General features: G+C 59.9%; 55 protein-coding genes, 1 tRNA gene, 1 pseudogene and 1 riboswitch (1 of these 58 only partly in view). Of the genes and pseudogenes, 27 read left to right on the forward strand and 30 right to left on the reverse strand.

Translation table 11 applies throughout. From position 1 onward, the window contains the following. Positions 1 to 203 precede the first annotated feature (203 nt). Positions 204 to 1,340: an acyl-CoA dehydrogenase family protein gene (locus ACIO0C_RS24310; protein WP_401315801.1), complete on the reverse strand. Its 1,137-nt coding sequence runs from the start codon at positions 1,338 to 1,340 to the stop codon at positions 204 to 206. Between the two features lie 222 nt (positions 1,341 to 1,562). Between ACIO0C_RS24310 and ACIO0C_RS24315 the strand changes: the two genes are divergently transcribed. Then, positions 1,563 to 2,483, forward strand: a complete 921-nt coding sequence (locus ACIO0C_RS24315; protein ID WP_177325075.1) for a GlxA family transcriptional regulator — start codon at positions 1,563 to 1,565, stop codon at positions 2,481 to 2,483. A gap of 114 nt (positions 2,484 to 2,597) precedes the next feature. On the opposite strand, the gene zapE is transcribed toward ACIO0C_RS24315, so the two are convergent. The 3 genes from zapE to ACIO0C_RS24330 form a co-directional block, all read right to left on the reverse strand. Further along, positions 2,598 to 3,692: a cell division protein ZapE gene (gene zapE, locus ACIO0C_RS24320; RefSeq protein ID WP_020799783.1), complete on the reverse strand. Its 1,095-nt coding sequence runs from the start codon at positions 3,690 to 3,692 to the stop codon at positions 2,598 to 2,600. A gap of 90 nt (positions 3,693 to 3,782) precedes the next feature. Further along, positions 3,783 to 5,138: a tryptophan--tRNA ligase gene (locus ACIO0C_RS24325; RefSeq protein WP_401315803.1), complete on the reverse strand. Its 1,356-nt coding sequence runs from the start codon at positions 5,136 to 5,138 to the stop codon at positions 3,783 to 3,785. A 24-nt stretch (positions 5,139 to 5,162) separates the two neighbouring features. Then, a complete protein-coding gene (locus ACIO0C_RS24330) occupies positions 5,163 to 5,792 on the reverse strand; it encodes an alpha/beta hydrolase (protein ID WP_401315889.1) in 630 nt (209 codons plus the stop codon). 144 nt (positions 5,793 to 5,936) lie between these two features. Between ACIO0C_RS24330 and ACIO0C_RS24335 the strand changes: the two genes are divergently transcribed. Then, entirely contained in the window at positions 5,937 to 6,371 is a 435-nt protein-coding gene (locus ACIO0C_RS24335; protein WP_033045648.1) for a YhcB family protein, read from the forward strand. A 78-nt stretch (positions 6,372 to 6,449) separates the two neighbouring features. Here the strand turns inward: ACIO0C_RS24335 and ACIO0C_RS24340 are convergent, their stop codons facing one another. Both ACIO0C_RS24340 and ACIO0C_RS24345 read right to left on the reverse strand, forming a co-directional pair. Further along, a complete protein-coding gene (locus ACIO0C_RS24340) occupies positions 6,450 to 7,178 on the reverse strand; it encodes an OmpA family protein (RefSeq protein ID WP_401315805.1) in 729 nt (242 codons plus the stop codon). 104 nt (positions 7,179 to 7,282) lie between these two features. Continuing rightward, the gene (locus ACIO0C_RS24345) at positions 7,283 to 7,927 is read right to left on the reverse strand and encodes an MBL fold metallo-hydrolase (protein WP_008060243.1); all 645 of its coding nucleotides are present in this window, start codon (positions 7,925 to 7,927) and stop codon (positions 7,283 to 7,285) included. Positions 7,928 to 8,123: 196 nt separating this feature from the next. Between ACIO0C_RS24345 and ACIO0C_RS24350 the strand changes: the two genes are divergently transcribed. From ACIO0C_RS24350 to ACIO0C_RS24360, 3 genes and pseudogenes are all read left to right on the forward strand, one after another. Further along, the gene (locus ACIO0C_RS24350; RefSeq protein ID WP_401315808.1) at positions 8,124 to 8,489 is read left to right on the forward strand and encodes a PAAR domain-containing protein; all 366 of its coding nucleotides are present in this window, start codon (positions 8,124 to 8,126) and stop codon (positions 8,487 to 8,489) included. Next, a pseudogene (locus ACIO0C_RS24355) lies at positions 8,443 to 8,898 on the forward strand (DUF2515 family protein); the annotation flags it as partial. The gene ACIO0C_RS24350 and the pseudogene ACIO0C_RS24355, both read left to right, overlap by 47 nt. Continuing rightward, positions 8,895 to 9,509 carry a hypothetical protein gene (locus ACIO0C_RS24360; protein WP_077185197.1) on the forward strand — a complete coding sequence of 205 codons (615 nt, stop codon included), beginning with the start codon at positions 8,895 to 8,897 and terminating at the stop codon, positions 9,507 to 9,509. The pseudogene ACIO0C_RS24355 and the gene ACIO0C_RS24360, both read left to right, overlap by 4 nt. Before the next feature lie 74 nt (positions 9,510 to 9,583). Here the strand turns inward: ACIO0C_RS24360 and ACIO0C_RS24365 are convergent, their stop codons facing one another. The 5 genes from ACIO0C_RS24365 to ACIO0C_RS24385 all read right to left on the reverse strand — a co-directional run bounded on the left by ACIO0C_RS24365 (position 9,584) and on the right by ACIO0C_RS24385 (position 18,628). Next, positions 9,584 to 12,322, reverse strand: coding sequence for a LuxR C-terminal-related transcriptional regulator (locus tag ACIO0C_RS24365; protein ID WP_401315810.1), 2,739 nt, complete (start codon positions 12,320 to 12,322; stop codon positions 9,584 to 9,586). Positions 12,323 to 12,496: 174 nt separating this feature from the next. After that, positions 12,497 to 13,861, reverse strand: a complete 1,365-nt coding sequence (locus tag ACIO0C_RS24370; protein ID WP_401315812.1) for a DUF1329 domain-containing protein — start codon at positions 13,859 to 13,861, stop codon at positions 12,497 to 12,499. Positions 13,862 to 13,887: 26 nt separating this feature from the next. After that, entirely contained in the window at positions 13,888 to 15,825 is a 1,938-nt protein-coding gene (locus tag ACIO0C_RS24375; RefSeq protein WP_401315814.1) for a DUF1302 domain-containing protein, read from the reverse strand. 338 nt (positions 15,826 to 16,163) lie between these two features. Then, positions 16,164 to 17,846 carry a fatty acid--CoA ligase gene (locus tag ACIO0C_RS24380; RefSeq protein WP_008060239.1) on the reverse strand — a complete coding sequence of 561 codons (1,683 nt, stop codon included), beginning with the start codon at positions 17,844 to 17,846 and terminating at the stop codon, positions 16,164 to 16,166. Between the two features lie 152 nt (positions 17,847 to 17,998). After that, entirely contained in the window at positions 17,999 to 18,628 is a 630-nt protein-coding gene (locus tag ACIO0C_RS24385; protein ID WP_008060238.1) for a LysE family translocator, read from the reverse strand. A gap of 91 nt (positions 18,629 to 18,719) precedes the next feature. Here ACIO0C_RS24385 and ACIO0C_RS24390 point away from each other — a divergent pair, with 91 nt between their 5' ends. From ACIO0C_RS24390 to ACIO0C_RS24400, 3 genes are all read left to right on the forward strand, one after another. Continuing rightward, the gene (locus tag ACIO0C_RS24390) at positions 18,720 to 19,685 is read left to right on the forward strand and encodes a 2-hydroxyacid dehydrogenase (RefSeq protein WP_401315816.1); all 966 of its coding nucleotides are present in this window, start codon (positions 18,720 to 18,722) and stop codon (positions 19,683 to 19,685) included. 33 nt (positions 19,686 to 19,718) lie between these two features. Beyond that, positions 19,719 to 20,717, forward strand: coding sequence for a methyltransferase (locus ACIO0C_RS24395; protein WP_401315817.1), 999 nt, complete (start codon positions 19,719 to 19,721; stop codon positions 20,715 to 20,717). Between the two features lie 40 nt (positions 20,718 to 20,757). Next, a riboswitch (yybP-ykoY riboswitch) is annotated at positions 20,758 to 20,880 on the forward strand. A 90-nt stretch (positions 20,881 to 20,970) separates the two neighbouring features. Next, positions 20,971 to 21,555, forward strand: coding sequence for a TMEM165/GDT1 family protein (locus ACIO0C_RS24400; RefSeq protein ID WP_075945662.1), 585 nt, complete (start codon positions 20,971 to 20,973; stop codon positions 21,553 to 21,555). A 122-nt stretch (positions 21,556 to 21,677) separates the two neighbouring features. Here ACIO0C_RS24400 and ACIO0C_RS24405 read toward each other — a convergent pair whose 3' ends face one another. The 4 genes from ACIO0C_RS24405 to ACIO0C_RS24420 form a co-directional block, all read right to left on the reverse strand. Next, the gene (locus ACIO0C_RS24405) at positions 21,678 to 22,496 is read right to left on the reverse strand and encodes a M48 family metallopeptidase (protein ID WP_401315818.1); all 819 of its coding nucleotides are present in this window, start codon (positions 22,494 to 22,496) and stop codon (positions 21,678 to 21,680) included. Positions 22,497 to 22,666: 170 nt separating this feature from the next. Beyond that, the gene (locus tag ACIO0C_RS24410) at positions 22,667 to 23,290 is read right to left on the reverse strand and encodes an SOS response-associated peptidase (RefSeq protein ID WP_401315819.1); all 624 of its coding nucleotides are present in this window, start codon (positions 23,288 to 23,290) and stop codon (positions 22,667 to 22,669) included. 35 nt (positions 23,291 to 23,325) lie between these two features. Further along, positions 23,326 to 23,586, reverse strand: coding sequence for a putative signal transducing protein (locus tag ACIO0C_RS24415; protein ID WP_401315821.1), 261 nt, complete (start codon positions 23,584 to 23,586; stop codon positions 23,326 to 23,328). Positions 23,587 to 23,596: 10 nt separating this feature from the next. Then, a complete protein-coding gene (locus ACIO0C_RS24420) occupies positions 23,597 to 23,779 on the reverse strand; it encodes a CPXCG motif-containing cysteine-rich protein (protein ID WP_007951671.1) in 183 nt (60 codons plus the stop codon). Positions 23,780 to 23,918: 139 nt separating this feature from the next. Between ACIO0C_RS24420 and ACIO0C_RS24425 the strand changes: the two genes are divergently transcribed. Next, positions 23,919 to 25,085, forward strand: a complete 1,167-nt coding sequence (locus tag ACIO0C_RS24425) for a 1-acyl-sn-glycerol-3-phosphate acyltransferase (protein ID WP_401315823.1) — start codon at positions 23,919 to 23,921, stop codon at positions 25,083 to 25,085. Positions 25,086 to 25,142: 57 nt separating this feature from the next. Here ACIO0C_RS24425 and ACIO0C_RS24430 read toward each other — a convergent pair whose 3' ends face one another. Both ACIO0C_RS24430 and ACIO0C_RS24435 read right to left on the reverse strand, forming a co-directional pair. Continuing rightward, complete coding sequence (locus ACIO0C_RS24430) at positions 25,143 to 25,421, reverse strand: hypothetical protein (RefSeq protein WP_020799764.1); 279 nt, start codon at positions 25,419 to 25,421, stop codon at positions 25,143 to 25,145. Positions 25,422 to 25,601: 180 nt separating this feature from the next. After that, positions 25,602 to 26,186: a YajG family lipoprotein gene (locus ACIO0C_RS24435; protein ID WP_401315825.1), complete on the reverse strand. Its 585-nt coding sequence runs from the start codon at positions 26,184 to 26,186 to the stop codon at positions 25,602 to 25,604. 199 nt (positions 26,187 to 26,385) lie between these two features. On the opposite strand from ACIO0C_RS24435, the gene ACIO0C_RS24440 reads away from it, so the two are divergent. After that, a complete protein-coding gene (locus ACIO0C_RS24440) occupies positions 26,386 to 26,619 on the forward strand; it encodes a hypothetical protein (protein ID WP_401315827.1) in 234 nt (77 codons plus the stop codon). Positions 26,620 to 27,359: 740 nt separating this feature from the next. Continuing rightward, entirely contained in the window at positions 27,360 to 28,868 is a 1,509-nt protein-coding gene (gene mqo, locus ACIO0C_RS24445; RefSeq protein WP_401315829.1) for a malate dehydrogenase (quinone), read from the forward strand. A 145-nt stretch (positions 28,869 to 29,013) separates the two neighbouring features. On the opposite strand, the gene ACIO0C_RS24450 is transcribed toward mqo, so the two are convergent. From ACIO0C_RS24450 to ACIO0C_RS24465, 4 genes are all read right to left on the reverse strand, one after another. Further along, positions 29,014 to 29,301, reverse strand: a complete 288-nt coding sequence (locus ACIO0C_RS24450; protein ID WP_008060216.1) for a PA4642 family protein — start codon at positions 29,299 to 29,301, stop codon at positions 29,014 to 29,016. Between the two features lie 63 nt (positions 29,302 to 29,364). Continuing rightward, positions 29,365 to 29,850 (reverse strand): hypothetical protein, encoded by a 486-nt coding sequence (locus tag ACIO0C_RS24455; protein ID WP_401315830.1) that lies wholly within the window; start codon positions 29,848 to 29,850, stop codon positions 29,365 to 29,367. A 23-nt stretch (positions 29,851 to 29,873) separates the two neighbouring features. Beyond that, positions 29,874 to 30,347: a WbuC family cupin fold metalloprotein gene (locus ACIO0C_RS24460; protein WP_401315832.1), complete on the reverse strand. Its 474-nt coding sequence runs from the start codon at positions 30,345 to 30,347 to the stop codon at positions 29,874 to 29,876. A 2-nt stretch (positions 30,348 to 30,349) separates the two neighbouring features. Then, complete coding sequence (locus tag ACIO0C_RS24465; protein WP_401315833.1) at positions 30,350 to 30,907, reverse strand: hypoxanthine-guanine phosphoribosyltransferase; 558 nt, start codon at positions 30,905 to 30,907, stop codon at positions 30,350 to 30,352. A gap of 162 nt (positions 30,908 to 31,069) precedes the next feature. Here ACIO0C_RS24465 and upp point away from each other — a divergent pair, with 162 nt between their 5' ends. After that, positions 31,070 to 31,708, forward strand: coding sequence for a uracil phosphoribosyltransferase (gene upp / locus ACIO0C_RS24470; RefSeq protein ID WP_008060213.1), 639 nt, complete (start codon positions 31,070 to 31,072; stop codon positions 31,706 to 31,708). Positions 31,709 to 31,710: 2 nt separating this feature from the next. After that, positions 31,711 to 32,985 carry a uracil-xanthine permease family protein gene (locus ACIO0C_RS24475; protein ID WP_401315835.1) on the forward strand — a complete coding sequence of 425 codons (1,275 nt, stop codon included), beginning with the start codon at positions 31,711 to 31,713 and terminating at the stop codon, positions 32,983 to 32,985. 102 nt (positions 32,986 to 33,087) lie between these two features. On the opposite strand, the gene hemH is transcribed toward ACIO0C_RS24475, so the two are convergent. After that, entirely contained in the window at positions 33,088 to 34,113 is a 1,026-nt protein-coding gene (hemH, locus tag ACIO0C_RS24480) for a ferrochelatase (protein WP_401315836.1), read from the reverse strand. Between the two features lie 13 nt (positions 34,114 to 34,126). Continuing rightward, complete coding sequence (locus ACIO0C_RS24485; protein ID WP_401315838.1) at positions 34,127 to 35,029, reverse strand: TIGR01777 family oxidoreductase; 903 nt, start codon at positions 35,027 to 35,029, stop codon at positions 34,127 to 34,129. A gap of 198 nt (positions 35,030 to 35,227) precedes the next feature. On the opposite strand from ACIO0C_RS24485, the gene ACIO0C_RS24490 reads away from it, so the two are divergent. The 6 genes from ACIO0C_RS24490 to ACIO0C_RS24515 all read left to right on the forward strand — a co-directional run bounded on the left by ACIO0C_RS24490 (position 35,228) and on the right by ACIO0C_RS24515 (position 41,054). Continuing rightward, complete coding sequence (locus ACIO0C_RS24490) at positions 35,228 to 36,214, forward strand: NAD(P)/FAD-dependent oxidoreductase (RefSeq protein WP_401315840.1); 987 nt, start codon at positions 35,228 to 35,230, stop codon at positions 36,212 to 36,214. A gap of 213 nt (positions 36,215 to 36,427) precedes the next feature. Further along, positions 36,428 to 37,387 (forward strand): YbgA family protein, encoded by a 960-nt coding sequence (locus ACIO0C_RS24495; protein ID WP_401315841.1) that lies wholly within the window; start codon positions 36,428 to 36,430, stop codon positions 37,385 to 37,387. Beyond that, on the forward strand, positions 37,387 to 38,328 hold the full coding sequence (locus ACIO0C_RS24500; protein ID WP_401315843.1) for a MerR family transcriptional regulator: 942 nt from the start codon (positions 37,387 to 37,389) through the stop codon (positions 38,326 to 38,328). The genes ACIO0C_RS24495 and ACIO0C_RS24500 overlap by 1 nt, the downstream gene beginning before the upstream one ends. 34 nt (positions 38,329 to 38,362) lie before the next feature. After that, positions 38,363 to 39,808 carry a deoxyribodipyrimidine photo-lyase gene (phrB, locus tag ACIO0C_RS24505; protein WP_401315891.1) on the forward strand — a complete coding sequence of 482 codons (1,446 nt, stop codon included), beginning with the start codon at positions 38,363 to 38,365 and terminating at the stop codon, positions 39,806 to 39,808. 72 nt (positions 39,809 to 39,880) lie between these two features. Next, positions 39,881 to 40,663 (forward strand): SDR family NAD(P)-dependent oxidoreductase, encoded by a 783-nt coding sequence (locus ACIO0C_RS24510; RefSeq protein ID WP_401315844.1) that lies wholly within the window; start codon positions 39,881 to 39,883, stop codon positions 40,661 to 40,663. 85 nt (positions 40,664 to 40,748) lie between these two features. Continuing rightward, the gene (locus ACIO0C_RS24515; RefSeq protein WP_401315846.1) at positions 40,749 to 41,054 is read left to right on the forward strand and encodes a YkgJ family cysteine cluster protein; all 306 of its coding nucleotides are present in this window, start codon (positions 40,749 to 40,751) and stop codon (positions 41,052 to 41,054) included. Positions 41,055 to 41,102: 48 nt separating this feature from the next. On the opposite strand, the gene ACIO0C_RS24520 is transcribed toward ACIO0C_RS24515, so the two are convergent. The 6 genes from ACIO0C_RS24520 to hemA all read right to left on the reverse strand — a co-directional run bounded on the left by ACIO0C_RS24520 (position 41,103) and on the right by hemA (position 46,472). After that, the gene (locus ACIO0C_RS24520; RefSeq protein WP_401315848.1) at positions 41,103 to 41,621 is read right to left on the reverse strand and encodes an acyloxyacyl hydrolase; all 519 of its coding nucleotides are present in this window, start codon (positions 41,619 to 41,621) and stop codon (positions 41,103 to 41,105) included. A gap of 118 nt (positions 41,622 to 41,739) precedes the next feature. Beyond that, positions 41,740 to 42,531 carry a glutamate racemase gene (murI, locus tag ACIO0C_RS24525; protein ID WP_401315850.1) on the reverse strand — a complete coding sequence of 264 codons (792 nt, stop codon included), beginning with the start codon at positions 42,529 to 42,531 and terminating at the stop codon, positions 41,740 to 41,742. Next, a complete protein-coding gene (locus ACIO0C_RS24530) occupies positions 42,524 to 43,279 on the reverse strand; it encodes a molybdopterin-synthase adenylyltransferase MoeB (RefSeq protein WP_401315851.1) in 756 nt (251 codons plus the stop codon). The genes murI and ACIO0C_RS24530 overlap by 8 nt, the downstream gene beginning before the upstream one ends. Further along, entirely contained in the window at positions 43,273 to 44,103 is an 831-nt protein-coding gene (gene prmC / locus ACIO0C_RS24535) for a peptide chain release factor N(5)-glutamine methyltransferase (RefSeq protein WP_401315853.1), read from the reverse strand. The genes ACIO0C_RS24530 and prmC overlap by 7 nt, the downstream gene beginning before the upstream one ends. After that, positions 44,104 to 45,186, reverse strand: coding sequence for a peptide chain release factor 1 (gene prfA / locus ACIO0C_RS24540; protein WP_008060185.1), 1,083 nt, complete (start codon positions 45,184 to 45,186; stop codon positions 44,104 to 44,106). Beyond that, entirely contained in the window at positions 45,183 to 46,472 is a 1,290-nt protein-coding gene (gene hemA, locus ACIO0C_RS24545; RefSeq protein ID WP_272603536.1) for a glutamyl-tRNA reductase, read from the reverse strand. Before hemA ends, prfA begins: the two co-directional genes overlap by 4 nt. A gap of 301 nt (positions 46,473 to 46,773) precedes the next feature. Here hemA and ACIO0C_RS24550 point away from each other — a divergent pair, with 301 nt between their 5' ends. The 8 genes from ACIO0C_RS24550 (at position 46,774) to ychF (ending at position 53,690) form a co-directional block, all read left to right on the forward strand. Continuing rightward, positions 46,774 to 48,498 (forward strand): tetratricopeptide repeat protein, encoded by a 1,725-nt coding sequence (locus tag ACIO0C_RS24550; RefSeq protein WP_401315855.1) that lies wholly within the window; start codon positions 46,774 to 46,776, stop codon positions 48,496 to 48,498. A gap of 4 nt (positions 48,499 to 48,502) precedes the next feature. Further along, positions 48,503 to 49,120 carry a lipoprotein insertase outer membrane protein LolB gene (gene lolB, locus ACIO0C_RS24555; RefSeq protein ID WP_008060178.1) on the forward strand — a complete coding sequence of 206 codons (618 nt, stop codon included), beginning with the start codon at positions 48,503 to 48,505 and terminating at the stop codon, positions 49,118 to 49,120. 1 nt (position 49,121) lies between these two features. Further along, positions 49,122 to 49,973: a 4-(cytidine 5'-diphospho)-2-C-methyl-D-erythritol kinase gene (gene ispE / locus ACIO0C_RS24560; RefSeq protein WP_401315856.1), complete on the forward strand. Its 852-nt coding sequence runs from the start codon at positions 49,122 to 49,124 to the stop codon at positions 49,971 to 49,973. Positions 49,974 to 50,009: 36 nt separating this feature from the next. Further along, positions 50,010 to 50,084 (forward strand) — tRNA-Gln (locus ACIO0C_RS24565). Positions 50,085 to 50,129: 45 nt separating this feature from the next. Continuing rightward, a complete protein-coding gene (locus ACIO0C_RS24570) occupies positions 50,130 to 51,071 on the forward strand; it encodes a ribose-phosphate pyrophosphokinase (RefSeq protein WP_003171603.1) in 942 nt (313 codons plus the stop codon). 142 nt (positions 51,072 to 51,213) lie between these two features. After that, entirely contained in the window at positions 51,214 to 51,813 is a 600-nt protein-coding gene (locus ACIO0C_RS24575) for a 50S ribosomal protein L25/general stress protein Ctc (RefSeq protein ID WP_008060174.1), read from the forward strand. A 169-nt stretch (positions 51,814 to 51,982) separates the two neighbouring features. Continuing rightward, a complete protein-coding gene (pth, locus tag ACIO0C_RS24580; RefSeq protein ID WP_401315858.1) occupies positions 51,983 to 52,567 on the forward strand; it encodes an aminoacyl-tRNA hydrolase in 585 nt (194 codons plus the stop codon). Between the two features lie 22 nt (positions 52,568 to 52,589). Beyond that, a complete protein-coding gene (gene ychF / locus ACIO0C_RS24585) occupies positions 52,590 to 53,690 on the forward strand; it encodes a redox-regulated ATPase YchF (RefSeq protein ID WP_401315860.1) in 1,101 nt (366 codons plus the stop codon). Positions 53,691 to 53,754: 64 nt separating this feature from the next. Here the strand turns inward: ychF and ACIO0C_RS24590 are convergent, their stop codons facing one another. Further along, positions 53,755 to 55,122: the 3' portion of an OsmC domain/YcaO domain-containing protein gene (locus ACIO0C_RS24590; RefSeq protein ID WP_401315862.1), read on the reverse strand. It continues 834 nt past the right edge of the window; only the last 1,368 of its 2,202 coding nucleotides appear in the window; the start codon falls outside the window, past its right edge — the gene reads right to left on this strand; the stop codon is at positions 53,755 to 53,757.

Genomic DNA, 55,122 nt, shown 5'->3' on the forward strand with positions numbered 1-55,122 from the left:
AAAATCGAGTCTGAAAAATCCGATTATGACTGACGGCCGCCAACAGCAAGGGGGAGCAAGCTCCCCCTTCGGTTTTTACCGGACACTAGTGACGCTCTGCGTGGGAATGCAGCCCGGGACGCTCCGCGTCCCTTTCTGAAGCTGGAACGCGGAGCGTCCCTTGAGGCATTCCCACGCAGAGCGTGGGAACGATCAACACTGCGTTACAGTGACCGCGCAATGATCTCCTTCATGATTTCATTGGTACCGGCATAGATCCGCTGCACCCGCGCATCCGCCCACGCCCGGGCAATCGGGTATTCCCACATGAACCCGTAACCGCCATGCAACTGCACGCACTCGTCGAGCACCTTGCACTGCAGGTCCGTGCCCCAGTACTTCGCCATCGCCGCCGTCGGCACGTCGAGCTTGCCTTGCAGGTGCAACTCCAGGCAACGGTCGACAAAGACCCGGCCGATCTGGATCTCGGTCGCCATTTCGGCGAGCTTGAAACGGGTGTTCTGGAAGTCGGCAATCGCCTTGCCGAAGGCCTTGCGCTCGCGGGTGTAGTCCAGGGTCCATTGCAACGCCGCTTCAGCTGAAGCCAGGCCGCCGATGGCCACGGTGAGACGCTCCTGCGGCAACTCCTGCATCAAATACGCGAACCCCATCCCAGCCTGGCCCAGCAGGTTTTCCTTGGGCACCCGGACATCCTGGAAGAACAGCTCCGAGGTGTCCTGCGCCTTCATGCCGACCTTTTCCAGGCGCTTGCCCTTGTCGAAGCCCGGCGTATCGGCCTCCACGAGGAACAGGCTGGTGCCCTTCGCGCCGGCCTTCGGATCGGTCTTGGCGACGACGATCACCAGGTCTGCGAGGAAGCCGTTGGTGATGAACGTCTTCGAGCCGTTGATCACATATTCGTCACCATCGAGTACTGCGGTGGTCTTTACCCCTTGCAGGTCGGAACCGGCACCGGGCTCGGTCATGGCAATGGCACTGACCATCTCGCCAGACACCAGCTTGGGCAGGTATTTGTGTTTCAGCGTTTCACTGCCGTAATGCAGGATGTAGGGTGCAACGATGTCAGAATGCAGGGAAAAACCGATACCGGTGAGCCCCAGACGCCCTATCTCTTCGATGACCACCGCGCTGTACAGAAAGTCCGCCCCCAACCCGCCGTACTGTTCCGGCAAATGCGAGCACAACATCCCCGCCTCCCCTGCCTTGTTCCAGAGTTGACGGTCGATATAGCCCTGTTTTTCCCATTGCCCATGGAACGGCACCGCTTCTTTCTCGAGAAACGTTCGCACGCTGTCGCGAAAGAGTTCGTGCTCGGAACTGAACAAGGTTCTCGGAATCATGCGGCACCCTTATCTTTGTTTTTTAAAGGAATGGACCTTCAGAGACTAAGCCCGGCGTCCGATACAGGACACTGGACACATCCGACAAAAAATAAGACGATCCAGCCGTCTGGTGACCACTTTCCCCTATAAGAATAAAGTTGAATTATGTCTAACCAAGCCTCCACGCCCTTGCGGCGCGTCAGCATCCTGGCCATTGACCGGGTTTTCGCTTCCACTCTCATGCAGGCCAAGGATTTCTTCCACCTCGCCAGCCTGCGCTACGGAAAACAACTGGGCCACGGCCTGACTCCAGCGTTCGAAACCCGACTGGTCAGTCCCGATGGCAAACCGGTCAACACCTTCAGCGACGTGGTAATCCCGGTGGACGGCGGCCTGGAAAATGCCGACATCATTGTCATTCCCGCATTCTGGGACGATTTCGAGACCCTGAGCAAACGTCATCCACAGGTCCTGTCCTGGTTGCGCCAGCAACATGCCCGCGGCGCTGTACTCTGTGGCGAGGCCACCGGGGTGTTCTGGCTCGCCGAAGCCGGCCTGCTCGATGGCAAGGAGGCGACCACCTACTGGCGCTTCTTCAATGCCTTTGCAGAACGCTTTCCGAAGGTCCAACTCAATCAGGACAAGCACCTGACCGATGCCGACAACCTGTATTGCGCCGGCGGCACCACCTCGGCATGCGACCTGTACGTCTACCTGATCGAGCGCTTCTGCGGCGCCAACGTCTCCCAGGCCGTGGCGCGAGACATCCTCTATGAAGTGCAACGCAGCTACTCGCCGGGAAGAATCGGCTTCGGCGGGCAAAAGCTGCACCAGGACGTGATCATCCTGCAGATCCAGCACTGGCTCGAAGAACACTTCGCCGACAAATTCCGCTTCGAAGACGTCGCCCGCGAACACGGCATGAGCATCCGCAACTTCATGCGCCGCTTCCAGACTGCTACCGGTGACAAGCCATTGCACTACCTGCAGCGCCTGCGCATCGAAACCGCCAAAGGCCTGCTGTCCGGTAGCCGCAAGAGCATCAAGACCATCAGTTACGAAGTTGGTTACGACGATGCGAGCTTCTTCGCACGCCTGTTCCGCCAACACACGGAGTTGTCGCCGAACCAGTATCGGCAGCAGTTCCAGCAAGCTGCGTAGCACTACAAGCAAACACAACCCCCCTGTGGGAGCGGGCAAGCCCGCTCCCACAGGGGATCTTCAGCGCATAAAAAAAGGCCTGCATCTGCAGGCCTTTTTATTTTTCGAATCGTCCTACGGCTTGTGCGCCCGGGCCAGGAATTCGTGGGACTGCATTTCCAGCAGGCGGCTCAGGGTTCGCTGGAATTCGAAATTCAGGCGACCGCCGGTGTAGAGGTCCTTGAGTTCGACTTCGGCAGAAATGATCAGCTTGACGTTGCGATCGTAGAATTCGTCGACCATGTTGATGAAGCGTCGGGCGATGTCGTCTGTGGTGACGCTCATCTGCTCGACACCGCTGAGCAACACGGCGTGGAAGATCTTGCCCAGCTCGATGTAGTCGTTCTGGCTGCGCGGGCCGTCGCACAGTTCACGGAAGTCGAACCAGGCCACGTCGTCACAAGTCCGCAGGGCACGGATTTCGCGATTCTCGATCATCAGCACATCGTTTTCGATCGCTGCGGTGCATTCCGGCGTCAGCGCGCGGAAGCTTTTGCGCAGGCTTTCGTGGGAGGCTTCGTCGAGCGGGAAGTGGAACAGCTCCGCTTGTTCGAGGTGACGCAGGCGATAGTCGACGCCGCTGTCGACGTTGACGATCTCGGTGTTTTGCTTGATCAGCGCGATGGCCGGCAGGAAGCGCGCGCGTTGCAGGCCGTCCTTGTACAGGCCGTCCGGCACGATGTTCGAGGTGGCGACCAGGGTTACGCCGTTCTTGAACAGCTCTTCCATCAAGGTGCCGAGGATCATGGCGTCGGTGATGTCGGAGACGAAGAATTCATCGAAGCAGATCACCCGGGCTTCGGTGGCGAAGCGCTTGGCGATGATGGTCAGCGGGTTTTTCTCGCCGCCCAGGGTCTTCATCTCTTCGTGCACGCGCTTCATGAAGCGGTGGAAGTGAGTACGGGACTTTTCCTTGAACGGCAGCGCTTCGAAGAAGGTGTCGACCAGGTAAGTCTTGCCGCGACCCACGCCGCCCCAGAAGTACAGGCCCTTGACCGGTGCCTGATCCTTCTTGCCAAACAGTTTGCCCAGCAGGCCCGGCTTGTTCTGCTCGGCCGCGACCAGATCGTCGTACAGGCGCTGCAGATGACGCACGGCAGTTTCCTGCGCGGCATCATGGAAGAATTCCGGGCGTTTCAGATCAGCTTGATATCGTTCTAGGGGCGTCATAATTCGTTAGCAAGGCAACAAAAACGGGCCGTCACTGTAGCGATGGCCAGTGGGAATGGCAATCAGCCCTTGGTCGGGCCGAGCCGTTGATTACTCCTGGACTGGCGTCAGGGCGATTCGCAATGCCTCGATCGCAGCATCGCGCGCGCCGCTGTCAGCGAACGCCGGGCTGTCACCCACGCACTCGCCTTCCAGCCAGATGCTGAAGCTCAGGTCTTCGCTGCGCACATCCAATGGCTGGCCCGATTGCAGTTGCTTGGTCACCTGGCCAGCGGTTTTACCGTCGGCAAAGTTGCGCGACAACAGCAGTTGCTCACCGTCGGCCGCCAGCAGACGGAAGCGGAAACTGCCGTCGTCTTCACGGAAGCTGACAAAACGCGCAGCCTTCGCGGCTTTCTTCTTGGTAGTCGCTGCCACTTGCGCCTGGGCAACGAACGAACGCAGACCTACCGCTTCGCGCAACTCGTTGAGGAAAGGGGTCGCGACTGCACGCGCCTTTTTCGCCCCATGCTGCAGGATGTCTTCAAGATCTGCCGGGCGCTCGATCAGTTGGTTGTAACGCTCGCGGGACTCGCCCAGTTCGCTGTCCAGCAGCTGGAACAGGCGGTTCTTCGCCTCGCCCCAACCCAGGCCCTGCAGCAGATCGCTGCGGAACTCGTCAGCTTGCGCCGGGGTGGCGAACGCCTGGAACAGGGTGAACAGGTGCGAATTGTCCGGATCCTTTGCCTCACCCGGTGCACGGGAGTCGGTGACGATACGGGAAATCGCATCTTTCATTTCTTTGGCGCTGCTAAACAACGGAATGGTGTTGTCGTAGCTCTTGGACATCTTGCGACCGTCCAGGCCCGGCAACGTGGCCACGCTTTCTTCGATCAGCGCCTCGGGCATGGTGAAGAACTCCTTGCCCTGGCCGAACAGGTGGTTGAAGCGCTGGCCGATGTCCCGGGCCATTTCCACGTGCTGGATCTGGTCGCGACCGACCGGCACCTTGTGCGCGTTGAACATCAGGATGTCCGCGGCCATCAGCACCGGGTAGCTGTACAGGCCCATGGTGATACCGGCGTCCGGGTCTTCACCGGTCTCGACGTTCTTGTCCACCGAGGCTTTGTAGGCGTGAGCACGGTTGAGCAGGCCCTTGGCGGCGACGCAGGTCAGCAGCCAGGTCAGCTCGGGGATCTCCGGAATGTCGGACTGACGGTAGAAGGTCACGCGGTCCACATCCAGGCCTCCGGCCAGCCAGGTCGCGGCGATCTCCAGGCGCGAGCGCTGGATGCGCAGCGGGTCATCGCACTTGATCAGGGCGTGGTAATCGGCCAGGAAATAGAACGAATCGGCATTGCTGTCACGGCTGGCAAGGATCGCCGGGCGGATGGCGCCTGCGTAGTTGCCCAGGTGCGGCGTGCCGGTGGTGGTGATGCCGGTGAGGATACGGGTACGAGTCGTCATGGGTAATCGCTTGTCAGACTGCAATCAATTCGAGAGACGCGGCAGGATCAGATCCTTGAGATCGGTCAGCTTGCCATGAAAAAAGTGTCCGCATTCTGCCACTTTCAGCAGCTCATGGGGACGTTCGAGCTTGTCGGACCATTGGTAAACCAGCTGCGGATCGATCACCTCGTCGGTTTCCGGCTGGATCAACGTCAATTCGCCATGCTGCGGCAGTTGATCCTCAGCGCCCAGACGCATGACGGCCGGTGCGACCATGAACAGATGCTTGAGCTTCTCGCCCTTGGCCTCGAGGCGCCCGCCCAGACTCGCTGCAACAAAACCGCCGAAGGAAAAACCGAACAGGGTCAGCGGCAATTCCGGGTGTCTGGCGCGGAACCATTCAGCCACGGCCTGGGCATCATCGACTTCGCCGCTGCCCATGTCGTGGGTGCCTTCGCTGGCACCGACGCCGCGATAGTTGAAGCGCAGGGTGACCAGTCCGGCGTCGCGCGCCGTGCGCTGCAACGTCGAAACCACTTTGTTGAGCATGGTGCCACCTTGCACCGGGTTAGGATGACAGATGAGCGCCAGGCCACGCGGCTGCTCATTGTCCAGGTACAGTGCTTCCAGCTGGCCGACCGGGCCATCAATCACTACAGGGGTTTCACGCATAAGCAAGGAAGGAACTCCGTGACCTCGAATCGGGTCGACTCGTCTAGCAAATTGTCTGCGGCTGTCCATTGCGAGTGAATCGCGGTATACAGCGCAGGTTCGAGCCGTTAACGTAAAGCAAAGCCGTTTATAGAGGAAGGACTCGTGGAACACTCGCTCTTAGTTTGGTTGTTACCGACTCTTGCCCTGGTTGTGGGTGTCGCCATTGGGTTTCTGATCGCTCGCCTTGCGCCGAATGCAGCGCCTAGCAGCACGCAACGTCAGCTGGACGATATTCAGGAACGTTTCGACAATTATCAGAACGAAGTGGTGACCCACTTCAACAGCACCGCGACACTGGTCAAGAAACTGACTCAGAGCTATCAGGAAGTGCAGGATCACCTCGCCGAGGGTGCCAACCGCCTGGCCCTGGACGAACAGACTCGTCAACGCCTGCTGGCTTCCCTGCACGCCGATGCGACGCAGGCTCCACGGGAACGCCTGACGCCACCGCGCAATCAGGAACCACCGCGCGACTACGCACCAAAAGCCCCGAACGCGCCGGGCATGCTCGATGAGCATTACGGCCTGAAAAAGTAATCAGGTTTCAGGTGTAAAAAACCGCCCGATCTGTTGAGGATCGGGCGGTTTTTTTATGCCTGGGGTTCAGTCAGACGATCAAGGGAACTGCTCAACGTTACCTTGTTGCTGACCACCGTACTGCTGGCCTGGAATCGCCTTCAGGTTGACCTCTACCCGGCGGTTCTGCGCCCGACCATTGGCGTCGGCGTTGCTGGCGACCGGGTTATCCGGGCCGGCGCCACGGGCGCTCAGGTTGGTGCCGCTCACGCCTTGCGATGTCAGGTAAGTCGCCACGCTTTGCGCACGACGCTGGGACAGGTCCATGTTGTGCTGGCGGCTGCCGGTACTGTCGGTGTAGCCGACGATTTCGATCTGGTTCTGGTTGAACTCTTTCAGCGAGCCGGCCAGGTTGTTCAGCGGCTGGTAGAAGCTCGAAGCGATGTTCGCCGAATCGGTGGCGAACGTGATGTTGCCCGGCATGATCAGCTTGATCTGGTCACCTTCACGCTGCACTTCGACACCGGTGTTGGCCATGCTGGCACGCAGTTTTTTCTCCTGCTGGTCGGCGTAATAGCCGTAACCGGCAGCGGAGGCACCCACTACGGCAGCACCGATCAATGCGCCCTTGCCACGGTTGTCGTGGTTGATGGCAGCACCGGCCAGTGCACCGGCCAGAGCCCCGAGACCACCGTATTTGGCGGTTTTGCTCATGCCCGTGGAGCCGCTTTCGGCCTGGCCCTGGTTGTCGTAAGGGTTGGGCGAGGCGCAGCCGGCCAACAGTGCCACGGCAGTAGCGACAATAATCAAACGAGGCGTGGTGAACATGTAGTGCTCCTACTTTTTTGCATTCTGTGGTGCAACGGACTTAAGCATCGAACCTTTGCGGGGGTTGGATCATTTCGGCAAGTGAAAATTCCACTTGTTACAAATCAGGCCCGAACAAAAGGATTCTCGCGCATTTCATCACCCAAACGGGTATCCGGACCATGTCCGGCCACGACCGTCGCTTCTTCGTCGAGGGTATACAGACGCTGCTTGATGGAACGCACGATGGTCGCCTGGTCGCCACCCCACAGATCCGTGCGCCCTACCCCACGACGGAACAAGGTATCCCCGGCAATCAACAGCTTCGCCTCGGAAAACCAGAAGCTCATGGAACCTGGTGTGTGACCCGGTGTGTGCAGCGCCACGCCACAACCACACGCCAGCTCTTCATCGTCGGCCAGCCAGCGATCCGGCGACGGTACAGGCGTGTAGGGCACACCGAACATCTGGCATTGCATCTCCAGGTTGTCCCAAAGGAATTGATCTTCCTTGTGCAAATGCAAGGTGGCGCCGGTTTTTTCCTTCAACTGGCCGGAGGCCAGGAAGTGATCGAGGTGCGCATGGGTGTGAATGATGCTGACCACCTTCAGGCCCAGGGCATCGAGCCGCGCGAGGATCAGTTCGTGATTACCGCCCGGGTCGACCACGATGGCTTTTTTGGTGATCGGATCGCCGATGATCGTGCAGTTGCACTGCAAAGGGCCGACGGGGAAGGTTTCGCGGATCAGCGCAGGTTTGGCAGCGTCCATGGGTGTTCCTGGAAAAAATGGATGGCCTATTCTCGCACAGCTCGATGACATCGCCGATGCCGCCCACTACCCCTGCCTGATTGCGGAACCGGACTACAACAAACAAGGAAACGTCTGATTTACGCCTGACAGCCCCGTATAGAACCCTGTTCACGGCATTTTGCCACTCCTCTGCTCCATTGGGACCAGGAGCAATTTGATCCTCAACAAGGAGTTTCTAGCAATGGCAAAGGGGTATTTCATTCGCAAGGGTGACAAGACCAGTTGCGGTGGCGAGGTGCTGGAGGCCGATACCCGCGTCATGATGTTTGGCTTCGCCCATGCTCGCGCCGGGGATCGGGTTTCTTGTGGCAAAAACGACGAAACTTACGAAATCGTCGGTGGCATCTCGTTCATCAACAGTCACGGCAGACTGGTGGCGGGCTCGTTGGACAGCCGCAGCAGCTGTCCCTGCAAGGCCGGGCTCATCCCTTCGTTTACCAACTCCACCTATGAGTCCAGACAGGATGCTGCATCCGGTGCTGTGGCCGGTTGGGCAAAAAACGCTGGAATTCGGAACTGACCACAAGGAAATCCTATTGGCTTTCGAGGCGATTGAGGCGGGTAACATTGCCAAAAGTGTTGAGCATCTAGCCAGACACGAACAGGTCAACATCCTGAAACCGGCGATGTACGACGACAGCGGTCTGAAATGGTTATTACGCGGTAACCATGCCTCCTACGTCACCAACATCCCCTCCGGTGCCGCTCAGGCCATCGAGCTGACGCTGGCCAGCCAGTGCCGTCCAATCGAGGACGGACGCACCATTGGTTTTGGCAGCAATCCATTTGCCAACTTGGCTGACATCGAACGGCGCATGACCTTTGTGCTCAAAGCCGCGGCGCAGTTTGACGATTTGCTGCATAGCGACCAACGTGACCAGATTGAGCAATCGATTCGGGATATCGCCTGGGGTGGAGGTGTGCGATGAGCCTGCTGCAGCGCGTGGGCTGGCGACGTGGTGCGTTGGCACTGGCAGTCGCAGCCCTCCTGATAGTGGTGGCGACTCAAACACTGTCGGATGAGCCCGAAATCGCCTTGTTGATTGGTGAGCCTTGGGAGGATATGCGAGGTCGCTCCAGTGCGGCCATTGATCCAGCCATTCCCGGACACTATTGGGGGCGGTTACCCAAGTCCGATGCTCGCCTGCGCTTTGCAGACCCCAAATACGGCTTCGTAACCCCATTGGCCCGTTTCTTCAGTGTGAGTTTCGAAGATGAGCGGGTCAGCAATGTCCGTATGTCCCCGCAAATCGAGCCACTGTTGCTCGACGACACCCTCAAGGTCGTGCTGGATCTGCAGGAGCAATGGCGCAACGCTGGTTGGGTACCCATCCGGGTCAAAGATTTCCCATCGTTCGCCGACACCCCGCAATGGCGAGCCCAATTGCGGGATGAGAATAAGGGCGGCAAAGCATACTGGCACGCGGGCACCCAGTATCAAGTGATGCTGGTGGTCAATCGCTTCACGGATTACAGGCACCCCACCGAGGAGCGCTACCTCATCAAGCTGTCACTGGCCACGCCATGGACGAACCCTTGACCATACTTCATAAAGACCTGGCGAAGCGGCCAAGGCTGGTTCTTGGCCGCACCAGCGAGAAAATCCGCCCAACGCTACACCAACACCCCCAACTCCTTCGCCCGCGCCACCGCCTGCGTACGCCGCTCAACCCCCAGCTTACTGTTGATATGGCTGGCATGGGTTTTCACCGTGTGCAGGGAAATGAACAGCTGGTCGCTGATTTCCTGATTCGAGCAGCCTTGGGCGATCAGGCGCAGGACGGCCATTTCCCGGGTGCTGAGTTGTTCTGACGCGGGGATGGGCTCCAGCGTCGGGCGAGAGGTCATGGCAGGAAGTTTGTCTGCAAGTTCCTGGGAAACCGTGGTCGACGCACAGAGTTGAAGCTGCCCACGCAGCCAGTCCGGATGCTCGGCCAATAGCTTTTCAAAGGGTTGCAATACGCCGCCGGCTGCGGCGTCCAGTGCCTGGACCAGCGCCTTGCGGGCCTCGGGTTCGCGTCCGCTGCCCAGCAACAGTAAAACTTTTTGCGTCAGCGCCATTGCGCTGAGCATCTGCCGGCCGGTTTGCTGGCCATGTTCGAGCAGCGCGTTCAATCGCCCTTCGGCCAGCATCGGCTGGTTCTGGATGACCTCCAGCAACGCTTGCTGCAGTTCGATGTGCAGTGGAAGTTGTGGATGGAATTCCGGTGGTGCGGCCGGCTGCTCGCCGTTATAGGTCTGCCTCAATCGCGCCAGCCAGGCTTGCGCCAGGTCGGTACGCCCCTGGGCCAGCCAGAGTTCGCATTTGACCAGGGTAATCATTGCCAGGTAGTAGATCGGCGGCACGTCCCAGATGTGCATCAGCCGCTCGGCTTCGGCGAGCTCGACAAAGGCCTTGGCGAACTCACCGCTGTTGCCTTCCAGCCGGGCGATCACGCAGTGGCCGATCAGGACGCTGATATCACGACAGGCGCGGGCTTCACCTAAACCGGCCTGCAAGCGTAGCCGCGCCGCTTGAGGTTGCAGGCGCAAGGCCAACAGGAAGCCCTCATACAATGTCAGTCGGGCACGTACGGCAAAGAGCCGTTGCGCCGGCAGCCCCTGCAAGCGTTGCAGCCCTTGGCGGACTTCATCCAGTGCTCGCAGTATTTCGCCCCGCGCCTGCAAAACACGAGCGCGGTCGTAGTGGGCCAGCGCCTCGAACAGCGGATTGCCGACCCGTTGTGCCAGTTCCAGGGAGTCACGGTTCAACTCCCTGGCACGCCACATGTCGCCATCGGCAATCGCCAGGTTGGACAGGGTCGAGAGGCACATCAATCGCTGGCCATATCGCTTGCACGGAAGACTCTCCAGCGCTTCGGTGCAATAACGTATGGTCAGTTCGCGGTTACCGCGCCCGCGCGCGATGATCCCGCTCAGGGCCAGCCATTGCGCCAGCATCGACTTCTGCGCGGTGGCCGACGGCGCTGGCAGGAAGCGGCTCAGGTGGCTGGCCAGTTCCTCGGCAGCGTCCAGTTGACAGGCCAGGCCCAACGCCCAGCTGTAGAGCACGATCAGGCGAGGCGTGCTGATCAGCAGGCTATCGGGCAAGTCCATTTTCCAGCGCAGCAACATGCCGACGTTCTGTTCGGCCAGCAGTTGCTCTTCGGAAAGGTTTTGCACCAGGTTTGCCGCAACGTCCAGGTGCCCGGCTCGCAACGCTTGCTCGACCGCTTCATCGAGCAAGCCCTGGGCGTTGAACCAGCGACAGGCACGCAGGTGCAGGCTGGCGGCCGGCACCATCGATTGCGCGCCCGGCCGTGTGCGCAGCAGATCGGAAAACAGATGGTGATAGCGATACCAGTGGCCGTGTTCGTCCAGCGGCACCAGGAACACTTGGTGGGCAGCCAGGAAGCGCAGGATTTCGGCGCTGTCATGGGCGTCGCGAATGGCGTCGCACAGTTCGCTGCAAAAACGCTCCTGGTGGGCGGTGTCGTAGAGGAAGGCTTGTACCTCGGTGGGCAGGCAATCGATCACTTCTTCGAGCAGGTAATCGCGGATCAACCCTTCCCCGCCGTGCAGTGCCTGAGGCAATGCCCCCTGATTGCCTGCCTCGGAGGCGGCCAGCAACCAGAAGCGCAACCCGGCAACCCAGCCTTCGCTGCGCTGGATCAGGTTTTCCAGCGCCTCGCCACGCAATGAACTGCTGTGCCGATCGAGCAGGCTCAAGGCTTCATCGTGGGTCAGGCGCAAATCCTGCTCATGCAGCTCGAGCAGCTGGCGCGACAGGCGCAATCGCGCCAGGTGCCAGTCTGGACGCTGTCGACTGGTGACCATCACCAACAAGCCATCGGGAAGGTGATTGAGGAAAAACTGCAGGCAACGATCGAGCACCGGCCCCTGGGCCAAGTGATAGTCATCGAGCACCAGCAACAGGGGGCTCGCCGTCGATAGATGCACGGCCAACTCGTCGAGCAGCCCGTCCAGCCATTCTTCGAAGGCAAACGGCTGATGACGCTGGCGCATCTTCAATAATCCGAGGGACTGCCTGCCCAGTTGCGGAAAAAAATCCTGCAGGCCTTCGAGCAACCGCTCGAGGAACCGGCCCGGGTCGTTGTCACGCGGGCTCAGCCCCAGCCAGAGACTTTGCCATTGGGCGGGCAGCGCCTGACAGAACTCCACCGCCAACGAACTCTTGCCGAACCCGGCTGGTGCGCTGACCAGCAGCAACCTGCCACCGAGACCGGCGCTCAAGCGCTCGCACAGGCGTGGGCGCAGCACATGGCCGTCGGGCAATGGCGGTCGGAAAAAGCGCCCGTCCAGCGCGGCGACAGCGACGCTTGCAGGACCTGGTGGTGGGGACAGATCAGTCATGGCCGGCTCTTGTTTGTGTTGCGGGTGGCGGCGTTGCAGATGTCCGCAGACTAGCGGTAAACGAGGACGGAATGAAGGTTATTGCTACAAATGGCTACAAAAAGTCTACACACACAAAAACGCCCCGAACCAGTCGGGGCGTTTGCAGAGGATGCGGCCTCTATGGCGTGCCGGTTAGCGAACACCGTCCTGGCGCAGTGCCGCCGGGGTGAAGTCGCTGGTGGTGGCGGTGAAGCCGAAGTCATACGCCGACTTCTCTTCGTTCTTCATGCCCAGTGCCAGATAACGGCCCGATTGCAGGTCGTACAGCGCTTCCAGGGTGTACCACGGTACCTGGACGTTGTAATAGTTCTGGGCATGCGCTTCCGCCACACGCCAGAGTTGATTACGACCGTCGTAATGGTCGATCACCGCCGCCTGCCAGGTGTCTTCATCGATGTAGAAGTCACGCTTGGCGTAGATGTGGCGCTGGCCTTCCTTCAAGGTTGCCACCACATGCCATACCCGGCGCAGCTCGTAGCGAGCCAGATCCTGGTTGATGTGGCCGGCCTTGATGATGTCGCTGTACTTGAGCTTCGGATCGTCGAGCTTGTAGGCGTCGGAAGCGATGTACATCTCTTTCTTGCCTTCGAGCTTCCAGTCGTAACGATCCGGCGCACCGTTGTACATGTCCAGGTTGTCGGAGGTACGCAGGCCGTCTGCAGCCGTACCCGGGCCGTCATAGGACACTTGTGGCGCACGACGCACACGACGCTGGCCGGCGTTGTAGACCCACGCCGAACGCGGTTCCGCCACTTGGTCGAGGGTTTCGTGCACCAGCAGTACACCACCGGCCAGACGTGCCGGCGCGGTCACTTTCTGCTTGAAGTAGAACAGGATGTTGCCCGGGTTCGCCGGATCGTAGTCCTTCATCTTGTCGCGGAACACAAACTGGTCCTGGAAGTACACCAGGCTGAACGAACCGTTCGGCTGTGGCGTGGCCTGGGTCACCAGTCGGGTTACGCTGCCGCCGCGATAACGGGTGATGTGGTTCCAGATGACTTCCACGCCGCTTTTAGGAATCGGGAACGGTACCGCGGTTTCAAAGTTTTTCAGCCCGTTACCGCCGGATACCAGCTCAGTGTTGGTGGCGTTCTTCTTGATGGAGGCGAACACGTTATCCGGCACGGTGGCACCGCGATGGGACGGGTAAACCGGCATCTTGTAGGTTTCCGGGTAGCGTTTGAACATCGCGTACTGCCCCGGAGCGAGCTTTGCCTTGTACTGGTCGACGTTCTGCGCGGTGATGGTAAACAGCGGTTTTTCGCTGGCATACGGATCGGACAGGAAACCCTTGCTGTCGACGGTGCCGGCATTTTTCGGCATAGGTTTCCAGGCAGGAATCGAACCGTCGGCATTGCCCGCCATTTCGGCACCCATCGGGGTCAGGCTCTTGCCCAGCTTGTCCGCTTCTGCCGCCGGGACCGCTGCCATTACGCCGGTCGCCAGCAGCGAAAGTCCCAGGACACCAGCGTGAAACAGACTCTTGGTTATTTTCATGTGTGTACTCGTCCTGAAAATAGTGCTTAGAAGTTCACGCCAAAGCTGAGCGCAACGAAGTCGCGGTCATCCACGGTGGTGTACTTGCCGTCGAAGAAGTTGGTGTATGCCAGGCTTGCGGTGTAGGTGTTCTGGTACTCGGCATCGACACCCAGGCTGACCGCTTTGCGACCTTCCTCGAAGTTGCCGCCAGGGCCAGGGGAGTAACCTTCCACGTCGTGGGACCAGGCCACGTTCGGCTTGAGGTTCACACCAGCGAACACGTCGTTGTATTCCCAGATCGCGCGACCGCGATAACCCCAGGAGTTGGCCGTGGTGAAGCCGTCGTTTTCGCAGTAGCGACTAACGTTGTTTTGCGGCCCGCCTGCCAACGTACCGCTGTTCAACGTCACGCACTGGTTGTTTGGCAATGGGCCAGGGCCGTAGCTCGGGTCACGACCGTAACGGGCCTTGTTATTGCTTTCCAGGCCGCCGACGTGGGTCCAGCCGACCTCACCCACCAGGGTCAGACGCTCAGCGCCCATCACCTGGTCGAAGAAGTGGGTCAAGGTCGTTTGCAGCTGGGTCACTTCCTTGCGGCGATAACCTTGCTGATCCTGCCCTGGCGTGCCCTGGAGCACGGAAACGTTAGGGTTGAGCGGCGTCAGGCCGGAAAACAGGATGTCGGTGGTGTTGAGCTGGACTGGCGCATTCGGCCGGTAGCTGACTTCACCACTCCAGGCGGTGCCGCTAGGCAATGTGGTGGAGAAGCTCAAGCCGTACAGGCGGATGTCTTCAGGGTATTCGACGTAGTAGCTGGAGTTGCCCGCCACCACCAACGGCAGCAAGGTCGGAGCCAGGCCCGCCGCGACACCCAGTGGTATACCGGAACCTACCAGCCCACCGACCAGGCCTGCACCACTGTAGGCGCTCGCCGGTGCCCCGTGACCGCTGAAAATCGGCGCACGGCTGTGGTAGTTCATGAAGTAGGCACCGAATTCGGTGTCCAGCGGATCGAACATGTACTTGAAGGACACACCGAACTGGCCGCTGTCACGGGCGTCGCGATCCGGGCCACGACGAACGATCACGCCTTCGTCCGGGTTACCCCAGGTCACGCCCCTGGCGCCGAGGGTGTTGATCGCGGCATTACGCAGTCCGGCCGGCAGACCCGCCGCCGCCAGAGCGTTGTTGAGCCCGTTCTGGGTGCGCAGTACCGCCAGGTTGTTGTCGCAACCATCGGCGATCACGTCCGGTTGCGAGAAGAAGGTGCCGCAGTTGTCTGCAACCGTCTGGTCCCATTCGATCTGGTAGAAGGCTTCGGTCGAGAGATTCTCGGTGAGGCTCTGGGACACGTAGAACATGTTGACCGGGATCAGGCCTTCCTTGATCTCGGCACCGGGACGACGGAATGCGGACACGTCGATCGGGTTGATCGAGTTGATACCGCCGCCGATGAAGGTACTTTCACCCCAGCTCACCACTTGCTTGCCCAAGCGTACGGAACCCGGCTGATCAGCAATGGCGTAGTTGTGATAGACGAAGGCGTCGAGGATTTGGCCGCCAGCAGACTTGGCGCCTTCTTTACGATTGTCGTCGCTGATGTCCTTGAACGGACGGCTCTCGTCCTTGAGTTCAAAGTCGTACCAGTATTTGCCACGGACGAAAATGCCGGTGTCGCCATACTTCAACTCAAGGTCATGGATGCCCTTGAAGATTTTCGAGAAGGTTTCACCGCTTTTGAAGTTCAAGTGACCGTCATCGGAAGTCTGGGACAAGCCGCGACCGCCGTTGTTGACGCCGATGAGGTTTTTGTTGGCGCTTTCAGTAGACCAACTCGCACCGATCGACAGGGAAGAGTCGAATTGACCTTCGATTTCACCGATGTTGAAACTGACGCCGAATGCAGGCCCGGCGAGCGTAGAGGCAAGGCTGACGGCCAGAGGCAGTTTAGCCCGGCGCCAGAACTGGTTTACTGATGTCATCGACGCTACTCCATGTGCATTTTATTGTTATGGCAAATAGCACTTCTAAAAACGCTTGGATAACAGGGAGCCATGGCTTCCCAAAGTCATTCCAAAGTTGCATCGCCCCGGTTTGTGCGTTTGCTCCGTTCTTAAAAATCCTTGAGCGGACTATAGCCAGCAGGTAGTAGTGCTTGATCCCTCTAAAGTGTGATTTGCGCCTGCCAGGCACTCTGGAACAGTCCTTTGCCACGCCGACACCCGCCGGCCCGGCAAGAATGGCTGAAAATACGGATTTGACAAGCCAAGCGCTTGCTTGGTGGGGCTGGCGTGCCTTTTTTGGGCACGCCACGGGACGCTTAAAGCGTCGAGAGGAAGGTGCTGTTGTTGGCCTGCCATTCGGTGATGTCGACGCGAATGCGCTTCTTGTCGAGCTTACCGACACTGGTCTTGGGAATTTCAGTAACAATGGCGATCTGACTCGGGATGGCCCACTTGCTCAGGTGCCCCAGTTCCACGAACGGCTTGAGATGCTCCTTGAGTTCCCGGGCGCCAATGGCATGGCCCTCGCGCAGCACCAGCAAGGCAAACGGCCGCTCGCCCCACTGCGGATCGGCAATCCCCACCACTGCTACTTCGCGTACCGCCGCGTGACGACTGATCAGGTCTTCGAGGTCCAGGGAGGAGATCCACTCGCCACCGGTCTTGATCACGTCCTTGATCCGGTCGCGAATGTCGATCACGCCCATGCTGTCCAGGGTCGCCACGTCCCCGGTGTGCAGCCAGCCACCGGCCCAGAGCTCGGCGCCCTTTTGCGGTTCGTTGAAATAGCCCTCGGTGAGCCACGGCGCGCGCAACACCAGTTCGCCCTGGGTTTCGCCATCGGCGGGCAGGAAGTTGCCTTCGGTGTCGACGATCGCCGCTTCCACCAATGGCCCCGGCACGCCGGCCTTGATCCGGTAGGTGGTGCGTTCGTCTTCGGTGCCGGCCATCAGCTCATCATTGAGGTGCGCGCACGATACCAGCGGCCCGGTTTCCGACATGCCATAGGCAGCGGTCAGTTGAATGCCCTTGGCCTTGGCCGCGTCGTACAACGCATGATTGAGCGCACTGCCACCGATGACGATCTTCCAGCCACCAAAGTCGGTGTCCTGGGCAGCCTTGGCATTGAGGACCATTTGCAGGATGGTCGGCACGCAATGCGAGAAGGAGACCTTTTCCTTGCGCCACAGCTCCACCAGGTACTCCGGATCGTAGCGTCCCGGATACACTTGCTTGAGCCCGAGCATGGTCGCCACATAGGGCAAGCCCCAGGCATGCACATGGAACATTGGCGTGATGGGCATGTATACGTCGTTGGTGCCCAACAGGCGCACGCTGTCGATCGCGCCCATGATGGTCGATACGCCCATGGTGTGCAGCACCAGCTGGCGATGGGTGAAGTACACGCCCTTGGGGTTGCCGGTGGTGCCGGTAGTGTAGAACGTGGTCGCCACCGAGTTTTCGTCGAAGTCCTGGAAGTCGTACTGCGGGCTTGCCGCTGCCAGCAATTGCTCGTACTCACCGACGAGGTTTGGCAGGTCGGCGGTCTTTTCCGGCAGGTCGGTCAGGAGCAGGGTTTTCTCGACCGTGGTCAGTTGCCCGGCGATCGCGTTGTACAGTCCGACGAATTCACTGTTGACCAGCACAAAGCGGTCCACGGCGTGATTCATGGTGTAGAGGATCTGCTCCGGCGACAGGCGCACGTTGATGGTGTGGATCACCGCGCCGATCATCGGAATGGCGAACATGCATTCCAGGTAGCGGTGGCTGTCCCAATCCATTACCGCCACGGTATCCCCGGGCTTGACCCCGGCAGCCGTCAGCACATTGGCCAGCCGTGCGACCCGTTCGATCAGGGTCGGATAGCTGTAGCGCAACTGGTCGCGGTAAACGATCTCGCGGGTTTTCTCATAACGCGCGCCGGACATCAGCAGCCGTTTGATCAGCAGCGGATACTGGTAAGCGCCTTCGGCTGGGGGGATAACGCGAGTCTGCAACATAAGAATCCCTTTTCTGACTACTCGGTCGTGGCTGTTGAGTGAGCACTGTAGTACCCCTGATCGCCAGCCAAATCAGCCAAAGGAATGATTTGCAGAACCGCGCGAGCAGTGGCGTTGCGCCAGCACTCGCGGATAATCGTGGACCGTTAGGCTCAGTGCATCTCGGTAAACGCGAGTTTCACGCCAATGGCGATCAACACCGCGCCCATGGTCCGGTCGAACCAGTGACCCATGCGGGCGAAACCGGCGCGCACGCGCTGCTGGCTGAACAGCATGGCCACCAGGCAGAACCAGATCGCCGTTGCCACCGCCAGGTAGACCCCGTAACCGGCCTGTACGGCCAACGGTGTATGCGGATTGATTACCACGGTGAACAACGACAGGAAAAACAGCGTGGCCTTCGGGTTCAGGCCATTGGTCACGAACCCCGACGTGAAAGCGCCACGGGCGGTGCGCTCGCCGGCTTCCTTGTGCAGATCGTCGGTTACGGCCTTGGCCGGCTGCGCCCGCAGCGCCTTGAAGCCGATGTACAGCAAATAGGCGGCGGCGGCCCACTTCAATGCGTTGAACAGGACGATCGACTGGGACACGATCAGGCCGATGCCCAGCAGCGAGTAGCCGACGTGGAGGAAAATCGCCGTACCGACCCCCAGCGCTGTCCAGGTGCCGGCGCGACGACCATGGGTCACGCTTTCCCGTACCACCACGGCAAAGTCCGGGCCGGGGCTGGCAACGGCCAGCAGGTGGATCAGCGCAACGGTCAAGAACTCGGTCCAGTACATGAGGGCTCCTTCAGGCCAAGCGTAACTATTTATTTCATCTGGTAGGCTCGGCAGATTACGCCTTCAGTTCATTGCACAAAAGGTACAGTTGATGACGAACATTCACCGCGCAGTTTTCCTCGACCACCCGTCCCTGGACCTGGGCGATCTCGACCTCAGCCCCCTGCGCGAATGCTTTAGCGAACTGCAGCTGTTCGCCCAGACCCTGCCCGACCAGGTGATCGAACACCTCAAGGGCGCCACCGTCGCCATCACCAACAAGATCCGGATCGACGCGACCGCCATCGCGGCCAGTCCCGAACTGAAACTGATCCTGATCAGCGCCACCGGCACCAATAACGTCGACCTCGAGGCCGCCCGCGCCCACGGCATAACCGTGTGCAACTGTCAGGGTTACGGCACGCCATCCGTGGCCCAACACACGATCATGCTGCTGCTCAACCTGGCAACGCGCCTGCCCGACTACCAGAAAGCCGTCGGTGAAGGACGCTGGCAACAGGCCAAACAGTTCTGCCTGCTGGACTACCCGATCGTTGAGCTGCAAGGCAAAACCCTCGGCCTGCTCGGTCACGGCGAATTGGGCGGCGCGGTCGCGCGCCTGGCCGAAGCATTTGGCATGCGCGTGCTGTTGGGCCAGATTCCGGGGCGCCCTGCCCGGCCAGACCGTTTGCCGCTGGAACAGCTGCTGCCGCAAATCGATGCGCTGACCCTGCACTGCCCACTCAACGAACACACCCGTCACTTCATCGGCGCCCGTGAACTGGCGTCGATGAAACCCGGCGCGTTCGTGGTCAACACCGCCCGTGGCGGCCTGATCGACGAGCAGGCGCTGGCCGATGCCTTGCGCAATGGTCACCTGGGCGGGGCCGCCACCGACGTGCTGAGCGTGGAGCCGCCGGTCAACGGCAATCCGCTGCTGGCCCAGGACATTCCACGCCTGATCGTCACCCCGCACAACGCCTGGGGCAGTCGCGAAGCGCGGCAACGAATTGTCGGCCAATTGACCGAAAACGCCCGGGGATACTTCAGCGCTAAGGCGCTGCGGGTCGTCAGTTGATAAACTGCGGCACTTTTTTTCACAGGAGCAGTTATGGATCCGCGCAGTGAAGTACTGCTTCGTCAGGCTGAATTATTCCAGGGCCCGGTGCTGTTGGCCGGGCTGCCCGCCGACGACTTGCTGGGCCGCCTGCCCGAGGCCCATGGCTGGAGCTGGCACGCCGGCGATCAGGCCGCGCTGGATGCACGTTTCGCCGAACGCAGCCATTTTGGGGTCAACGCGCCTGAGCGCGCATTCGATAGCGCCGTGGTGTTCCTGCCCAAGTCCAAGGACCTGACTGACTACATCCTCAACGCACTCGCCTCCCGGCTGGCCGGCCGCGAGTTGTACCTGGTAGGTGAGAAAAAAAGCGGCATCGAAGGCGCAGCCAAACAGCTCAATCCGTTTGGCAAACCACGCAAGCTCGACAGTGCGCGGCATTGCCAGCTGTGGCTGGTCACCGTGGCCAATGCACCCGACGCCAAACCGCTGGAAAGCCTGGCCCAGACCTACGAATTGCCGCTGGCCGAAGGCCCGTTGAAAGTCATCAGCCTGCCAGGCGTATTCAGCCACGGTCGACTGGATCGCGGCAGTGCGCTGTTGCTGGAACACCTGGATAAACTGCCAAGCGGCCACTTGCTGGACTTCGGTTGCGGCGCGGGAGTGTTGGGCGCTGCGGTGAAACGTCGTTACCCGCACAACCAGGTCACATTGCTGGATGTCGATGCCTTTGCCGCTGCCAGTAGTCGCCTGACCTTGGCTGCCAACGGTCTGGAAGCCGATGTGATTACCGGTGACGGCATTGATGCGGCACCGATGGGATTGAGCGCCATCCTGAGCAACCCGCCCTTCCATGTCGGCGTGCACACCGATTACTACGCGACAGAGAACCTGCTACGAAAAGCCGCCAAACATCTGAAAAATGGCGGCGAACTCCGGCTTGTAGCCAACAGCTTCCTGAAGTATCAACCGCTGATCGAAGAGCACCTCGGGACCTGCACAATCAAGGCCGAAGGACAGGGTTTCCGCATCTACCGTGCCAAACGCGGATAAAACTTTGTACTTGCGCAATGTTTTTTGCCTAGGCAGAATCCGCTCCGTCCTAGGGGAGTAGTCTCCCACGAGCGCCATGCTCGTCCGGCATGCGTCAACATACTTGGTCAACAGACCATGGCGCATGCGACCCAAGCGTCCGCATCAGACGGTTCGCAGGGTTTGACAAGACCTATGACACGAACACCTTACCCGGGGCGGGAAGGCTGTACGTGTCATAGCCGTGTCGACCCGCCCCTTAGGAAAACCCCTGATGCTGGATTCACTACTGGTACCCACCGCAATCGTTGCCTTGGCCGAAATCGGCGACAAGACGCAATTGCTCGCGCTCATTCTCGCCGCCCGTTTTCGCAAACCCTGGCCGATCATCGCCGGCATCGTCGCCGCGACCCTGGCCAACCATGCGGCGGCCGGTGCGGTAGGTGCCTGGGTTGGCAGTTTCTTCTCGGATACGCTGCTGCACTGGATTCTCGCCGCCAGCTTTGCCGCAACAGCGCTGTGGACCCTCGTGCCGGACAAGATGGACGATGACGAGGCTAGCACCGCCCGCAAGTTCGGACCGTTCCTGACCACGCTGATTGCGTTTTTCCTCGCGGAAATCGGCGACAAGACCCAGATCGCGACCGTGATGCTCGCCGCGCAATATCCTGAACTGTGGCTGGTGATTATCGGCACCACCCTCGGCATGTTGATTGCCAACGTGCCGGTGGTGCTGGCGGGCAACTTTGCGGCGGACAAACTGCCATTGACGTTGATCCGTCGACTGGCGGCGTCGGCGTTTTTCATCCTGGCGATCGTTGCCGTGTACAAGGCGATGCAGGCCAGCGGGTGGGTGTGACTGCGTAGGTCGGTAGACCGCGTTATCGTCATCGCCTGCAGGCTGGCTCCCACAATTGGAATGCATTCCCCTGTGGGGGCCGGCCTGCTGGCGATGAGGCCCTTATCGACGATGAATCGACATCAGTGCTTCCTGGCCTGCTCGTAAAGCGGCATGACTTTCGGAATCGCCGCCTGCAACGACGCAATACGGTTCGACGAAGCCGGGTGAGTGCTCATGAACTCCGGCGGCGAACCTTCCGACGCCTTGGCCATCTTGTTCCACAAGGTGATCGCGGCGTTCGGGTCGTAGCCGGCACGGGCGGCCAGCTCAAGACCAATCAGGTCTGCTTCGTTTTCATTGGACCGACTGTTCGGCAAGGTCATGCCGTAGTTGGCCACGGCATCCGCCAGCGCCAGGCTACCCTGGCCCAGGCCGAACAAGGCACCGGCGCCCTGCTTGGCCATTTCGATGCCATAGGCCTTGGACATCGCCTCACGACCGTGCTCGCGCAGGGCGTGGGCGATTTCGTGGCCAAGGATGGCGGCGATTTCGTCATCGGTCAGCTTCAGCTTGTCCATCAGGCCGGTATAGAAAATGATCTTGCCACCGGGCCCGCAGTTGGCGTTGAGCTCATCGCTCTTGATCAGGTTGACTTCCCACTTCCACTGGGCCGAATCCGGACGGAAAACCGGAGCCTGGGCAATCAGCCGGTCGGAAATCAGCTGGATGCGCTTGGCATCGATGCTGGTCTTGTCCAGCACACCCTTGCTGTTCGCCTCGCCCACCGTATTCTGATAAGACTGGGCGTACATCTGATTGACCTCATCAGTGGACAGCATGCTGAACATGTATTGCTTGCGCTCAACACCTACGGCGCCACCGCTGGTAGTGTTGACCGACTGACAGCCGACGAGCAGCAGCGCTGCGCCGAGCGCACCTACAACCAAAATCTTGTTCATCGAAAGACTCCATGAAAACTGCCGCCTATCCTAGGCGCGGGAATGTATCGACGCCAGATACACAAGAGATAAGACGCTTTTTTCAGGCAAAGCTCTCACCAACACAGGAAAAATTAACCCCCCTGTAGGAGCTGGCTTGCCAGCGAAGGCGCCCGCCCAGGCACCGCATCTCAACCGGGTGTCAAACACTCCGGCCCATTGAGCTTCGGATCATTGACCATGTTGGCCAGCACCCGCTCACGCAGCGCAGCGGGTTCGCTGGCGAGCAAGGCTTGCAGGGCATGCAGCGGCGTCTCGGGATCAAGCCAGATTTGCTGCCCCGCCTCATCGAGAATCAGCGGTCGACGTTGGCTCGCCGCCGGCTGCGTGATCACCGCCGTGCTCAGCCACACCTGCTCCTGCACCGGGTAAGCCTCCCAGATGGCGGCGAAATACAGCGACGAGCCTTCACCCGGTGTCAGCCAGTACGGCCGCTTGCGAGTGGTACCGCGCCATTCGTAGAACCCATTGGCCGGCAGCAGGCAACGGCGCTCGCGCAGGGCCTGGCGGAACATCGGCTGTTCGGCCACGGTTTCGGCCCGGGCATGGGCCGGGGTGCGGGACAAGTCGGTCAGCCACGGCGGTGTCAGGCCCCAGCGGGCACGGGCCAGTTCACGCTGACCATCCTGGCCTGCGCGCAACATCAGCACCGAATCATTGGGGGAAATGTTCCACTGGGCCAGTTGATCGGCTGGAAAACCTGGCAGGCTCGCAAAGTCGCGATTCCAGCGAAACAGGGCATAACGTCCACACATGGGGCAGCACGACTCTTGATCAAACGAACGCCAGCCTAACAGACCAGCGTGCCGGGAAAGCTCTCCGGTTGATCGCCGGACAGCGGCAACGCAGCATTGTACGCGGTTATCAGCTCGCGGGCGTATTGCGCCTGGTCATTATCCACCGCCAGGCCCAGCAGGCCGAAGATCGGCAATTCACCCGTGGCGCCCACCAGATCGCGCCCCACCAGATGCGCCTCGACGCCTTCACTGGCGAGCATGCCTTGCAACAACTCGCCTTCCATCAGGTTTTCCGGTTCGTAGATTCGCTGCATGGGCGCCCCCTCATTCGTTTTCACTGAAGACTTCCAGAAACCAATCCTCTCCATGAACCTGCAACACGAACGTGATCGGCCGACAACACACCTGACAGTCCTCGATATAGGTCTGATCGCCACCGGACAAGTCCACCGTCGTTTCGACTTCTTCACCACAATACGGACATTCATAAACTGCGCTTTCCAGCATCGCGGTCTCCCAGGTGACTTGTGCGTATAATCGCCGGTCTATTTGCAGGGCTATTTTTGTCTGACTACTTTTTCAGACCGTGCCCCGCTGGTTTTCGATCAGAACCTTTACTTACCCTAGCCGTTTCTAACAAGAGAGCATGATGGGCGAATTCGATGCCATCCGACCTTACGACGATAGCGAAGTCCCAGCGGTGCTGGCACGACTGCTCGGCGACAAGGCGTTTCTAGATATCCTCACCCACTTCCGCTTTCCGCGTTTTGCCGGCGCCTTAGGCTGGGCGCTCAAACCCCTTATAGCTCATCGGCTGCGCCGTGAGTTCGCCGGCATCACGTCGGTGGCCACCTTGCAGGACAAAGTCGAGTACTACGTCGACCACACCATCGAGCGCGCCACGGACGGTGTGACGTACACCGGTGTGGAGCAGTTCAAGTCCGGCAGTGCCTATCTGTTCATCGCCAATCACCGTGACATCGTGATGGACCCGGCTTTCGTCAATTACGCCGTGTACCACGCCGGCCTGCCGACCCCGCGCATCGCCATCGGTGACAATCTGCTACAAAAGCCCTTTGTCAGCGACCTCATGCGCCTGAACAAGAGCTTCATCGTGCACCGCTCGATCACCGGACGTCGCGAAAAAATGGCGGCGTACCAATTGCTGTCGGCGTACATCAACCATTCGATCCGCAACGATTGCGCCTCGATCTGGATCGCCCAGGCCGAGGGACGGGCCAAGGACGGTGACGACCGCACCGAGTCAGCGATCCTCAAGATGTTCCACATGAGCCGCAAGGACGAACCGTTCGGTGAAGTCATCCGCTCGCTGAACCTGACCCCCGTGTCGATCAGCTACGAGTACGATCCGTGCGACCAGGCCAAGGCCCGCGAACTCTACATCCGCGCCACCACCGGCAGCTACACCAAGGCTCCGGGCGAAGATGACGTGAGCATCGCCAAGGGCATCACCGGCTACAAGGGTCGGGTGCACGTGAATTTTGCGGCGCCCATCACCGACCTGTTCGAAGACACCAAGCAATTGGCGATCGAGATGGACAAGCAGATCCTCGGCGGTTACCGCTTGTTCCCGGTGCATTACCTGGCCTACGCCCAATGGCAGGATGCCGACCCGCAACTGCAGGTGCCAAGCGCCAGCAAGTTGTTCCCGGCCGACGAACTGGCCAAGGCTCAGGAACAATGGCAGCAACGCCTGGATGCCTGCCCCGAGGAACATCGCCCGTTCCTGGTGCTGCAGTATGCGACCCCGGTACGCAACCAGTATCGGGTGAAGGCTGGATTGCCGCTTTAACCGCGGATACGACAACGGCGCCTTCGGGCGCCGTTTTTTTTCAAGCGTTAAAACGGTTTAGACCTGGGTGCTGATCCACGACACCAGCAACGCCAGCCCCATGCAGGCGAAACCGAAGCGATAGAAAAACCGGTTCATGCGCAGGGTTGCCCAATCCAGCGTCGGTTCCTGGCTTGGGCTGCTCTGGCGCTGCGCCTGGAGACTGGCCATCGCGCGCTGTTCGCGGCGACGCGTGGCGTGCAGCAGCCAACTGCCCGGGAAGGCCAGCAGCAAGGCCAGCAAATTGATCAATTTGGCGGGATGGGCGGTAAACAGCGTCATCAAATGCAGCGACATCACGAACCTCGAACAAAACCTTGGCAGCAGGCACCTCACCTGCGATCGCGGGCGGATTCTACCGAAAGCCCGCGCACCTGCGCCTGCCTTTGCGACGATTAACGAATCAAATGACCAGTGGCCATGAAAAAAGCCCGAGGCCATTTCTGGCTCCGGGCTTTTCGGCATCTGGCGAAGCTTTTACTCGCCGAGCACCTGACCCACGGTTGGGTCCTTGAACAAACGGGTCAACGCATCGCTCAACACGTCGCTGACCAGCTTGGTGTTGGTTTCCTGGTTCGGCGCCATGCCAAAACGCTGGTCCAGGGACGCGCCATAACGACCGCTGTAACGACGATTGGCATTCTGCACATCGGAACGGAACGTCGCACCAATGGTTGCCTCGGTCACGTACATGCCTTCTTTCGGCGACTGGTACTTCAACTCGGTCAGGGTCACGGTGATTTGTGGCGCGTTCAGCGCATTCGCCGTCGGGGTGAAGCCCAGCAAACGTACGGCCGCTTCGGCCTGCGCCTGCAGTTTCGGCAGGATCTGCGCGCCCTGCACGGTGATCGCGCTGGTTTCCGGATACAGGCCGCCACGGGTGCCCAGGGTTGGCGACGGACGCCCGTCGACCACGCGCACCACCACTGGCTGGCCGTGGCCGACCGGCGCCAGTTGCGCCGTCAGCTTGGGTTCCGGGTTCAGTTGTTGCGGGCTGTGGGCGCAGCCGACCAACGTCAAGCTGGTCACAGTGATCAAACCGAACAACAGGCGTTGCAACATACTCTTCTCTCCAGAATCAGGCACTAACAGGGCCGCAGTATAGCGGTGCGCCACTGCAGCGAACCAGCGCAACAATTGCAGAAAATTCTGACAAAAGTTTCAGAAACCCCTTCCTGTCACACATCTGTCACCCCCCATACACTTGCACGTAACGGCTCGCTGCCATTCTTCAGCGCAGCCACCCAAAAGGTACTTCGCCATGCGCTTTCTCGTTTCGCTGTTCGCCCCACGCCCACGGCACCGCAGCTTTGCCCTGCTCGACAGCAACGGCCATTGCCAGGCTTTCAAGCAGTGCAGCCTCCAACCCATGGGCGATGGCTGGGTCGAAATTGAAGAAATTCGCCTCAACTGGCTGCAGCAACCCCTGCCCGCGAGCGCCCGTGTCAGCCAGCATCCACCACGCTCACGGGCACAACAGCTGATGGCGACCTGACCAGACGCCTAATAAAAGTCATTAAACACGACCAATTCCCTGCGTTTCTTCGCTACAATCTCCCCCCGATTATAAGGACGTCTCCTGATCGGGCCTCGCAGCATCGTCAATGCTTCGGTTTTGGCACCCCGCACCGCCCACAGAGAGCCGCCCACACAGATCGAGTGAAGCTGGCGCGCTTGCTGTTCCTCAAGCACAACCTCCACTTTTCGCGAATCTGCAGAGCTGTCATTACGCTCGGTCACTGAGCTGTTTGCCCGTATTGCCTGCCCGGTTTTCCCTGGCGGCAAACCATCCGGGCACGGTGCCAGGCTGGGACAGCCCTTTTTTGAGGTTCACGTCTTCAAAAGAGCGTGAAAAAAACGGGTTTTCACAACTTCACAAGAGTGTGGCGAGCAAATGAATAGTTTTGCGTCTGAATATGCACCATTAGCGTCCAGTACAGCCCAACGACACAGGACCGAGTACACCTCGAATACCGGAGCCTGAAGCCTGTCCGCTACGGATTTGGTTGCACAAGCGGATGTATCGACCATAAGTCGAATTGCCAGTCGCACGTTGAAATGAGTTCATATGACTCTAATTAGACCCGGCAGGTAGCGTCCGTCGAAGTTGCGAAAAATTGCGAAGATTCGGACATGGCGATCCTGCCATGAGTTCGAGGGGCATCACTGACTCGCCCCGGAACGCCTGGCAGCCATGCCGACAATTTGGTGCTGCAGATTTTGGAGACGCGTTAAATGGCGCATAACGAAGCAGTCGACGTAGTACTGGTTGGGGCCGGCATCATGAGTGCCACCCTCGCGGTACTGCTCAAAGAGCTCGACCCCGCGATCAAGCTGGAAGTCGTCGAGCTGATGGATTCCGGTGCTGCGGAGAGTTCCAACCCGTGGAACAACGCCGGGACCGGTCACGCCGGCCTGTGCGAGCTGAACTACACACCGCAGGCTGCCAATGGCACCGTCGACATCAAGAAAGCCGTGCACATCAACACCCAGTTCGAGGTGTCGAAGCAGTTCTGGTCGTACCTGACCAAGAAAGGCACGTTCGGCTCGTGCAAATCGTTCATCAGCCCGGTGCCACACCTGAGTTTCGTGCAGGGCGACAGCGGCGTGTCCTTCCTCAAGGAGCGCTTCAAGGTGCTGAGCAAGCACCACGCCTTCGCCGACATGGAGTACACCGAAGACAAGGCGACAATGGCAGAGTGGATGCCATTGATGATGCCTGGGCGCGACCCTGGCGAAACCCTCGCCGCCACCCGCGTGATCAACGGGACCGACGTCAACTTCGGCGCCTTGACCAACCAGTTGCTCAAGCACCTGACCAGCGCTCCCGATGCCCAGGTCAAGTACTGCAAGCGCGTGACCGGCCTCAAGCGCAGCAACGGCGGCTGGACCGTCAGCATCAAGGACGTCAACAGCGGCAACAGCCGTGAAGTCGACGCCAAGTTCGTCTTCCTCGGCGCTGGTGGCGCGGCATTGCCGCTGTTGCAGGCTTCGGGCATCGAAGAGAGCAAAGGCTTCGGCGGTTTCCCGATCAGTGGCCAATGGCTGCGTTGCGACAACCCGGAAGTGGTCAAGCACCACCAGGCCAAGGTCTACAGCCAGGCGGCCGTGGGCTCGCCACCGATGTCCGTGCCGCACCTGGACACCCGTGTCGTCGACGGCAAGAAATCCCTGCTGTTCGGACCTTACGCCGGTTTCACCACCAAGTTCCTCAAGCACGGCTCTTTCATGGACCTGCCGATGTCGGTTCGTGCCGGCAACATCGGCCCGATGCTGGCAGTGGCGAAAAACAACATGGACTTGACCAAGTACCTGGTCAGCGAAGTGATGCAGTCGATGGAGCAGCGCCTGGAGTCCCTGCGGCGCTTCTACCCTGAAGCGAAAGCTGAAGACTGGCGCCTGGAAGTGGCCGGCCAACGGGTGCAAATCATCAAGAAAGACCCGAAAAAAGGCGGCGTCCTGCAATTCGGTACCGAACTGGTCGCGGCCAAGGACGGCTCCCTCGCCGCCCTGCTCGGCGCCTCGCCAGGTGCCTCGGTGACGGTTTCGATCATGCTGGAACTGATCGAAAAATGCTTCCCGGGCAAAGCCAAGGGTGAATGGGCTGCCAAACTGGCCGAGATCTTCCCGGCCCGGGAGAAAGTCCTGGAAACCGACGCGGCGCTGTATCGCAAGATCAACACGCAGAACAACATCGCTCTGGAACTGGTTGAAGCCAGCAGCGAGACTGAAAGCTACGCTTGATCCGGCCCCATGAAAAACGCCCCGTCCATCATTGATGGCGGGGCGTTTTTTTATGCCTTTTTGTAGGAGCTGGCTTGCCAGCGAAGGGGGACGCCGCGGTGCGCCAATGACGCCGCCTTCGCCAGCAAGCCGGCGCCTACAGCGGTTAGCCGCGAGCCTTTTCGATCAGCTCGATGTATTCCGGCGCGTTGCGTTGATCCTGGATCAGGGCAACGAAGTCATTGCCGTGCTCGTCCTTGCCGTTCACGTCATAACCGGCCTCGACGAAAAACGTCAGGAAACGCTCGAAATCGTCGATTCGCAGGCCACGGTAAGCCTTGATCAGCTTGTGCAGGGACGGGGAAGTCGCGTCGACCGGTTCGAAATCGAGGAACAACTTGATCTGCTCATCGCCGATCTCGTCACCAATCACTTGTTTCTTATCTTTACGCATTGCCGACTCCAGCTCGCAGACATTTCACGGGGCGGGCAGTTTACCCCTGCGCGGGCGCCGGGCTCAACGCGGACGAACAGCCCCGGTGTGCAGATCGGCCCAGATGTGGCCGTTGGCGTAGCTGAGAAACTGGCAATACACCGTATCGTTACGCAACAAGTCGATGACTACCCGGTATTGAGCCAGCGGGTAATAAAGCGTCAACGTTTTGCTCTTGTCGTCGTAGAGCGGTTTTTTCAGGCTTTTGCTTTCGCCATCGAAATTGACCAGCACCTGACTGACGGTCGCGCCCTTGTTCAAGGACTTTCCCTTGAGGCGAATCATCAGCGGCGAAGTGACGGGAATCGGCTGCTGGCTGGACTGGCGCTGACTGCCGACCACCACCGAATACTCGGTGACTTGCAGCAGTTGTTGTTGCTCGGGTTGGGCGTCACGCAGGGTCAGGTCGTCCGGCGGCAGGAATTGACTGTGCATAGGGGCCGGGGCGGCCGCCAGGGGCAAGCTGAGGGTCAGCAACAGGGTGGCGCAGCAGCGGATCAGAAAGCTCATGACAGGCTCCTACAATTGGAGAATCAATCGAACTGCGCGCGCATCCAGGCCTGGTACTCGGCAACACCGGGTTCGCCTTCACGTGGCGCCCAGTGCGCCAACTCACCTTCGCCGACCGGACGATAGGGGCCAGCCTTGCACTCGAACATCAGGCTATCGGCTTCAAGCACCACCAGGCCGTGGAACACGCCCGTAGGCAGGTCCACGCCGACACAGTCGCCACCGGCCTGCAAGACCGTCTTGCTCAGGACAGCGCCGGATTCGTCGAAGATCAATACGCCCAGCCGCCCCTTGAGCACCAACAGGGTTTCAGCCTTGTTGTCGCCCAGGTGACGATGAGGCGCAATATACGTTGAAGGTTGCAAGCCCACGGCCATTCGATGGCAGGCATCTTCCATCTGGTGGAAGTTGTGATGCTGGCGACCGCGAGGGTTGGCCGCCGCTTTCTCGGCCAACTCGGCGAACAGGGTCTGATCAAGAAAGCGAGGCGTGGTCATTCTTACATTCCTTTAACGGCAAAAATCCCGTTGGCGTTGCGCCAGTAGCCTTTGTAGTCCATGCCATAACCGAAGATGTATCGGTCGACGCACGGCAAACCGACGAAATCGGCCTTCAGGTCCGGGCGAGCCTTGCGGTCGTGGTCCTTGTCGATCAGCACCGCCGTGTGCACTTTACGCGCGCCGGCGTGTTTGCAGAAGTCGATGATCGCGCCCAGGGTATGACCTTCGTCGAGGATGTCGTCGATGATCAGTACATCACGGTCGATGAACGACACTTCCGGCTTGGCTTTCCAGAACAGCTCGCCGCCGCTGGTTTCGTTGCGATAGCGGGTGGCGTGCAGGTAGGACGCTTCCAGCGGGAATTGCAGGTGCGTGAGCAGCTTGCCGGCGAAAATCAGCCCGCCGTTCATCACACAGAACACCACCGGATTGCTGTCCGCCAGTTCATCGTTGATGTGTGCACCGACGCGGGCAATGGCTGCCTCGACTTCAGCTTCGGTGTACAGGCAGTCAGCCTCTCGCATGATTTGACGGATATGCTCGAGATCAGCGGACATGGCGCTCTCCAGGGATGGCGGTTTCGGAAAAGCCGGCAAAGGTACGCATCAAGCGAGGCCAGATCAAGCGATTGTGGACTAACGTACTCTATGTCTATAGGACATCACCCTCGGATAGATTAATCTAGGCCGGTTTTTTTGCCCGCCGCCGGAGCCTTTCCCATGCCCATCCTCGAGATCCGCCACCCGCTGATCCGCCACAAACTTGGCCTAATGCGCCGCGCAGACATCAGCACGAAGAATTTCCGCGAGCTCGCTCAGGAAGTCGGTGCCCTGCTGACCTATGAAGCCACCAAAGACCTGCCGCTGGAAACCTACGATATCGAAGGTTGGTGCGGCACCGTGTCGGTGGAGAAGATCGCCGGCAAGAAGATTACCGTGGTGCCGATCCTGCGCGCTGGTATCGGCATGCTCGAAGGCGTGCTGAGCCTGATCCCGGGCGCCAAAGTCAGCGCCGTGGGCGTGGCCCGCAACGAGGAGACCCTCGAAGCCCACACCTACCTCGAGAAGCTGGTACCGGAAATCGACGAACGCCTGGCGATGATCATCGACCCGATGCTTGCCACCGGCGGCTCGATGGTTGCCACCATCGACCTGCTGAAAAAAGCTGGTTGCAAGGACATCCGCGCCATGGTGCTGGTCGCTGCACCAGAAGGTATCGCCGTGGTCGAGAAAGCTCACCCGGACGTGATCATCTACACCGCGTCCATCGACCAGAAGCTCAACGAACACGGTTACATCATCCCGGGCCTGGGCGATGCTGGCGACAAGATCTTCGGCACCAAGCAGAAGGACGCGTGAGCATGCAGCAAGAGTTCAACGATCCGCTCTGGCGCACGGTGCTGTCTGGCGCCCAGATGCTGTTCGTGGCCTTCGGCGCCCTGGTATTGATGCCGCTGATCACGGGTCTCGACCCGAACGTGGCATTGTTCACCGCGGGCCTGGGGACGATTCTGTTCCAGGTCGTCACCGGGCGCCAGGTGCCGGTGTTCCTGGCGTCGAGCTTCGCGTTCATCACCCCGATCATTCTCGCCAAGGGCCAGTTCGGCCTCGCTGCGACCATGGGCGGCGTGATGGCGGCCGGTTTTGTCTATACGTTCCTCGGCCTGGCAGTGAAAATCAAAGGCACTGGCTTCATCGACCGCCTGCTGCCGCCGGTGGTGATTGGCCCGGTGATCATCTCCATCGGCCTGGCCATGGCGCCGATCGCCGCCAACATGGCGATGGGCAAGGCAGGCGACGGTAGCGAACTGATTCACTATCAGACGGCGATGCTTATCTCGATGCCGGCGTTGCTGACCACCCTGATTGTCGCTGTGTTCGGCAAAGGCATTTTCCGCCTGGTGCCGATCATTTCCGGCGTGCTGGTGGGGTTTGCCATGTCTTTCTACTTTGGCGTGGTCGATACCGCGAAAATTGCCGCGGCGCCCTGGTTCGCCATTCCCCACTTCACCGCGCCGGAATTCAACTGGCAGGCGATCCTGTTCATCGTTCCGGTGGCCTTGGCGCCAGCGATCGAGCACATCGGCGGCGTGATCGCCGTGGGTAGCGTGACGGGTCGCGATTACCTGAAGAAGCCTGGCCTGCATCGCACCCTGCTCGGCGATGGCATTGCCACCACCGCTGCTGGCCTGTTCGGCGGTCCACCCAATACCACGTACGCCGAAGTCACTGGCGCGGTGATGCTGACCAAGAACTACAACCCGAAAATCATGACCTGGGCGGCGATCTTCGCCATCAGCCTGGCGTTCATCGGCAAATTCGGTGCGCTGCTGCAAAGCATTCCGGTACCGGTGATGGGCGGGATTCTCTGCCTGTTGTTCGGCTCGATTGCGGCGGTAGGCATGAACACGCTGATCCGCCACAAGATCGACCTGGGCGAAGCGCGCAACCTGGTGATCGTCTCGGTGACCCTGGTGTTCGGTATCGGCGGCGTGCTGGTCGGTACGGGCACCGGCCCGGACGACTTCGGCCTCAAAGGCATCGCGTTGTGCGCGGTGGTGGCGATTGCGCTGAACCTGATCCTGCCGGGCAATGACAGCTGGAAGCACAAGAAGGCGAATGAGCCGGTGTTGTAATTGATCGTTCCCACGCTCCGCGTGGGAATGCCTCTTGGGACGCTCCGCGTCCAGTGACGCGGGGCGTCACGGGCTGCATTCCCACGCAAAGCGTGGGAACGATCAAAGCGCCAACGGTGCTCGCTCACACAACGCGCTCAACGCCTTCGCCCACTGCGGATCATCGTTGAGGCACGGCACCAGCACCAACTCCTCTCCCCCCGCTTCGCGGAATTGCTCCAGGCCGCGATCGCCGATTTCTTCCAGCGTCTCGATGCAATCGGCCACGAAGGCCGGGCACATCACCAGCACCTTTTTCACGCCGCTTTTGGCGAGTTCATCCAGACGTGCCTCAGTGTAGGGTTCGATCCATTTGGCGCGGCCCAGGCGCGATTGAAACGACACCGACCACTTGCCATCCGGCAATCCCATACGCTTGGCGAATTCGGATGCCGTGCGCAGGCATTGGGCGCGGTAGCAGGTCGCCAATACTTCTGGCGAAGCGTTCAGGCAGCAATCAGCGCTTTTGAAGCAATGGTGACCGGTAGGGTCGATCTTGCTCAGGTGCCGCTCCGGTAAACCATGGAAGCTCAACAACAGGTGATCGTAATCCTGCAGCAAATACGGCTTGGCGCTGGCCACCAGCGCGTCGAGGTATTCCGGTTGATCGTAGAACGGCTGGAGAATCGAAAACTGCACATCCAGCCGCTTCTCGCGCACCACCCGCTTCGCCTCCTCGATCACCGTGGTCACGGTGCTGTCGGCGAACTGTGGATAGAGCGGTGCGAGCGTGATCTTCTTGTGACCCTGGGCCGCCAGGCGTACCAACATCGATTCAATCGATGGCTCGCCATAGCGCATCGCCAATTCCACCGGGCCGTGATGCCACTGCGCAGCCATGGCCTGTTGCAAGCGACGACTGAGCACCACCAGCGGCGAACCTTCGTCCCACCAGATCGACGCGTAGGCATGCGCCGACTGCTCGGGGCGCTTGATCAGGATCAGCGACACCAGCAAGCGCCGCACCGGCCATGGCAGGTCGATCACATAAGGGTCCATCAGGAACTGATTGAGGTAACTGCGCACATCCGCCACCGAGGTGGAGGCCGGAGAGCCCAGGTTGACCAGAAGCAACGCGTGATCGGTCATGCAACGTCCTATTTCAAAGGCGGCTGGAAAGGTCGTCCAGGGCCGCGCGCAAATCAGTGAACTGGAAAGTGAAACCCGCTTCCAGCAAGCGAGCCGGTACGGCCTTCTGGCCACCCAGCAACAGCAATGACAGCTCGCCCAGGCACACCTTCAACGCCAGGGCCGGCATGGGCATGAACGTCGGGCGGTGCAGCACGCTGCCCAACGTCTTGGCGAACTCGCGGTTGCGCACCGGTTTGGGCGCGCAGGCATTATAAGGACCACTGGCGCTTTGCCGATGCAGAAGAAAATCAATCAGGGCAATTTGATCGTTGATATGAATCCATGGCATCCACTGCCGGCCACTGCCGATAGGCCCGCCCAGCCCCAGTTTGAATGGCAGCAACAGGCGCGACAAAAAGCCGCCCTCTGCCGACAACACCAGCCCGGTACGAATGAAGATCACGCGAATGCCCAATCCTTCGGCGCGCTGGGCAGTTTCCTCCCAGGCGATGCATAACTGACTGGCGAAATCATCGATGACCGGTGGCGAATCCTCGGTCAATTCACGCTCACCGCCATCGCCGTACCAACCGACCGCGGACCCTGAAATCAATACCTGCGGTTTCTGTTCACGGCTTTCGAGCCAGGCCAGCAGGGTTTCCGTCAGGGTGATGCGACTGCTCCACAACAAAGCTTTGCGCTTGTGGGTCCATGGGCGATCGGCGATCGGCGCACCGGCCAGATTGACGATGGCGTCCACCGGGTCTTGCCCGACCTCTTCAAGCCGCGCGATGCCACGCACCTGGGCGCCGCAGATTTTGGTGACTTTTGCAGGCGTCCGGCTCCAGACTGTAAGGCGATGCCCTTGACTCAACCAGTGCCGGCAGAGCTGACGTCCTATCAAACCAGTACCGCCGGTCAGCAATATGTGCATGACTACTTCCTCGCGTGGCGTTTTACCCTGATCACTAGTCTATTTTTATAAGCAAGGGATCTTTTGGTATCGGGCAGGCTCTGTGTTTAACAATAGGCCAAGCTGTCAGAACGAGAACGCTGAAAGTTATACCAAAAAACAATATTGTACAGGTTTCAACCCCGGCGTAGTCTGTACAGACAGGTAAACGAGGCCCTTATGACTGTACCTATCGCAATCATCGGCACCGGCATTGCCGGACTCTCAGCCGCACAAGCCCTGACCGACCTGGGGCATGTCGTGCAACTTTTCGATAAAAGCCGCGGCAGTGGCGGGCGCATGTCGAGCAAGCGCAGCGATGCGGGTGCTCTGGACATGGGCGCACAATATTTCACTGCCCGCGACCGCCGCTTTGTCACCGAAGTCCAGCGCTGGCAGACCAAGGGCTGGGTCGCCGAATGGACCCCGCAGCTGTATACCTTCCATGGCGGCAGGCTCGATCTGTCGCCGGACGAACAGACGCGCTGGGTTGGCACCCCGCGGATGAGCGCCATTACCCGTTCCCTGCTGGGCGACCTGGAAGTGCATTTCGCCTGCCGGATCACCGAGGTGTATCGCGGCGAAGAACACTGGCACCTGCAGGATGCCGAGGGCTTCACCCATGGTCCGTTCAGTCATGTGGTCATCGCCACCCCGGCACCCCAGGCGACCGCGCTGCTGGCCTCCGCGCCGAAGCTCGCGGGCGCCGCCGCCGGGGTAAAAATGGACCCTACCTGGGCGGTTGCATTGGCGTTCGAGACGCCCCTGGAAACGCCGATGGAAGGCTGCTTTGTGCAAGACAGTCCGCTGGATTGGCTGGCGCGCAACCGCAGCAAGCCAGGTCGCGACAACACCCTCGACACCTGGGTGCTGCACGCCACCAGCGCTTGGAGTCGACAGCACATCGACCTGCCGAAAGAAGCGGTGATCGAGCAATTGCACGGCGCGTTCGCCGAGCTGTTGCACGATGCCATGCCTGCGCCCAGCTTCAGCCTGGCCCACCGCTGGCTCTACGCCCGCCCTGCCAGCAGCCATGAATGGGGCACCCTGGCCGATGCGGACCTGGGCCTCTATGCGTGCGGCGACTGGTGCCTGTCCGGACGCGTCGAAGGTGCGTGGCTCAGCGGCCAGGAAGCCGCCCGCCGCCTGCATGCACACTTGCAGTAACTGCAACACCCGACACGGCTTGCCAGCGATGAACGAAAAATGCGGTGCAGCTGAACTCCGCTGCACCTGGATCGCTGGCAACATCGCTTAAGCCGGTCACCCTCTTTGCTAAAAACTTATACAACTAATTTGACTTGTACATCTTTGAATCTATGATGAGCCTATGTTGTACAGACTTTCAGCTCTGTACAGGTTTAGATTCCGAGGTGCTCGATGCCCCTGCCACCCACCAAGCCGAAAATCGCCATCAGCGCCTGCCTGATGGGTTTTGACGTGCGCTATAACGGCGGACACAAGGCATCGCGACTGTGCAGGCAGGTTCTCAGCGACTACTTCGATTTCGTCCCGGTCTGCCCCGAAGTCGCCATTGGCCTGGGCATTCCGCGCCAGCCAATCCGACTGGTAGGGGATGCGGATGCACCCCAGGCCGTTGGCACGGTCGACCGCGACATCAATGTCACCCAGCCGCTGGCCAACTATGGTCGGCAGATGGCGGCGGAGCTTGGCGATATCTGCGGCTACATCTTCATGCAGCAATCCCCTTCCTGCGGCCTGGAGCGGGTCAAGGTCTATCACGCCAATGGCGCACCGGTGAAGGACGGTGGCCGGGGCATCTACGCCCACGCGTTCTGTGCCCAGCAAGCGGACTTACCGGTGGAAGAAGACGGCCGGCTCAACGACCCGGTGCTGCGAGAAAACTTTCTCACCCGCGTATTCGCCTACAGCGCCTGGCAACAGTTGTTGCACGAAGGCCTGAGCCGTCGCGGCCTGACAACGTTTCACTCGCGCTACAAGTACCTGCTGATGGCACACAACCCGGTGCAATACAAAATTCTCGGTAACTTGCTGGGCAACATGGGCCAGACCGATCCGAAAGAACTCGGACCACGCTACTTCAGCCTGCTGATGGCGGCCCTGAAGCAATGCGCGACCCGCCGCACCCATACCAATGTGTTGCAGCACCTGAGCGGCTATTTAAAAAAGGCCATCAGCGCCGAGGACAAGCAGGAAGTGCAACACCTCATTGGTCAATACCGCCAGGGCATTGTGCCGCTTGTGGTGCCGCTGACATTACTCAAGCATCACTTTCGTCAACATCCGGACCCGTACATCAATCAGCAGGCGTACCTGCAACCCCATCCAGAAAATCTCAGCCTGCGAAACGCCATCTGATGAAGCCCTTACTCGACAGCAGCGCCAGCGAAGAATTCGGTGCCGACTTCAAGAAAGCCCTGGACGCAGGCTGGCTGCCGATCCGCGAAGTTGCCCGGCAGACCGGGGTGAACGCCGTGACGCTGCGAGCCTGGGAACGTCGCTATGGCCTGATCGTGCCGCAGCGTACGCCCAAGGGACACCGGTTGTTCTCGGCCGAACATGTTCAACGCATTTTTACCATCCTCACCTGGCTCAACCGCGGCGTGGCCGTCAGCCAGGTCAAGCAATTGCTCGACACGCCCCAGGCGTTCAGCGAGCTCGTTGAAAACGATTGGCAAGTGTTGCGTCATACCTTGTTCACCGCCGTCACGCAGCTGAATGAACGCACCCTGGACGACACCGTCAACCAGGCGATGGCGCTGTACCCCCCGCGCACCCTGTGCGAGCAGTTACTCATGCCCCTGCTGGCGGAGCTTGAACTCCATTGGCAAGGACAGTTCGGCACGCAGATGGAACGGGGGTTTTTCTACTCCTGGCTACGAAGCAAGTTTGGTGCGCGCCTCTACCATAACAACCGCCAGTTACACGGTGCGCCACTGCTGTTGATCAATCATTCGGATCTGCCCCTTGAACCTCACGTGTGGCTCACGGCCTGGTTGATCAGCAGCGCCGATTGCCCGGTGCAAGTGTTTGACTGGCCGCTGCCAGCCAGTGAACTGGCACTGGCTGTCGACCTGCTGCAACCACGCGGCGTACTGCTATATTCCAGCAAAGCGATAAACCTTTCACAACTGGTAAAACTTTTAAACGGCGCCAGTTGCCCAAAAATGATCGCCGGCCCAACGGTGTGCATTCACAACACCGAATTGTCCGCAATAACTTCAGAGATCGCTGATCTGTACCTGGCTGAAACCCCCTTGGCCGCGCACCAGGCACTCGTTCAATGCGGACTCATTTAAAGGCACTTGTGCAATGAATCGGGCGAACACCCACATGCAATTGATCTGGCTGCGCAACGACCTGCGCGTGCACGACAACACCGCCCTTTTGGCCGCGACAGCGAGTGGCCCGACGGTGGCTGTGTATCTGCTGAGCCCGGAGCAATGGCGCGAACATGACGACGCCCCCTGCAAAGTGGACTTCTGGCTGCGCAACCTGCAGGCACTGAGTGGTGCATTGGGCCAATTGAACATTCCCCTGCTGATCCGCAATGCCCCCCGTTGGGAGGACGCACCGGCCGTGCTGCTCGAGTTGTGCCAGCAATTGCAGATCGACGCGGTGTATCTCAACGAGGAATATGGCATCCACGAAACCCGTCGCGATGCAGCCGTGACGCAGGCCCTTAAGGCCGAAGGCATCGAGGTCCGCCGCTACCTCGATCAACTATTGTTTAAACCCGGCAGTGTGCTGACCAAAACCGGCAGCTACTTTCAGGTCTTCAGTCAGTTCCGCAAAGTCTGTCATGAACGGCTGCATCATTCGCTGCCCGGCCTGGTAAGCACCCCGGCGGCGCAAGCTGCGCTGAACATTGCCAGCGACGCCATCGCGACGCGGGTCGAAGGTTTCGACCCGCCCCCTGACAGCCTGCGTGAGCTATGGCCGGCCGGTGAAGACGAAGCCCGGCGCCGCCTCGACAGCTTTACCGAGATGCAGATCGACGACTACCAAAGCGAGCGCGACTTCCCGGCAAAACCCGGCACCAGCCAACTCTCGGCCTATCTCGCCGCCGGGGTGATCTCCCCCCGCCAGTGCCTACACGCCGCGATGCAAAGCAATCAGGGCGAGTTCGAAAGCGGTAAGGTCGGCGCCGTTACCTGGATCAATGAACTGTTGTGGCGCGAGTTCTACAAACACATTCTGGTGGGTTACCCGCGGGTTTCCCGTCACCGCGCCTTTCGCCCGGAAACCGAAGCCCTGGCGTGGCGCAACGCCCCCGAAGAACTTGCCGCCTGGCAGCAGGGCCGTACCGGCTTGCCGATCATCGACGCGGCCATGCGCCAACTGCTGGAAACCGGCTGGATGCACAATCGCCTGCGCATGGTGGTGGCGATGTTCCTGACCAAGAACCTGTTGATCGACTGGCGCGAGGGCGAACGCTTCTTCATGCGCCACCTGATCGATGGCGACCTGGCAGCGAACAACGGCGGCTGGCAGTGGAGTTCGTCTACCGGCACCGACTCGGCGCCTTACTTCCGGATTTTCAACCCGCTGAGCCAGTCGGAAAAATTCGACGCCGAAGGCCTGTTCATCAAGCACTGGCTCCCGCAACTGTCGGGGCTCGATAAAAAAGCTGTGCATAACCCGGCGCAACTTGGCGGTTTGTTCGGTGTGCCAGATTATCCGGCACCGATCGTCGACCTGGGCACCTCCCGTGCCCGCGCCTTGTCCGCGTTCAAGGACCTGCCGTCGCGGCAAGCTGCCGGGAGCCTTTATGAATAGCCTCCTGCAGCATCTTTATGAACACCTGATGGAGTCCGGCCGGGCAATGACCTGGCTGCAAAGGAGAACGGGATGAGGCTGACACCTCCACGACGATATTGGTTGACCGGTGCGAGCAACGGCATTGGCGCAGCGCTGGCTGAAGAAATACTCAAGAGCGGCGCCCACCTGGCCGTTAGCGCCCGCTCGCTGGCCCCACTGAAAGTCTTGTCGCTGCGCTATCCCGGGCAAGTATTGGTGGTGGCTGGCGACTTGACCAACAGCCAGACGGTCCGTGAAATCGGCGAACAGATTGCCCGGGGCTGGGGCTCCCTGGACACCGTGATCCTCAACGCCGGTACCTGCGAATACGTGGATGCCAAGCAGTTCGACGCCTCTATCATCGAACATGTGGTACGCACCAACCTGCTTGCCAGCAGCTACTGCATCGACGCGGCATTGCCATTGCTGCGCTCCGGCACCGCGCCGCACCTGGTGGGGCTGGCCAGTTCGGTGACCTACCTGCCACTGCCCCGCGCCGAAGCCTATGGCGGCTCGAAAGCCGGGATGCGTTACCTGTTCGAATCCCTGCGCATTGACCTGGCACCTGAAGGGATCGAAGTCACAGTGGTCAATCCCGGGGCCGTCGAGGCACCACGAGCCGCGAAAAATGATATACCCATGCCACTCAACTGGCCGGTGGGGAAAGCAGCGCAGCACATCTTCCACGAAATCAGGAACCGGCCGCTGGAGATCGCCTTGCCGGGGATGTTTATGTCCGCCCTGTGGCCGCTGCCGAAAATGCCCGAGCGGACGAAGCTGGCGATTGGCAAACGCATCGTTCGCAGCAGCCCGCCGATCATGGATCAGTTGTGATCGAAAGATTTGCGGCGGATGCCAGCGACTGAGCGTCCGTCAGAGCTTTCACACGGCACCGACTGACTGCCTTACACTGCGCGCCATGAAAACCATCCCCCACACGCAAATCGCCACAGCGGCGGTGACCTGCTCGACCTGTGCAGCCTGCTGCTGCCAGCTCGAAGTCATGCTGATCACCGATACCGGCGTGCCCGAGCGATTCATCGACACCGATGACTGGGGCGGTGAAGTTATGCTGCGCCTGGACGACGGCTGGTGTGCCGCGCTGGATCGCAACACGATGATGTGCACCATCTACGAAAAACGCCCGCTGATCTGCCGGGAATTCGAGATGGGGGCGGCGGAATGCATTGAAGAACGCCAAGGGATTTCGACGGCGTATCGTTGAAGCCAGCGCAATACAAATGTGGGAGCAAGCCCCCACATTGACCGAGCCTTACAACGGCATCGTGTAATGCAGTGCGTAACTTTCAACGCCATCGTTCGGACTGGTGATCCCCGCATTCGAATAGTGCGTCGCGCGAATTCCGACTTCATGCCCGCCGGCAAAGCGCAGGCCAACACCGAAGCGGTCCTCGAACTGAAACGCGCTGCCCAGGTCGTTGTTTTCGACTTCGGTACTGGCGAACACCGCCACCCCGAACCCGAGCTCAACGTAGGGTTTGACGCTCTGACCGGCAAACTCGTAAACAAACACTGGAGAGAACGAAAGGCTGTGGTTGCTGGAGGTCTCTTCGCCATCCCAATAGGTGTAGGCGCCGCTCCAGTAACCGGTCAAGCGACCTACGTCGCTCTGCCACCAACTCTTGTCCCAATCAAATTGCATGCCCAGGCGATAGGTCATGCTCGATTCGCCGGTCTGGCCGACCCCGAACTCCACGCCCGCAGCCTGCGCAGTGAAACTGTGCCCCATCAGTGCGGCCGCAATCGCGGCCAAACAAAATAGTCGCTTCATAGAAACATCCTTTCCGAACGATTACGTTTGGTTTTTTTGTTGCTCTACGTTCACAGCTATAGAAGTCGACGGTTATTCAGAAGTTCAGCCCAAACTCTTCCCCTGCCCCGAAACTTGCTTACCCTTCAAAGCTTCGCACAACGCCAGCGTTATTCCACAAGATCGGCAATATATTTGTGAAATGTACAGGATCGGCGCTTGTCCAGAATTGCGCAGCTCGCGCAGGCCCGGCGGCGAGTAGTTCGCGCTCGGCCAGCAAGCGCTGAAGCTGACGCGCGACCGCCGCACCGGTATCGATCAGGCTGATGTCGGCGGGGATCATCTGCTTGAGCATCGGTTTGAGGAACGGGTAATGGGTGCAACCCAGAATGATGGTATCGGCGCCCTCGGCAAGCAGCGGCTGGACATAACCCTCCAGCAACTGGCGCAGGGCGGGACTGTGCAGGTCGCCTTTTTCGATCAACTCAACCAACCCGGGGCAAGGCTGGGTGATGACCCGAACGTCGGTGGCGAAACGGTCGAGCAAGGCGGCGAACTTGGCGCTCTGCAGGGTGCCCGTAGTGGCCAGCACGCCGACCACGCCACTGCGGGTAGCGGCGGCAGCCGGCTTGACGGCCGGTTCCATGCCGACGATGGGCCACTGCGGGTAATCGCGACGCAAGTCGGCAACACCGGCGACCGTGGCGGTGTTGCAGGCCAGAACCAGAGCCTTGGCGCCCTGGCCTTGAAAAAACTCGGCCATGACGCTGCAACGCTGTTTGATAAATTCCGGGGTTTTCTCGCCGTAGGGAATGTTCCCGCAATCGGCGACATACAACAGAGATTCGCCAGGCAACAACCGCTGGATCTCGGCCAGTACCGAAAGCCCACCGACACCGGAGTCGAACACGCCGATCGGCGCTTCACGCATGCTTGGGCCCACAGACGCTGCAACCCGGATCACGCTTGACCCGCAACTCACGGAAACGCGCACCCAAGGCATCGATCAGCAACAGGCGCCCTACCAGCGGCTCGCCGAAGCCCGCCAGCAATTTCAGCGCTTCAAGCGCTTGCAGGCTGCCGACCAGCCCCACCAACGGCCCGACCACCCCGGCTTCGCTGCAGGTCAGTTCGGCTTCGCTGCCGTGCCCATATAAACAGTGGTAGCACGGACTTTCCGCCCGACGCGGATCGAAGACCGACAATTGCCCCTCAAGGCGAATCGCCGCACCGCTGACCAGCGGCTTGCTGGCGCTCACGCAAGCCGCGTTGACCGCTTCACGGGTGGAGAAATTGTCGGAGCAATCGAGCACCAAATCCACGGCGGCTACAGTAGCCGCCAGGGAATCTTCATCCAGCGCTGCACGATGAGCGATCAACCGGATCTCGGGGTTGATCGCCGTCAGGCGCTTGATCGCCGAATCGACTTTGCCCATGCCGATGCTGTCGGTGTCGTGGATGATCTGGCGCTGCAGGTTGGTCAGGTCGACCGTATCGAAGTCCGCCAGATGCAATTCGCCGACCCCTGCGGCGGCGAGATACAGCGCCACCGGCGCGCCGAGGCCCCCGAGGCCGACGATCAATACGCGGCTATCCTTGAGCCGCAACTGGCCGTCGATATCGATGTGTTGCAGCAGAATCTGCCGGCTGTAACGCAGCAACTCTTGATCATTCAGCACGGCAGGCGCCCCAGACTGATGCGTTGGTGACCGCCCAGATCGGTGCGGCTGTGAATTTCCTCAAAACCGCGGGTCAGCAGCAAATCGCGGACCGCCTCGGCCTGATCATAACCATGCTCGAGCATCAGCCAACCGCCCGCCTCAAGATGTTCCGGTGCCTGGGCAACGATCAGGCGCAAATCGTCTAGCCCGTCGACACCGGCCACCAGGGCGCTGGCCGGCTCGAAACGTACGTCGCCTTCCACCAGGTGCGGGTCGGCGGACGCGATATACGGCGGGTTGCTGATGATCAGTTGAAAATGCTGACCTTCCAGGGCGCTGAACCAATGGCTGCTTAGTACCTTGGCGTTATTGAGGTGCAGGCGCTGGCGATTGCGTTCGGCCAGGGCCACGGCTTCCAGCACGCGATCCACGGCAGTGACGCTCCAGGCCGGACGCTCGCTGGCCAGGGCCAAGGCAATCGCGCCACTGCCAGTGCCCAGGTCGAGTACGGTGGCGGGGGTGGCCGGCAACAGCTCCAATGCGGCTTCCACCAGCAACTCGGTGTCCGGGCGCGGGATCAGCGTGTGCGGCGCGACTTCCAGGTCGAGCTTCCAGAAACCTTGCTGGCCGAGAATGTACGCCACCGGTTCACCGCTGCGGCGGCGCTGCAAATACTCGGCGAAGGTCAACGCCGCTTCGCTCGGTACGATGCGTTCCGGCCAGGTGTGCAGGAAACTGCGGGACTTGCCCAGCGCGGCCGCCAGCAACAATTCGGCATCCAGGCGCGCCGTGGGCGAGTCGGGCAGATCGGCCGCACGCAACAGACTGGCAATGATCGTCATTTACTCACCTATGGCGGCCAGTTGATCGGCCTGGTACTCGGCCAGCAACGGCTCGATCACGGCATCGACGCCCCCGGCGAGGATTTCGTCGAGCGAATACAGGGTCAGGTTGACCCGGTGATCGGTCACCCGGCCCTGGGCATAGTTGTAGGTGCGGATACGTTCGGAGCGATCCCCCGAGCCCACCAGCAATTTACGCTCACTGGCGATGGCATTGGCGGCGGCACTGGTTTGCTGGTCGTTGAGCTTGGCCGACAGCCAGGACATCGCCCGCGCACGGTTCTTGTGCTGCGAACGCTCTTCCTGGCATTCCACGACGATACCGGACGGCAAGTGAGTGATGCGGATCGCCGAATCCGTCTTGTTCACGTGCTGGCCACCTGCACCGGAGGAACGGTAGGTATCGATGCGCAGGTCCGCCGGGTTGATCTCGATCGCTTCCTGTTCGTCCGGCTCAGGCAGCACCGCCACGGTGCAGGCCGACGTGTGGATGCGCCCCTGGGACTCGGTCGCCGGCACCCGTTGCACGCGGTGGGCGCCAGACTCGAACTTCAGCTTGCCGTAGACGTTGTCACCCTCGACTCGCGCGATGACTTCCTTGTAGCCGCCGTGTTCCCCCTCGTTTTCCGAGAGGATCTCCACCCGCCAGCCGCGACGCTCGGCGTAGCGCGAGTACATGCGGAACAGGTCGCCGGAGAAAATCGCCGCCTCGTCACCGCCGGTGCCCGCGCGGATTTCGAGGAACACGTTGCGCCCGTCGTTCGGGTCCTTGGGCAGCAACATGCGTTGCAGATTGGCTTCCAGCTCCACCAGGCGTTCCTTGGCTTCGCGGACTTCTTCCACGGCCATCTCGCGCATGTCCGGGTCGCTGTCCTTGAGCAGGGCCTGGGCGCCTTCGAGGTCGCCCTGCACCTTAAGCAACTGTTTGTAGGCTTCGACGATCGGCTCGACTTCCGCGTATTCCTTGGAATAGGCGCGGAACTTGTTCTGATCGGAAATGACCTCGCCATCGCCAAGCAAGGCGGTCAATTCCTCGAAACGGTCCTGGAGGATGTCCAGCTTATTGAGCAGTGACGCTTTCATTGCGGTTTCTTATCCGAAAAGCTATCCGATGAGCCCTCACCGAGGGCAAAGAGTTCCTGGGCCATCGCCAGCGCATCGAGGCGACCTTCGGCAGAGAGCTTTTTCAACTGCACGCTCGGTGCGTGCAAGAGTTTATTGGTCAGGCCGCGTGCCAGTTGCACCAGCACCTCTTCGGCACTGCTGCCGTTGGCCAGCAAGCGCTGGGCTTTTTGCAATTCTTCGTCGCGCAAGCGTTCGCTCTGTTGACGATAGGCCTTTAGCACATCCACCGCCGCCAGTTCGCGCAGGCGCACCATGAAATCTTCGGCGCCCACCGAGACCATCTCTTCCGCCGCCTGGGCTGCACCTTGGCGGCTCTTGAGGTTCTCGGCGACCACTTCGTGGAGATCGTCGACGCTGTAGAGGTATACATCGTCCAACTCGCCGACTTCTGGCTCGATATCACGCGGCACGGCGATATCGACCATGAAGATCGGTTTGTGCTTGCGCAGCTTCAAGGCGCTTTCAACAGCCCCTTTGCCAAGGATCGGCAGCTGGCTCGCCGTGGAGCTGATGACGATGTCGCTGCGCACCAGCTCCGCCGGAATGTCCGACAGCAGCACCGCATGGGCGCCGAACTGCTCGGCCAGCGTACTCGCACGCTCCAGTGTACGGTTGGCAACCACGATACGCTTTACGCCCAGGTCGTGCAGATGGCGGGCGACCAGGGTGATGGTCTCGCCGGCACCGATCAGCAAGGCCTGGCTGCGTTGCAGGTCACTGAAAATCTGTTTGGCCAGGCTGACCGCGGCAAACGCCACGGACACCGGGTTCTCGCCGATGGCGGTGTCGGTGCGCACTTGCTTGGCCGCATTGAACGTCGCCTGGAACAAACGCCCTAGCAACGGCCCGACGGTGCCGGCCTCCCGAGCCACGGCGTAGGCCGATTTCATCTGGCCGAGGATTTGCGGTTCGCCCAGCACCAGCGAATCGAGCCCGGAGGCGACTCGCATCATGTGACGAACTGCCGCATCATCTTCGTGCACATAAGCGCTCGCGCGCAGCTCGTCGAGGCTCAAATGATGATATTCGGCCAGCCAGCGCAGCACGGTATCCGCCGACAGGTGATCCTGTTCTATATAGAGCTCACTGCGATTGCAGGTGGAGAGGATCGCAGCTTCGCGGCTGTCGGTGAGTCGGCAGAGCTGCTGCAAGGCCTCGACCAGCTGCTCAGGGGTAAAGGCCACGCGCTCGCGGACGTCTACTGAAGCAGTCTTGTGGTTAATACCGAGTGCAAGGAAGGCCATTCAAAGTCGCTGGTGGTGACGTGAAGCCGGCAATTGTCCTACTTCGACACATCGAGAACAACTACTCGATATCTATTGCCCCGGTAGGCAGCGCCGCGAACTGCGAGCGATTCTTGTTTAGTGTAGGAGCTGGCTTGCCAGCGAAGGCGTCCTGACGCCTTGCGTTGGCCTTCCGGGCGTCTTCGCTGGCAAGCCAGCTCCTACAAGGACCTGTGTCCACGGGAAAATGCCTGCCCGGTTATGTTTGGCCGAACGCTTGTGTCATGATGATCCGACCGCAGGTTAGTCGTCCTTTTCCTATATGAATAGATCTTCCGCGTTGCTCCTTGCCCTTGTCTTTCTCAGCGGCTGCCAGGCCTTGGCTCCCGTGTCGACGGATGACCCGTCGCCGGTCGAAGACACCACCCCGGCCCCTGAAAAGCCCAAGGTCTACAGCTCATTCAGCGAAGACACCGTCTTCAGCCTGCTGAGTGCGGAGCTGGCTGGCCAGCGCAATCGTTTCGACATCGCCCTGGACAACTACGTGACCCAGGCCATCAATACCCAGGATCCGGGCATCTCCGAACGGGCATTCCGCATTGCCGAGTACCTGGGTGCCGACCAGGCTGCCCTGGACACGGCGCTGATCTGGGCCAGGAACGCGCCGGACGACCTCGAGGCCCAGCGGGCCGCCGCCGTGCAGTTGGCGCGCGCCGGGCGCTATGACGACTCCATGGTCTACATGGAGAAAGTGCTGCAAGGCAAGGGCGATACCCATTTCGACTTCCTCGCACTGTCCGCGGCCGATACCGACCAGGACACGCGCAATGGCCTGATGAAAAGTTTCGACCGTTTGCTACAGCGCCACCCGAACAACGGCCAGCTGATTTTTGGCAAGGCCTTGCTGCTGCAACAGGACGGCGACACCAAAGGCGCGCTGACCCTGCTGGAAGACAATCCACCGGACGACGGCGAAATTGCTCCGATCCTGCTGCGCGCGCGCCTGCTGCAAGCCCTTGATCGCGGTGACGAAGCCTTGCCGCTGCTGCAGAAAAGCATCAAGAAGTATCCGGATGACAAACGCCTGCGCCTGACCTACGCGCGCATGCTGGTTGAACAGGACCGCATGGATGACGCCAAGGCCGAGTTCTCAAGCCTGGTGCAGCAATACCCGGAAGACGACGACCTGCGTTATTCACTGGCGCTCGTCTGCCTGGAGGCCAAGGCCTGGGACGAGGCCAAGGGCTACCTGGAAGACCTGATCGCCCGTGACAGCCACGTCGACTCGGCGCACTTGAACCTGGGCCGCATCGCCGAAGAACGTAACGATCCGCAAGGCGCGTTGATCGAATACGATCAGGTCGGCCCAGGTAACGACTATTTGCCTGCACAACTGCGTCAGGCCGACATCCTGATGAGTAACGGCAAGACTGCCGAAGCCCAACGCAAACTGGCGGCAGAGCGCGACGAGCAACCGGACTACGCGATCCAGCTGTACCTGATCGAAGCCGAAACCCTGTCCGCCAACAAACAGGGGGACAAGGCCTGGAAGGTCCTGGAACAAGCCCTGCAAAAATACCCGGACGACCTGAACCTGCTCTATACCCGCGCCATGCAGGCGGAAAAACGCAATGACCTGGCACAAATGGAAAAAGACCTGCGCCTGATCATCAAGCGCGATCCGGACAATGCCATGGCATTGAACGCCCTGGGCTATACCCTGTCTGATCGCACGACGCGATACGCCGAAGCCAAGGCGCTGATCGAACAAGCGCACCAGATCACACCGGAAGACCCGGCGGTTCTCGACAGCCTCGGCTGGGTGAATTACCGCATGGGCAATCTCGACGAAGCCGAGCGCCTGCTGCGCCAGGCCCTGGAACGCTTCCCCGATCAGGAAGTCGCCGCCCACCTGGGTGAAGTCCTGTGGGCCAACGGCAAGCAACGCGAAGCACGGCAAATCTGGGGCAAGTTCCTCAAGGAACAGCCCGACAGCCCTACCCTGCGCAGCACCATCAAGCGCCTGACCGGATCAGAGACTCTTTAAGATTATGTTTTTGCGCCACCTCATCGTTTTCAGCTTCATTGCCCTGCTCGCCGGCTGTGCGGGTTTTACTGCCCGCGAATCGGTCGTGGGCCACGGCAACCCCGCGCAATGGCGCGAGCACAAACTGCAGCTTGCAAGCCTTGATGGCTGGCAGATCGACGGCAAGATCGGCATCCGTGCGCCAAAAGATTCCGGCAGCGGCACGCTGTTCTGGCTGCAACGCCAGGATTACTACGACATCCGACTTTCGGGCCCCCTGGGTCGCGGTGCGGCGCGCCTGACCGGGCATCCGGGCAAGGTTTCCCTGGAAGTCGCCAACCAGGGGCGCTACGAAGCGCCGTCCCCGGATGCCCTGCTTGAAGAGCAGCTTGGTTGGAAATTGCCGGTGGCCAACCTGGCATGGTGGGTCCGCGGACTCCCGGCGCCGGACAGCAAAAGCCGCTTGACCCTCGATGGCGACAGCCGCCTCGCCAGCCTCGAACAGGACGGCTGGCAGGTCGAGTACACCGCCTATACCGAGCAAAACGGCTATTGGTTGCCCGAGCGGATCAAACTGCACGGCACCGACCTGGATGTCACGCTGGTGATCAAGACCTGGCAACCGCGCAAATTGGGGCAATGACATGCCAGCCAATCGCCTGACCCTGCCTTCACCCGCCAAACTCAATTTGATGCTGCACATTCTTGGTCGCCGTGAAGACGGCTACCACGAGCTGCAGACGCTGTTTCAATTTCTCGACTACGGCGACGAAATCACCTTCGCCGTGCGCGACGACGGTGTCATTCGCCTGCACACCGAATTCGAAGGCGTCCCCCACGACAGCAACCTGATCGTCAAGGCCGCGAAAAAACTACAGGAACAATCCGGCTGCCCGCTCGGCATTGATATCTGGATCGACAAAATCCTGCCCATGGGCGGCGGCATCGGCGGCGGCAGTTCGAATGCCGCCACCACCCTGCTCGGCCTCAATCACCTCTGGCAACTGGGTTGGGATGAGGATCGGTTGGCCGCGCTGGGCCTGACGCTGGGCGCCGATGTCCCGGTTTTCGTGCGCGGCCATGCGGCTTTCGCCGAGGGCGTGGGGGAGAAACTGACCCCTGTCGACCCGGAAGAACCCTGGTATCTCGTGCTGGTGCCGCAAGTCTCTGTAAGTACGGCAGAAATTTTTTCTGATCCGTTGTTGACACGTAACACTCCTCCCATTAAAGTGCGCCCCGTTCCCAAGGGAAACAGTCGAAATGACTGCTTGCCGGTGGTAGCAAGGCGTTATCCAGAGGTACGTAACGCATTGAATTTGTTAGGTAATTTTACCGAAGCAAAACTCACCGGAACTGGAAGTTGTGTGTTTGGGGGCTTCCCAAGCAAAGCTGAAGCTGATAAAGTCTCGGCCCTTCTTACAGAGACCCTTACAGGGTTTGTAGCAAAAGGAAGTAACATTTCGATGTTGCATCGCAAGCTGCAAAGTCTGCTCTAAAGGAATCGATTACTGGGTAATCGTTGCAACAGATACAGGGGCGTCGCCAAGCGGTAAGGCAGCAGGTTTTGATCCTGCCATGCGTTGGTTCGAATCCAGCCGCCCCTGCCATTTTCTATACTCATCCAGGTTACCCTCAGCCTCTAGGTACTGCGCGTGTCCAAGATGATGGTCTTTACGGGGAATGCTAACCCCGATCTGGCTCGGCGTGTCGTACGTCAGCTGCATATCCCTCTCGGTGACATCTCTGTCGGTAAATTTTCCGACGGCGAAATTACAGCCGAGATCAATGAAAACGTCCGCGGTAAAGATGTCTTCATTATTCAGCCGACTTGCGCTCCGACCAACGATAACCTGATGGAACTGGTAGTGATGGCTGATGCCTTCCGCCGCTCCTCGGCTACTCGTATCACTGCTGTTATTCCTTACTTTGGTTATGCCCGTCAGGATCGCCGTCCGCGTTCCGCACGTGTGGCTATCAGCGCGAAAGTCGTGGCTGACATGCTTACCGTAGTCGGCATCGACCGTGTTCTCACGGTTGATCTGCATGCTGACCAAATCCAGGGTTTCTTCGATATTCCGGTAGATAACATCTACGGCTCCCCGGTTCTGGTGGATGACATTGAAGATCAGCGCTTTGAAAACCTGATGATCGTGTCCCCGGACATTGGTGGCGTCGTGCGTGCACGTGCCGTTGCCAAGTCGCTGGGCGTGGATCTCGGGATCATCGACAAACGCCGTGAGAAAGCCAATCACTCTGAAGTGATGCATATCATCGGTGATGTCGAAGGGCGTACCTGTATTCTGGTCGATGACATGGTCGATACCGCCGGCACCCTGTGCCACGCGGCCAAGGCCTTGAAAGAGCATGGCGCAGCCAAGGTTTTCGCCTACTGCACGCACCCTGTGCTATCGGGTCGGGCAATCGAAAACATTGAAAATTCCGTGCTGGACGAGCTGGTGGTGACCAACACCATCCCGCTGTCCGCTGCAGCACAAGCCTGTGCGCGTATCCGTCAACTGGATATCGCACCGGTAGTTGCCGAGGCGGTCCGCCGCATCAGCAATGAAGAATCGATCAGCGCGATGTTCCGCTAAGGGCCCTGCCCTTCTCGAAATGTCTCGTTGACGAAAAGCGCCCCGCCCCGGCATTCCTGTCGGGGCGGGGCTTTTTTGCCCATATCGCCTTTAGCGCTGGTCGCAAACGCTGGGGCGAGTGTGGTTATTTTGGAGATACAACATGAACGATTTTACTCTGAATGCTGAAGTGCGTTCCGACCTGGGGAAAGGTGCGAGCCGCCGCCTGCGTCGTCTCGCAAGCCTGGTTCCAGCTGTAGTTTACGGTGGCGACAAAGCCCCTGAATCCATCAGCATGCTGGCCAAAGAAGTTGCCAAACTGCTCGAAAACGAAGCGGCTTACAGCCACATCATCGAGCTAAACGTTGGTGGCACCAAGCAGAACGTCGTGATCAAAGCCCTGCAGCGTCACCCGGCCAAAGGCCACGTGATGCACGCTGACTTCGTACGCGTAGTAGCTGGCCAGAAACTGACCGCTATCGTTCCTGTGCACTTCATCAACGAAGAAGCACCGACCAAGAAAGGCGGCGAAATCTCCCACGTTGTTGGCGAGATCGAAGTTTCCTGCCTGCCGAAAGACCTGCCTGAATTCATCGAAGTCGACCTGGCTGACGCCGAAATCGGTTCGATCATTCACCTGTCCGACCTCAAAGCCCCTAAAGGCGTTGAGTTCGTTGCTCTGGCACACGGCGATGACAAGGCTGTTGCCAACGTCCACGCTCCACGTGTTGCTCCAGAAGCTGCAGAAGGCGCTGCAGAGTAATTTTACTCTGTACGCCGGAGTGACCGGAAACATCGCGGACTAGAGCGTAGCGAGAAAGCGGGCGAGAACGCGGAGTTTACATCATGGTAAATGAGCAATTTTCGTCCACTTTCGCCGCACTCCCTGATTGCGGCGATGTTATCCACCACTCCAATGAAGGGCCCCTATCGTGACTGCCATCAAACTGATCGTTGGCCTGGGAAATCCAGGCGCTGAATACGAACAGACCCGGCATAACGCAGGGGCCCTTTTTGTTGAGCGTCTCGCGAACGCACAAGGCGTGAACCTTGTGGCGGACCGCAAATATTTCGGCCTGACCGGGCGTTTTTCGCATCAGGGTCAGGATGTTCGTCTGCTGATTCCCACCACGTACATGAACCGCAGCGGCCAATCTGTAGCGGCCCTTGCTGGTTTCTTCCGCATCAAGCCTGAAGAAATCCTCGTGGCACACGACGAACTCGATCTGCCTCCGGGTGTCGCCAAACTCAAGGTTGGCGGTGGCCATGGCGGTCACAACGGGTTGCGCGACATCATTGCGCAACTGGGCAATCAGAATACCTTCCACCGCCTGCGGCTTGGCATTGGCCACCCGGGCGTTGCCAGTATGGTTTCAAACTTCGTCCTGGGTCGTGCGCCACGCGCCGAACAGGAAAAACTCGATGCCAGCATCGACTTTGCCCTCGGCGTGCTGCCGGATATCCTCGCCGGTGAATGGAACCGCGCGATGAAAAACCTGCACAGCCAGAAGGCCTGACTTTTACCCGAGGGGAAACACCATGGGATTCAATTGCGGCATCGTCGGCCTGCCTAACGTCGGCAAGTCCACCCTGTTCAACGCCCTGACCAAATCCGGGATCGCGGCCGAGAACTTCCCCTTCTGCACCATCGAACCGAACAGCGGTATCGTGCCGATGCCGGATCCGCGCCTGGAAGCCTTGGCGGCCATCGTCAATCCAAAGCGCATCCTGCCGACCACCATGGAATTCGTCGACATCGCGGGCCTGGTTGCCGGCGCGTCGAAAGGTGAAGGCCTGGGCAACAAGTTCCTGGCCAACATCCGTGAAACCGATGCCATCGCCCACGTGGTCCGCTGCTTCGAAGACGAGAACGTGATTCACGTCTACAACAGCGTCGACCCGAAACGCGACATCGAGATCATCGACCTGGAACTGATCTTCGCCGACCTCGACAGCTGCGAGAAGCAACTGCAGAAAGTCGCGCGCAACGCCAAGGGCGGTGACAAGGACGCAGTGGTCCAGAAAGGCCTGCTGGAACAACTGATCGCTCACTTCACCGAAGGCAAGCCAGCACGCAGCCTGATGAAGAACATGGGCACCGACGAGAAAGCGGTGATCAAGGGCTTCCACCTGCTGACCACCAAACCGGTCATGTACATCGCCAACGTCGCTGAAGACGGTTTCGAGAACAACCCGCACCTGGACGTGGTCAAGGCCATCGCCGAAGAAGAAGGCGCCGTGGTTGTTCCGGTGTGCAACAAGATCGAAGCGGAAATCGCCGAGCTCGACGACGGCGAAGAGAAAGACATGTTCCTCGAAGCCTTAGGCCTCGAAGAGCCTGGCCTGAACCGCGTGATCCGCGCCGGCTACGAAATGCTGCACCTGCAGACCTACTTCACCGCCGGTGTCGAAGAAGTCCGCGCCTGGACCGTACGCGTCGGCGCCACCGCACCACAAGCCGCTGGCGTGATCCACACCGACTTCGAAAAAGGCTTCATCCGCGCCGAAGTGATCGCCTACAACGACTTCATCCAGTACAAGGGCGAAGCCGGCACCAAGGAAGCCGGTAAATGGCGCCTGGAAGGCAAGGACTACATCGTCAAGGACGGCGACGTAATGCACTTCCGCTTCAACGTCTGACGTTCGCAGCCATTAACAAAAAAAGCACCCTGGGGTGCTTTTTTTGTGGGCGCTTTAAACGGGGTTAGCCCGTCACCTTTGCGCGCGCCGCGTGCAGCTTCTTGTAGCTCTCGATCAGTCGCAGATGCCTGTCGAGGCCCTCCAGTTTCATGCTGGTAGGCGTCAAGCCGAAGAAGCGCACGCTGCCGTTCACGGAGCCGATCGCGGCATCCATGCGCTCGTTGCCGAACATCCGACGGAAGTTGGCCTCGTAATCGGCCAGCTCCAGGTCCTCGTCCAGTTCCATCTCCAGCACCACGTTCACGGCCTGGTAGAACAAGCCGCGCTCGACTGTGTTGTCGTTGTACTGGAGGAACATTTCCACCAGCTCCTTGGCCTCTTCAAATTTCTGCAAGACGAGATAGATCAGCAGCTTCAACTCCAGGATCGTCAACTGACCCCAGGCGGTGTTGTCGTCAAACTCGATGCCGATCAAGGTGGTGATGTCGGTGTAGTCATCCAGCTCGCTGTCTTCCAGACGCTTGACCAGTGCCTTCAGGCCGGCCTTGTCGAGGCTGTGCAGATTCAGGATGTCCTCGCGGAAAAACAGCGCCTTGTTGGTGTTATCCCAGATCAGATCGTCCACCGGATAGATTTCCGAGTAGTCCGGCACCAGGATGCGACAGGCCGTGGCACCGATGTGCTCGTACACCGCCATGTACACTTCTTTGCCCATGCCTTCGAGAATGCCGAACAAGGTCGCGGCTTCCTCGGCATTGGAGTCTTCGCCCTGGCCAGAGAAGTCCCACTCGACGAATTCGTAATCCGACTGGGCACTGAAGAAGCGCCACGACACCACGCCGCTGGAGTCGATAAAGTGCTCGACGAAGTTGTTCGGCTCGGTCACCGCGTGACCTTCGAAGGTCGGCAGGGGCAAGTCATTGAGGCCTTCGAAGCTTCGGCCCTGCAACAATTCCGTCAGGCTGCGCTCCAGCGCCACTTCCAGGCTCGGGTGCGCACCGAACGAGGCGAAAACACCACCGGTACGCGGGTTCATCAAGGTGACGCACATCACCGGGAATTCGCCTCCCAGGGACGCGTCCTTCACCAACACCGGGAACCCCTGCTCTTCCAGCGCCTGGATACCGGCCAGTATCCCCGGGTACTTCGCCAGCACGTCGGCCGGCACATCCGGCAGGGCAAACTCACCTTCGATGATTTCGCGTTTAACCGCGCGCTCGAAGATTTCCGACAGGCACTGCACCTGCGCTTCGGCCAGCGTATTACCGGCACTCATGCCATTGCTGAGGTACAGGTTTTCGATCAGGTTGGACGGGAAATACACGACCTCGCCGTCTGACTGGCGCACATACGGCAGCGAACAGATACCGCGCTCTTCGTTGCCCGAGTTGGTGTCGAACAGGTGCGAGCCGCGTAACTCGCCATCGCGGTT

Origin of the sequence: Pseudomonas sp. NPDC087336 (genome assembly GCF_044744285.1) — a bacterium.
Lineage (GTDB): Bacteria > Pseudomonadota > Gammaproteobacteria > Pseudomonadales > Pseudomonadaceae > Aquipseudomonas.

Excerpts from the sequence above, each read along its gene's own strand:
- ACIO0C_RS24310 (WP_401315801.1), bottom strand. The coding sequence starts at position 1,340 with ATGATTCCGAGAACCTTGTTCAGTTCCGAGCACGAACTCTTTCGCGAC.
- ACIO0C_RS24315 (WP_177325075.1), top strand. The coding sequence starts at position 1,563 with ATGCAGGCCAAGGATTTCTTCCACCTCGCCAGCCTGCGCTACGGAAAA.
- zapE (WP_020799783.1), bottom strand. The coding sequence starts at position 3,692 with ATGACGCCCCTAGAACGATATCAAGCTGATCTGAAACGCCCGGAATTC.
- ACIO0C_RS24325 (WP_401315803.1), bottom strand. The coding sequence starts at position 5,138 with ATGACGACTCGTACCCGTATCCTCACCGGCATCACCACCACCGGCACG.
- ACIO0C_RS24330 (WP_401315889.1), bottom strand. The coding sequence starts at position 5,792 with ATGCGTGAAACCCCTGTAGTGATTGATGGCCCGGTCGGCCAGCTGGAA.
- ACIO0C_RS24340 (WP_401315805.1), bottom strand. The coding sequence starts at position 7,178 with ATGTTCACCACGCCTCGTTTGATTATTGTCGCTACTGCCGTGGCACTG.
- ACIO0C_RS24345 (WP_008060243.1), bottom strand. The coding sequence starts at position 7,927 with ATGGACGCTGCCAAACCTGCGCTGATCCGCGAAACCTTCCCCGTCGGC.
- ACIO0C_RS24360 (WP_077185197.1), top strand. The coding sequence starts at position 8,895 with ATGAGCCTGCTGCAGCGCGTGGGCTGGCGACGTGGTGCGTTGGCACTG.
- ACIO0C_RS24365 (WP_401315810.1), bottom strand. The coding sequence starts at position 12,322 with ATGACTGATCTGTCCCCACCACCAGGTCCTGCAAGCGTCGCTGTCGCC.
- ACIO0C_RS24370 (WP_401315812.1), bottom strand. The coding sequence starts at position 13,861 with ATGAAAATAACCAAGAGTCTGTTTCACGCTGGTGTCCTGGGACTTTCG.
- ACIO0C_RS24375 (WP_401315814.1), bottom strand. The coding sequence starts at position 15,825 with ATGACATCAGTAAACCAGTTCTGGCGCCGGGCTAAACTGCCTCTGGCC.
- ACIO0C_RS24380 (WP_008060239.1), bottom strand. The coding sequence starts at position 17,846 with ATGTTGCAGACTCGCGTTATCCCCCCAGCCGAAGGCGCTTACCAGTAT.
- ACIO0C_RS24385 (WP_008060238.1), bottom strand. The coding sequence starts at position 18,628 with ATGTACTGGACCGAGTTCTTGACCGTTGCGCTGATCCACCTGCTGGCC.
- ACIO0C_RS24390 (WP_401315816.1), top strand. The coding sequence starts at position 18,720 with ATGACGAACATTCACCGCGCAGTTTTCCTCGACCACCCGTCCCTGGAC.
- ACIO0C_RS24395 (WP_401315817.1), top strand. The coding sequence starts at position 19,719 with ATGGATCCGCGCAGTGAAGTACTGCTTCGTCAGGCTGAATTATTCCAG.
- ACIO0C_RS24400 (WP_075945662.1), top strand. The coding sequence starts at position 20,971 with ATGCTGGATTCACTACTGGTACCCACCGCAATCGTTGCCTTGGCCGAA.
- ACIO0C_RS24405 (WP_401315818.1), bottom strand. The coding sequence starts at position 22,496 with ATGAACAAGATTTTGGTTGTAGGTGCGCTCGGCGCAGCGCTGCTGCTC.
- ACIO0C_RS24410 (WP_401315819.1), bottom strand. The coding sequence starts at position 23,290 with ATGTGTGGACGTTATGCCCTGTTTCGCTGGAATCGCGACTTTGCGAGC.
- ACIO0C_RS24415 (WP_401315821.1), bottom strand. The coding sequence starts at position 23,586 with ATGCAGCGAATCTACGAACCGGAAAACCTGATGGAAGGCGAGTTGTTG.
- ACIO0C_RS24420 (WP_007951671.1), bottom strand. The coding sequence starts at position 23,779 with ATGCTGGAAAGCGCAGTTTATGAATGTCCGTATTGTGGTGAAGAAGTC.
- ACIO0C_RS24425 (WP_401315823.1), top strand. The coding sequence starts at position 23,919 with ATGATGGGCGAATTCGATGCCATCCGACCTTACGACGATAGCGAAGTC.
- ACIO0C_RS24430 (WP_020799764.1), bottom strand. The coding sequence starts at position 25,421 with ATGTCGCTGCATTTGATGACGCTGTTTACCGCCCATCCCGCCAAATTG.
- ACIO0C_RS24435 (WP_401315825.1), bottom strand. The coding sequence starts at position 26,186 with ATGTTGCAACGCCTGTTGTTCGGTTTGATCACTGTGACCAGCTTGACG.
- ACIO0C_RS24440 (WP_401315827.1), top strand. The coding sequence starts at position 26,386 with ATGCGCTTTCTCGTTTCGCTGTTCGCCCCACGCCCACGGCACCGCAGC.
- mqo (WP_401315829.1), top strand. The coding sequence starts at position 27,360 with ATGGCGCATAACGAAGCAGTCGACGTAGTACTGGTTGGGGCCGGCATC.
- ACIO0C_RS24450 (WP_008060216.1), bottom strand. The coding sequence starts at position 29,301 with ATGCGTAAAGATAAGAAACAAGTGATTGGTGACGAGATCGGCGATGAG.
- ACIO0C_RS24455 (WP_401315830.1), bottom strand. The coding sequence starts at position 29,850 with ATGAGCTTTCTGATCCGCTGCTGCGCCACCCTGTTGCTGACCCTCAGC.
- ACIO0C_RS24460 (WP_401315832.1), bottom strand. The coding sequence starts at position 30,347 with ATGACCACGCCTCGCTTTCTTGATCAGACCCTGTTCGCCGAGTTGGCC.
- ACIO0C_RS24465 (WP_401315833.1), bottom strand. The coding sequence starts at position 30,907 with ATGTCCGCTGATCTCGAGCATATCCGTCAAATCATGCGAGAGGCTGAC.
- upp (WP_008060213.1), top strand. The coding sequence starts at position 31,070 with ATGCCCATCCTCGAGATCCGCCACCCGCTGATCCGCCACAAACTTGGC.
- ACIO0C_RS24475 (WP_401315835.1), top strand. The coding sequence starts at position 31,711 with ATGCAGCAAGAGTTCAACGATCCGCTCTGGCGCACGGTGCTGTCTGGC.
- hemH (WP_401315836.1), bottom strand. The coding sequence starts at position 34,113 with ATGACCGATCACGCGTTGCTTCTGGTCAACCTGGGCTCTCCGGCCTCC.
- ACIO0C_RS24485 (WP_401315838.1), bottom strand. The coding sequence starts at position 35,029 with ATGCACATATTGCTGACCGGCGGTACTGGTTTGATAGGACGTCAGCTC.
- ACIO0C_RS24490 (WP_401315840.1), top strand. The coding sequence starts at position 35,228 with ATGACTGTACCTATCGCAATCATCGGCACCGGCATTGCCGGACTCTCA.
- ACIO0C_RS24495 (WP_401315841.1), top strand. The coding sequence starts at position 36,428 with ATGCCCCTGCCACCCACCAAGCCGAAAATCGCCATCAGCGCCTGCCTG.
- ACIO0C_RS24500 (WP_401315843.1), top strand. The coding sequence starts at position 37,387 with ATGAAGCCCTTACTCGACAGCAGCGCCAGCGAAGAATTCGGTGCCGAC.
- phrB (WP_401315891.1), top strand. The coding sequence starts at position 38,363 with ATGCAATTGATCTGGCTGCGCAACGACCTGCGCGTGCACGACAACACC.
- ACIO0C_RS24510 (WP_401315844.1), top strand. The coding sequence starts at position 39,881 with ATGAGGCTGACACCTCCACGACGATATTGGTTGACCGGTGCGAGCAAC.
- ACIO0C_RS24515 (WP_401315846.1), top strand. The coding sequence starts at position 40,749 with ATGAAAACCATCCCCCACACGCAAATCGCCACAGCGGCGGTGACCTGC.
- ACIO0C_RS24520 (WP_401315848.1), bottom strand. The coding sequence starts at position 41,621 with ATGAAGCGACTATTTTGTTTGGCCGCGATTGCGGCCGCACTGATGGGG.
- murI (WP_401315850.1), bottom strand. The coding sequence starts at position 42,531 with ATGCGTGAAGCGCCGATCGGCGTGTTCGACTCCGGTGTCGGTGGGCTT.
- prmC (WP_401315853.1), bottom strand. The coding sequence starts at position 44,103 with ATGACGATCATTGCCAGTCTGTTGCGTGCGGCCGATCTGCCCGACTCG.
- prfA (WP_008060185.1), bottom strand. The coding sequence starts at position 45,186 with ATGAAAGCGTCACTGCTCAATAAGCTGGACATCCTCCAGGACCGTTTC.
- hemA (WP_272603536.1), bottom strand. The coding sequence starts at position 46,472 with ATGGCCTTCCTTGCACTCGGTATTAACCACAAGACTGCTTCAGTAGAC.
- ACIO0C_RS24550 (WP_401315855.1), top strand. The coding sequence starts at position 46,774 with ATGAATAGATCTTCCGCGTTGCTCCTTGCCCTTGTCTTTCTCAGCGGC.
- lolB (WP_008060178.1), top strand. The coding sequence starts at position 48,503 with ATGTTTTTGCGCCACCTCATCGTTTTCAGCTTCATTGCCCTGCTCGCC.
- ispE (WP_401315856.1), top strand. The coding sequence starts at position 49,122 with ATGCCAGCCAATCGCCTGACCCTGCCTTCACCCGCCAAACTCAATTTG.
- ACIO0C_RS24575 (WP_008060174.1), top strand. The coding sequence starts at position 51,214 with ATGAACGATTTTACTCTGAATGCTGAAGTGCGTTCCGACCTGGGGAAA.
- ychF (WP_401315860.1), top strand. The coding sequence starts at position 52,590 with ATGGGATTCAATTGCGGCATCGTCGGCCTGCCTAACGTCGGCAAGTCC.